Below are 57115 nucleotides of genomic sequence, written 5' to 3' on the forward strand. Positions count from 1 at the left end.
ACCGAAAGCCGCCAGCGAAAGGTCCGCGACCTTGAAGTCCTGGCCGGGGGAAGTGGTGGTCATGCGAGCTGCTCCTCTGTGAAGGGCGAGCGAGGGTGGACACGGCCGTGCATGCGGTCGTGCTGCCTGAGCAGCTGTGGGCACACTGGACGCACCGGTGCCCCGACCGCAGCGCAGTCCGTCGGAGGCCCTCTCTCCCTCGGCCGGTCCGTCGCGCGGGCCGCCCGACCGCCATCAGCAGCGACGTCTGGCTCGTCCACGAATCTACACCGGGGGGCCCACCGAACCCCACCCCCACTGGCGCCCTATCCGCCGGAACGTCAGATTCCGGAAGGCTCGCGCGTGCTGACACCGGAACGGCCTCGTTTCCTGTGCAGGTCAGGTGTTGCAGGATGCGGAGAGCGCGAGGGCGCGGCACGCCCCGCGGGCGATCCGTTGTGAGGAGATCCACGTGACCAGTCCGGTCGATCCGCCCGAGCGTGGCACGGCGCCAGAGGGACGCAGGTTGCTGGCCGTGACCGCCTGCCCGACCGGGATCGCGCACACGTACATGGCGGCGGAGAAGCTGGCCCAGGCCGCGCAGGAGCTCGGCTACGGCATGAAGGTGGAGACGCAGGGGTCGATCGGGGCCGAGAACGTCCTCTCCGACGCCGAGATCAGGGAGGCCGACGGCATCATCGTCGCCGCCGACAAGGACGTCGACCTCAGCCGCTTCGCGGGGAAGCGGGTGCTGTCCGTCGGGGTCGCCGAGGGCATCCGCCGTCCGGAGCGGCTGATCCGGGACGTGCTGAGCGCGCCGGTCCACCGGGGAGACGGAGCGGGGGGCGCCGGGACTGCTGCCGGGGACGGGGCGTTCGCGGGGGCGGGCGGTGGCGGGCGGGAGCGCGGAACCGTCTACAAGGCGCTGATGAACGGCGTCTCGTACATGATCCCGTTCGTGGTCGTCGGCGGTCTGCTGATCTCCGTGTCGCTGGCCCTGGGCGGGCGGACCACTCCTGAGGGGATCGTCTTCGACAGCTCGTTCTGGCAGACGGTCAACGACATCGGTGCCATCGGCTTCGCCCTGATGATCCCCGTGCTCTCCGGCTACATCGCCTATGCGATCGGGGACCGGCCGGCGCTCGTGCCGGGCATGGTCGGTGGCTGGATCGCGAGCCACGGGGAGCTGTACGACAGCGAGGCGGGGGCGGGGTTCATCGGGGCGATCGCCACCGGGTTCCTGGCCGGCCATCTGGTGGTGTGGATCAAGAAGGTCAGGGTGCCGGCGTTCGTCCGGCCGATCATGCCGGTCATCGTGATCCCGATCGTGGCCACGACGTCTCTCGGCCTGTTCTTCGTCTACGTCATCGGCCGGCCGATCGCGTGGGTCTTCGCGCACCTCACGACCTGGCTCGGCGGGCTGACCGGGACGAGTGCGGCTCTGCTCGGCGTCGTGCTCGGCCTGATGATCGCCTTCGACATGGGCGGGCCCGTCAACAAGACGGCGTTCCTCTTCGGTGCGGGGCTGGTGTCGAAGAACCCCGAGATCATGGGCATGTGTGCCGCGGCCATTCCGGTGCCGCCGCTCGGGCAGGGGCTCGCGACGCTGCTGCGGCGGGGGCTGTTCAGCAAGCAGGAGCAGGAGACCGGGGCGGCGGCCCTGTTCATGGGGTTCTTCGGCATCACCGAGGGGGCGATCCCCTTCGCGGCGGCGCGGCCCGCGCGGGTCATTCCGGCGAACATGTGCGGCGGTGCGGTGGCGGGGGCGATCGCGGGGCTCGCGGCGGTGGCGGACAACGTGCCGCACGGTGGGCCGATCGTCGCGGTGCTCGGGGCGGTGGACGGGGTGGCGATGTTCTTCGTCGCGATCGCCGTCGGCACGGTGGTGACGGCGCTGACGACGGTCGGGCTGATGGCCGTGGGTGCGCGGCCGGCTCCCGCCGGGGGAACGGTTTCCCCGGCTTCTCCGGCCCTCTCGGCTCCCCCGGCTTCCGCCGCGGGGGTCTCGGGCGAGCCCGGCGGTTCCGCGCTCTCCGGCTACCTCACCGTACGGACCGTACGGCCGCGGCTCGCGGCCCACGGGAAGGAGGCGGCGATCCGGGAGATGGCCGGGCTGCTGGCCGCGAGCGGGCACGTGGCCGACGTGGACGGCCTGGTCTCGGCGGCGCTCGCGCGGGAGGAGATGGGGACGACGGGGCTCGGGGAGGAGATCGCGATCCCGCACGCGAAGACGGATGCGGTCTCGGCCCCGGTGGTCGGCTTCGCGCGCTCGGAGGGCATCGAGTGGGGGGCGCTGGACGGGACGAAGGCCCGGCTGATCTTCATGATCGCGGTACCGGGCGCCGCCGCGGGCGACGAGCATCTGCGGATCCTGGCGATGCTGTCGCGGAAACTGATGGACCCGGCCTTCCGTGAGCGGCTGCTCTCGGCGGGGGAGGACGCGGGGGCCCTGGTGGGCATCTTGCGGGAGGTTCAGTAGCGGTTACCGGGGCTGCAAAGCCCCGGTAACCGGCGCGGAGGCCGTGTCCTGAGGCGCCGTGAGCCCCTAAAGGCGTCACGGCGGTCCGGGCACCGCCCCCGCGGCGTTCTTCTCAGTGGCGGGGCGGGCCGCCCGGGGTCGCCGCCGGGTCGGCACCGGCGGCTGCCTCGTCCTCGCGGTAGACGTCCGGCTCCAGGTAGATGACCCGGGCGATCGGGACCGCCTCGCGGATCCTCGCCTCCGCCGCGTCGATCGCACGGGCGATCTCCACGGCGGTGTCGTCGTGCCGCACCGCGATCTTGGCCGCGACGAGGAGTTCCTCGGGGCCCAGGTGGAGGGTGCGCATGTGGATGAGGCGGGTGACGGTCTCGCCGTCGACGGCCGCGGCGCGGATCTTCGCGAGCTGCTCCGGTCCGGCGGCCTCGCCGAGCAGCAGGGACTTCGTCTCCGAGGCGAGGACGACGGCGATCAGCACCAGCAGGGCGCCGATGCACAGCGTGCCGATGCCGTCCCAGACGCCGTCGCCGGTGGCGATGGCGATGCCGACGCCGCCGAGGGCGAGGACGAGGCCGACGAGGGCGCCGAAGTCCTCGAGGAGGACGACGGGCAGTTCGGGGGCCTTGGCGGTGCGGATGAACTGGCCCCAGGACTGGTCGCCGCGCAGCTCGTTGGACTCCTTGATCGCCGTGCGGAAGGAGAAGCTCTCCGCGATGATCGCGAAGACGAGGACGCCGACGGGCCAGTACCAGTGCTCGATCTCGTGCGGTTCCTTGATCTTCTCGTAGCCCTCGTAGAGCGCGAAGACGCCACCGATGGTGAACAGGACGATCGAGACGAGGAAGCCGTAGATGTAGCGCTCGCGGCCGTAGCCGAAGGGATGTTCCTCGCTGGCCGCGCGCTTGGCCTTCTTGCCGCCGAGGAGGAGCAGTGCCTGGTTGCCGGAGTCGGCGACCGAGTGCACTCCTTCGGCGAGCATCGACGACGAGCCGCTGAACGCGAACGCGACGAACTTCGCCACGGCGATGGCCAGGTTGGCGCCGAGCGCGGCGACGATGGCCTTGGTTCCGCCTGATGCACTCATATGTGCGGGTTGTCCCTTCCGCCCCTGATCCACCCCTGGACCGCCGGGCTTTGCGGTTCCTTTACGGCGGGCCATTGTTGCAGCCGCCGGGCGGAAGGGGCGTCAGACGGCGACCGTGGCGCGGAAGACCCTGGCGTCGTCACCGGCGAGCACGACGCTCTCGGCCGCCCGTACGAACGCGGATTCGCCCTGGCGGAGCCGCAGCTCCTGCCCGTCGTCCGCCGTGCGCAGGACGGCGGTGCCCGAGGTGCAGAGGAGGATCTGGGGCGTTCCGGCGGGCAGCGTGGCCGTGGCGCCGGGGGCGAGGTCGAAGCGGGAGAGGCGGAACTCCTCGACGGGGGTGCCGTAGACCTCCTCGCCGCCGGCGTCGGCCTCGGGGCGCAGGACGGCGGCGGGGGTGCTCTCGAAGCGGACGACGCGCAGCAGTTCGGGGACGTCGACGTGCTTGGGCGTCAGCCCGCAGCGCAGCACGTTGTCCGAGTTGGCCATGATTTCGACGCCGAGGCCGTCGAGGTAGGCGTGCGGGACGCCGGCGCCCAGGTAGAGGGCTTCGCCGGGCTGGAGGCGCACGTGGTTGAGGAGCATGGCGGCGATGACGCCGGGGTCGCCGGGGTAGTGCCGGGCGAGGGAGGCGTAGGCGGTGCAGGCGTCCCGGTACGGCCCGTCCTGCGCGGAGAGCCGCTCGGCCGCGGCGGCCGCCTCGGTGACGGTGCGGGCCATCTCGCCGTGGTCCGCGGTGAGGACGGCGGTGAGCACCTCGCGCAGGGCGTCCTCCTCGGGCCGGGCGTGCAGGAGGTCGGCGTACGGCTTGAGGGAGTCGACGTCGAGCGCGGCGAGGAGGCCGGCCGTCTCGGCGGGTGCGCGGAAGCCGCACAGCCCCTCGAAGGGGGTGAGGGCGCAGAGGAGTTCGGGCTTGTGGTCGGTGTCCTTGTAGTTGCGGTGGGGGGCGTCGAGGGGGACGCCCCGGGCCTCCTCCTCGGCGTGGCCGGCCGCGGCCTCGGCGAGGCCGGGGTGGACCTGGAGGGAGAGCGGGGAGCCGGCGGCGAGGACCTTGAACAGGAACGGCAGCCGGGGCCCGAAGCGGCGGACGGCCCGTGCGCCGAGCTCGCCCTCGGGGTCGGCGGCGATGACGTCGGAGAGGGGGCGCAGGCCCCCTCCTCCGCCTCCGCCCCGGTCGACGCGGGACGGCGCCCCGGGGTGGGCGCCCATCCACAGTTCGGCCTGCGGCTCGCCGGTGGGGGCGGTGCCCAGCAGCGCGGGGATCGCGGTGGTGGAGCCCCAGGCGTAGGGGCGCACGGTGTTGACGAGGCGGTCCATGCGGGCGATTCCTGACTGTGTGCGTACGGCGTTTCTACGGGTCTACGGGGTCGAGGCGAGGGCCAGGTAGACGGCGGCGAAATCCGTGATGGCCAGCAGTTCAGCGGCGGTCTGCAGGGGACTGTCGGCGTCGGTGGGCTGCAGCTCGCTGACGGGCGTCTCGCGCTGCAGGGCGAGTTCGCGGGCGGCGGGGGCGGGCGAGGTGACGTCGGGCTCCCGTTCGCGGAGCAGGACGACGCGGGCGTGCAGGGCCTCGGGCTCCTCGACGCGGTCGCGGAAGAAGTCCTCGGGGTCCGCTCCGGCGGCGAAGGCCCCCGCGAGGAGGGTGCCGTGGGCGGTGAGGGCCTCGGGCAGTTCGGCGGCGAGGGCCGGGCGCCCGGCGAGGGCGGAGAGGACCGTCGCGAAGTGCCGGCCCGCCGCGCCGGCGAGCTCGCCCTCCGTCCAGATCAGGGGGAGGGTGTCGGCCAGCTCGGCCGCCAGGGTCTTGGCGGGGTTGCTGTAGGTGGCGATGGCCGGGCCGCAGCGCTCGGCGACCTGGTCCAGGCGGTCGGCCAGCGCCTCGACTTCGGAGGCGTCGCCGGCGAGCAGCCCTATGCGGTCGGCGAGCACGAGCAGGGGGGTGAGCAGGGACCACAGGAGGCCGGGGCCGGGGAGCAGGGCGGGGCGCTCCGCCGTCTGCGTCTCCTCGCCGGTGCCCGGTTCGGCGCCCGTACGGGCCTCGTCCGGCGAGGTGGTCAGCGGGATCGCGAGGCCGCGGGCCTGCGCGGTGGCGTCGGCGAGGGGCGAACCGGCCGGGCTGACGCAGACGACGGAGCAGCCGCGGCGGTAGGCCTGTTCGAGGAGGATGGCGAGGCCGGGCTCGGTGCCGTCCGGGCTGGCGACGAGCAGCAGGTCGAGCGGGCCGGTCCAGCCGGGGAGGGTCCAGCGCAGGGCGCCGGGCGCGGGGGCGACGCCGGTGGGGCGGATCAGGGTGACGGGGGCGCTGCCGCCGGCGAGGGCGGTGAGCAGGTCGGCGGTGCAGCCGGCCGCGGGGCCCGGCCCTGCGACCAGGACGGCGCGGGGGCGGCCGTCGGGGCGGAGGCCGGTGACGCCGGCCTCCGCGGCGTTGCGGGCGGCCGTACGGACCCGGGCGCCGGATTCTGCGGCGCCGCGCAGGAGGCCGTGGATGTCGGCGCGGGACAGGGCGTCGGGATCATCGAGGAGTGACTCGTCGAACACCGTGGATCAGCCTCCGGTCGCCGTCGTGTACGCCGTGCGGGTGCCCGGCCGGGCCTACGGAACGGTGGGCCGCCGGGCGGGGTCGGGCGGGGGCGCTCCGGCGTCAGGCCGGGCGCCGGGCCTCGTCCACGAGGAGGACGGGGATGCCGTCCCGGACGGGGTAGGCCAGGCCGCAGCCCGTGCCCTCGCACACCAGCTCGGGGGACTCCTCGGAGGCGGACTCGTCGCGGAGGGGCGCGTGGCACGCCGGGCAGGCGAGGATCTCCAGGAGACCGGCTTCGAGCGGCATGAGGGGTTCCCTTCGGATGTACGTCTCTGTCCGGCCAGGGTACCTTCGCGCCCCGCCGGAGGAAGCGCGGCATGCGGGTTCGCCGCGGCGCCGTGGTGGTTCGCCACGGCGCCGTGGCGGCCGGATGAGGACTACGCCCGCACGATCGCCAGGACCTCGTCCCGGATGCGGGAGACCGTCTCCGCGTCGCGGGCCTCGACGTTCAGGCGGAGGAGGGGCTCCGTGTTGGAGGCGCGGAGGTTGAACCACCAGTCGGAGGCCGCGACGGTGAGGCCGTCGAGCTCGTCGAACCGCACGCCCGGCACGTCCTCGTACGCGGCGCGGACGGCCGCCGTGCGCCCGGCCTGGTCGGCGACGGTGCTGTTGATCTCGCCGGAGCCGGCGTAGCGGTCGTACTCGGCGACCAGCTCGGACAGCGGGCCGTTCTGGCCGCCGAGGGCGGCGAGGACGTGCATGGCGGCGAGCATGCCCGTGTCGGCGTTCCAGAAGTCGCGGAAGTAGTAGTGCGCGGAGTGCTCGCCGCCGAAGATGGCGCCGCTGCGGGCCATCTCCTCCTTGATGAAGGAGTGCCCCACGCGGGTGCGCACGGGCTCGCCGCCGCACTCCTTGACGACCTCGGGCACCGACCACGAGGTGATCAGGTTGTGGATGACGGTGCCGCCGGGGTGCTTGGCGAGCTCGCGCGCCGCGACCAGGGCGGTGATCGCGGAGGGGGAGACGGGGTCGCCGTTGCCGTCGACGACGAAGCAGCGGTCGGCGTCGCCGTCGAAGGCCAGGCCGATGTCGGCGCCGACCTCGCGGACGCGCTGCTGCAGGTCGACGATGTTCTTGGGGTCGAGGGGGTTGGCCTCGTGGTTGGGAAAGGTGCCGTCGAGCTCGAAGTACATGGCGTCGAGGTCGAGGGGCAGGCCCTCGAAGACGGTGGGCACGGTGTGCCCGCCCATGCCGTTGCCGGCGTCGACGACGACCTTCAGCCGGCGGATGCCGCTGAGGTCGACGAGGGAGCGCAGGTGGGCCGCGTAGTCCGCGAGGACGTCCTGCCGGGTGAGGGTGCCCGGGGTCCGCGCGGGCTCGGGGGCGCCGTTTTCGAGCCAGCCCTCGGCCAGGGAGCGGATCTCGGCGAGGCCGGTGTCCTGCCCGACGGGGGCCGCGCCGGCCCGGCACATCTTGATGCCGTTGTACTGCGCGGGGTTGTGACTGGCCGTGAACATCGCGCCCGGCAGGCCGAGGTGGCCGCTGGCGAAGTACAGCTGGTCGGTGGAGCACAGGCCGATCTCGGTCACGTCCACGCCGCGGGCGGCGGCGCCGCGGGCGAAGGCCCGCGACAGGCCGGGCGACGAGGGCCGCATGTCGTGCCCGACGACGATCGCGGACGCGCCCGTCACTTGGGCGAAGGCGGCGCCGAAGAGCTCCGCCAGTGCTTCGTCCCACTGATCCGGGACCACACCGCGTACGTCGTATGCCTTCACGATCTGCGACAGATCAGCCACAGCCAACGCCTTCCTGGGTCCGGTACGGGGGGACAAACCTACCGGGGCGGACCGATGGTCCGGACGCGGGCCGCTCGAGCCCGGGTCGAAGGGCGGGCCGTGCCCCCGTCAGTTGTCGGGCGAGCGGAGGACCCTGAGGTGGCCTCGGCGGGCGACCTCCATGGGATCGGCGTCGCGGCCGGCGGGGCCGGTGGCACCGGGCGGCGGGCCCGGCTGGACGGCACGCTCCTGCGGACGGGCCGCCTCGCGCACGGCGTTGGCGAGTGCTTCGAGGTCGTCACCGCTGGGGCGGGCGGGGCCGCTGTCCAGGGCGAGGCGCACGACATCCCAGCCGCGCGGAGCGGTCAGCCGCTCGGAGTGCTCGGCGCACAGGTCATAGCAGTGGGGTTCGGCGTAGGTGGCGAGCGGTCCGAGGACGGCGGTCGAATCGGCATAGACGTACGTCAGCGTCGCGACGGCCGGGCGGCCGCACGCGGTGCGCGAACAGCGACGTACAGGGCTCACGACGTTGGACGGTACCGCACTCTTGAGCGGGCCGCGACGACTCACCCCCGGCTCACCCCTCCGTGTCGTCCTGGTTCGTCCCGTGGACGCCTGCTTCTCCCCACCGCGCTGACCTGCACGGAGGGCTGTGAACAGGGTCTCACCAGGCCGTCGGCCGGTCACCGGCACCCCCGCTCCGGACCCTCCCGAACAGACCGGACGGTCCGGTACCTGACCATAATTGATCACAGGTCTGGCCGGAATGTTCATCAGGCGACATTCCCGGGATACGCGACAGCCGCGTACGGCGAGGCGGCCGACGGATACCCTCAAGAGTGATGGACAACCGCGTACCTCCCCCTGCCACCACCGGGGGTCCCCCGAGCCACGCCGGGCCGCGCCCGCGCCACCGCGACCGACACGGACGCGGCATGCGCGGGCCGATCGCGCCGCCCCAGGTGCCGCTGTCGGTCAGCCGCGGCGAGGCGTTCGTCGACATGGTGCACGACTCCGCCGAGCGGCTGGAGCGCCGCTGGCCGCAGCTCGCCTCCGTCGACTTCGTGGTCCGTGAGGTGCCGGTCACCAGAAGTGACGCGGTGGGCGCCATGAGCGACCCCGACGGCCTGGACGCCTTCGACTTCGACGGCGAATCCGTCCCCCTCGGCCGCTACGTGGCCGCCCGCGGCGACTCCCCCGACCGGATCGTGGTCTACCGCCGCCCGGTGGAGATCCGCACCAAGAACCGCGACGAGCGCGCCCTGCTGGTGCACGAGGTCGTCGTCGAGCAGGTCGCCGAACTCCTCGGGCTCGCCCCGGAGTCGGTCGACCCCCGCTACGGGCAGGACTGACCGGACCTTGCCGGGCCGGCCGGGCCGCTGACGGACCGGCGGGCCGTACGGATGCCGGCAGCCCGTCAGTCCGCCGATCCGTCAGTCCGTCAGTCCGTCAGCCCGCCGATCCGTCAGCGGCCCGGCTCCGGCTCAGCGGTTGAGCATCGACAGGTCCTGCCCGGCCGCCGGCACCGCCACCGACGAACGGTCGTCCGGCAGCGGCTGGATCGTGAACATGGGCACGCCGTCCTTGGGCAGCGCCAGCATCCGCGACGCGTGCACCGGCCCGCCCGAGACCTTCTCCACCGTCACCGCGAACGACCCCTTGGCGCCCGCCGGCTGCGGCGGCTCCACGGTCAGCGTGGTGCCCGGCTTCACCGTGTACGTCTTCACCGCCGGCTCGCCGCCCTCGCTGCCCGCGGAGGAGGTGACCTTCACCTGCGCCGCCTCCTTGCCGGGCGCGGCCAGAGCGAGCGTGCTGCCCTTGGGGCGGTTGTCCGCCACCGTGGCCCGCCCGCCGAGCCGCGCCACGGCGGGGATGAACGCCGTCTCCTGCTTGTCGTCCTTGCCGCGCGTGACGCGCAGCGCGGCGACGACCGGCGCGCTCCTGCCGTCCGCCGTGAGCAGCAGCGAGCCCGCCTCGCCCTTGGCGACGTCGCCAAGGTCGACGGCCGCGGTCATGCCGCTGCGGACGTGCAGCGACTCGTGGCCGGCGGGGGTGATCGCGCCGTTCGGACCGGCGAAGCGCAGCTTGAGGTCGGCGTCGTCCGAGCCGGGGGCGAAGACGACGAGCCGCACGGACGTCGCGTCGCCCGGGATGCCCGGCAGGACGGCGTCGGCGGACGGCTCGGCGGACGCCGGGATCCAGTCGCCGCCCTTCTTGTCGTCGGCCGACTGCAGTCCCGCGCCGACGCGGCCCGAGCGGGCCGCCACGTGCACCGTCAGGTCCTCCTCGGGCGCCTCCGCGAGGGAGGACAGCAGCACGGGGACGGTGGAGCGCGGCGGGACCGTGACGCCCTCCCCCGCGCCGGCCTTGACCCGGCCGTCCTTGCCGTAGAGCTCCAGGTCGACGACGGCCGCCGTGCTGTCGGGGTTGGTCAGGTGGACGTAGTCCTGGCGGCCCTTGAGGGTGCTCGCGCCGGGGAACCAGAACGAGGTGTCCGGCGCCGTGCAGGTCAGCCCGTGCAGCCCGCGCCCGCTGCCCGCGGCGACCACGGTGGACTGCTGCACGGTCCAGCCCGGGGCGAGCGTCCCGTCGGCGCTGCCGATGAGGGCGGGGGCGTCGGAGCGGTTGGTGGTCGCGGTGGCGGGCTTGCCGGGCTCCTTCAGGGACAGCACCGAAGTGCCCGCGGCCGCGGGGCTCTTGCCGTCCTTGCCGTCCTTCCCTTCCTTGCCGCCCTTCGCTCCCTTTTCGTCCTTCTTGGCGCTCTCGTCCTTCTTCGCGCTGTCGTCCTTCTTCGCGCTGTCGTCCTTCTTCCCGCCGTCCGCCGTCAGCAGTTCGGCCGCGCCCTTCTTCGCGCCCTTCGCCCCGCCGGCCGGAGTGAAGGCGGTGTAGGCCGTCTCCCCCACGTCCGAGGAAGTCGGGGCCGGGCAGAGGGTCATGGAGCGCTGGACGGGCAGCCGGGCGGGCGCCTTCGCGGCCGTACGGGCCGTGCTGCCGGTGCCTGCGGTGCCCTCGGTGCCGGACGGCACGGCGAGGACGGCCGCGCCGCCCAGGGCCGCGAGGGCTGCGGTGGCGGCGAACAGGGACAGGGTGGTGCGCTTCACTGCTGCTCGCTCCCGTCGCGGTGGTGCCGGTCACCGCCGCCGTACGTCGTGTCGTGTGCCCCGCCGTAGGTGTACGGGTCGTACTGCCCGGCCGGTGCGGCCGGCCCGGTCGCGTAGGGCTCCGCCGGGTAGTGGCCCTGACCCTGGTCCTGGTACGGCGCCTGCTGCTGTGCGCCGCCGTAGGAGGCGTCGTACGTGCCGCCGTAGCCTGCCTGGTAGTGCTGTTCGCCGTACGGGTCGTAGGGCGTCTCCTGCATCCCCTGCCCGTACTGCTGCCCATGCTGCTGCCCGTACTGCTGTGCCTGCGGCTGTTCATGCGGCTGTTCATGCGGCTGTTCCTGGGGCACCGCGGCGTACGGGTCCGCCACTTGCTGTTGTCCGTACGGATCGGCATAGACGTCGGCGTACGGAGCCGCGTACGGATCGGCGTAGGAGTCGGCTACGGGCTCGGCGGGCGTGGCTTCCGGCGCCGGGGCGGCGTCCGGCCGGTCGGCCTCCGCCGCGGCCCGCAGCCTGCGCGCGCGGCGGCCCTCTCCGGCAGCGGCCTGGGCCGGGACGGAGGCGGGCGCGGACACGGCCGCGGGTGCGCTTCCCGCTTCCGGGAGGTCGTCGTCGACCTGGCGCTTGCGCCCGGGCAGGGCGAGCACCACGAGCACGGCCGCGAGGAGGCCCTGCGCCCACAGCCAGGCGGTGTGCCCGGCGGGCGCCTTGTAGGTCAGGACGAGCTTGCCGCCGCCCTCGGGGAGGGCGAAGCCCTGGGCCCAGCCGTCGACGGTGGTGCTCTTGAGGGCGCGTCCGTCGAGGGTGGCCTGCCAGCCGGGGTCCGCCTTGTCGGCGATGCGCAGGACCCGGCCCGCGGGGCCGGCGGGGAGCGTGGCACGGGCCTCCACGGGCCCTGCCGCGACCGGGACGGGCGCGGGCCGCTGCCCGCCGCCCTGCCCGCCGCTCTGTGCGCCTCCCTGCGCCTCTCCGGCGACGACGGTGACGCGTGCGACCTCGCGGTCGACCCGCCACAGCGAGGCGTCGTCCTGGCGGCTGAGGCGGGTCAGGCCGGGGGTGGTGTCCAGGACCCGGCCCATGGCCGCGGGGGCGGTGTTGCGGACGAGGACGTAGCCGACGGCGTAGCCGCCGAGGAGGTCCGCCTGGTCGGCTCCGGAACCCGCGACGAGGCCGGCGACGACGGAGTCGAGCTTGGGGTCCGCCCCGGCGGCAGCGGCGGCCTCGGCGTCGCCGAGCCGGGCGCCGGAGCCCCGCACGAGCGCGTAGGCGACCCGCCCGTCGCGGCCGTCGAGGACCAGGGTGCGGGCCCGGTCGCGGGTGGCGGCCTCCTCCGCCACGAAGGCCGGCACCTGCGCGGGGTCGCGGCGCTTCAGCGGGCCGTCGGCGCCGCCGGCGGCCCAGCCCACGGCCGCGACCAGCGGGGCGGCGCCCGCGGCGAGGGCGATGAGCGCGGCCACGGGCTGCCGCCAGCCGAAGCTGAGGGCGGCCACGCGCGCCCGCGCGCCTTCCGCGCCGACGGCCGCGGCGGCGATCAGCGCGATCCCGTAGACGAGGGTGGCCGGCCCGGCCCAGGCCGAGCGGGCGGAGAGCACGGCGGCGGCGAGGGCCGCCAGGGCGGCCACCCAGGCGCCGCGGACGGCGAGCGGGCGGTCGGAGCGCAGCAGGGCGGCGAGCGCGGCCAGGACGACGCCCGCCAGCAGCAGGCCGCCGACGGCCTTCGCGCCTCCGGGGTCCGCGGTGAGCAGGTGGAGCCGGGAGGCTCCGCCGGCGACGGCCTGGTCGAGCCCGGCCTCGGTCAGGAAGCGGCCCGGGTGCGCGAACAGGCCCAGGGACCAGGGGGCGAGCACGGCGACGGGGGTGAGCACGACGGCCAGGAAGCGCGGGGCGTGGAGCACCAGCCGCGGGCGCCCGCCCTGGGCGCCGTGCAGCGCGAGGGCGCCCAGGCCCAGGACGACGGCGAGCGGCCACACCACCGGGGTGAACGCGGTGGTGACGGTGAGCAGGAGGGCGTACGCCCAGGACGCGCGCCAGGTGGGGCGGGCGCCCGGGACGCGCAGGCCGGTGGCCGCGACGGCGGTGCGCGCCATCAGCGGCAGCAGGATCGCCAGGACGGCGGTGCCGAGCCGGCCGGCGGCGAGGGCGCCGGTGGCGGCGGGCAGGAAGGCGTAGGCGACGGCGGCCCAGGCCCGCAGGGGGCGGGAGGAGACCAGCGGCCGGGAGGCGAAGTAGGCGGTGAGGCCGGCCAGGGGCACCGAGCAGACGAGCAGCAGGGTGAGGGTGAAGCCGGTGGAGCCGAGGAGGAGCGTCGAGAGGGTGGCGAGGACCGCCAGGTAGGGGGGCGCGCTGCCGGTGCTGCCGACGCCGACCGGGTGCCAGCCGTCGGCGTACTGCGCCCACAGGGCGGAGGCTCCGTCGGGCGCGGGCAGCAGGGCGCCGCCGGCCAGGCTGCCGCCGCCGAAGAGCTGGCGGCAGGCGATGACGGAGACGATCAGCAGGAGGCCGAAGAGGACCGGGGCGGGCTTGCGGACGAGGCGCTTGAGGCGGGCGAACTGCTCGATCTCCAGGAAGTCGGCGTCCTCCCCGGTCGGCCCGGATTCGACGGCGCCGTGGCGCCCGCCGGAGGAGGGCGCGTCGTCCCAGCGGCCGCCGAAGTTGCTCGCCAGTTGTTCGGCGGCGGCCCGCAGGGTCGCGCCCGGTGGCGGGAACAGGGCTCTCAGGTCGGCCGGCGGGACGGCGGGTGCGCCGCGCTTCGCCCGGGCGGCGCGAATGCGGCCGGGGCGCAGGAGGACGCCGAAGAGGCCGGTGAGTTCGTCGAGGGCCTGCGCGGGGGCCTTGCCCAGGAGGTAGCCGAGGGCGTGCAGGAGGGTGCCGAGGACGAGCCGCAGCACGACGTAGGCCAGGAGCGGGCCGCGGGTGTTGGCGAGCAGCGTGTGGACGGCGCCGGCCTTGTCGACGCGGTGCGGGTTGACGGCGCGGCGGCCGGCGCAGTCGACGGGGCGGCGCTCGCGGGCGGCGGCCTCGGCGTGGCGCAGGACGGCGTCGGGGGCGACGAGGACGCGGTGGCCGGCGGCGTGGGCGCGCCAGCACAGGTCGACGTCGTCGCGCATGAGGGGCAGCCGGGGGTCGAAGCCGCCGAGCTCCTCGAAGACGTCGCGGCGCACGAGCATGCCGGCGGTGGACACCGACAGCACGGAGCGCACCTGGTCGTGCTGACCCTGGTCCTGTTCGCGGCGGTCGAGGCCGGTCCAGCGGCGGCCGCTGCGGGCGATGGAGACGCCGGTCTCCAGCAGCTGGCGGCGGTCGTACCAGCCGCGCAGCTTGGGGCCGATGACGGCGGCTTCGGGCTCGGACTCGGCGACGCGCAGGAGTTCGTGGAGGGCGCCGGGTTCGGGGGCGCAGTCGTCGTGCAGGAGCCAGAGCCACTGGACGGGTTCGAGGTCGGCGTCGCCGTGGCGGCGGCCGTCGCCGGGCTGGTCGTAGGCGTCCTCGCGCCAGGTGCGGCTGACGGGGTCCCAGCCGCTGGAGCGCTTGAGGTAGGGCAGCTCTTCGGGGTCCGGTGCGGGGACGGCGCGCAGGGCCTCCTCGACGGCGGTGCCGAAGCCGGCGCGGCGGGCGAGGTGCAGGACGCGGTCCGGGCCGAGGGCGTCGGCGAGCAGCTGGGCGGAGTCGTCGGCGCTGCCGGTGTCGGCGCCGACGGCGGCCTGCACGGGGCGCTCCTGGCCGAGGAGGCCTTCGACGGCGTCGGGGAGCCAGCGGGCGCCGTCGTGGCTGACGATCACGGCGGTGACGACGTGGCGCGGGAAGGCCGGTGCGACGGCCGGGTCGAACGCGGGCAGGCGGCCGGGAGCGGCGGACGCGGCCGCCGTCTTCGAGTGCGCCGCATTGCTGTGCACGGACATCGGGGTACGGGCCCTCCGGCCGGGGTCCGGGGCGGGCCCCGGATGGGTGCTGTGCTGGACTGCGCCGGCCGCGGGTGCGCCCGTCGGGGCGGCGGTGCGTCTCGGACGCGGCCCCACACTAGTGGCTGCGCACACAGCGGTCCGCCTCGCGCCGCGGGCGCGGCCGGGCGGACCGTAGGTCGTCCCGTGCAGGGTCGGGCGGGGAGGGCTGTACCGGCGGAAACCCCACGGCCGGGCCGGGCTCCGAACCCGGCGGTCGGCGCCACGGGGCGCTAACCCCTGGCTTCCGCTTTTAACTTTCAGTGACTATCGGCCCATGAATTCAGGGATTTCCCGCGGAATCACTGGCCCCCGAATCACCGAAACCGAATCACCGGCTCCGGCCCTCGATAAGACTGCTTATCCGCCCCTTAGGACCGCAGGGCCATGCGCCTATCCGTATGCCTATCGGAAGCTCAGACCGCGGCCTTCTTGAGGCGGCGGCGCTCGCGCTCGGACAGGCCGCCCCAGATGCCGAACCGCTCGTCATTGGCAAGGGCATATTCAAGGCATTCCGAACGGACTTCGCAGGCGAGGCAGACCTTCTTCGCCTCCCGCGTGGATCCGCCCTTCTCGGGGAAGAAGGACTCGGGATCGGTCTGAGCGCACAGCGCGCGCTCTTGCCAGCCGAGCTCCTCGTCCGCCTCCTCGACCAGCAGTTGCTGAAACAGCTCGGTCATGTGCGCCCCTCGTCTGTCATTTACGTCCCCGTGCCTCCGCCTCCATCAAAGTACGGCAGAACGACACGGGTGAAATTACAAGTGTGCCGATCCGGGCCAGTCAAGCCGAGATCTGCTATTGGGCCCCTTATTCACTCTGCGGAACCAAAGCCAAGCAGAAAGTGTCCAAAAGATTACAAGTCCGGACAGACCCCTCTGCCGGCCACGGCCGCCCCGCCCCCCTCTGCAAGGAGAGGACGTCACGCGCGGCAATCCCGTTGCACCGTCCGGCCGAACGATGTTTACGGCCCCGACTGGAGCGCCACCTGTCCATGGTCACACCCCCGCAAACCTTGGAGCACCCACAGTTACCGGATGAGGTGAAACATTGCCCCCAAAAGGGACACGCAGTTGACACAACGTGTCCGGTCCCGTCACCGTGGTGGGCATGCCAGTGAACGCCGCCCTCAGCCTGACCCGTGACTACGGGTCCCGCTGCGCTGTGCAGGCTCGCTGTCGCTGTTCCAGCTGTTGATGCCCCAGAGCTCCGGCTGACCCCTTCTTTCCGGGGGTCCCGCACCGCCCGCCCGCGTGGCCGTCACCCCGGCCGTCCGCGGCGCACCGCGCCCTCGCGCCACCCCCAGCTCCGGGCGCCCCACGCTCCGTCCGTCACCGCGCCCTCCCCCGCACCTCGCCGAGGAACCTCCGCACATGAACAGCGACGTCCAGATCGCCGGCGACCCGCTCGCCATCCCCCACCTGCTGCCGCCCGCCCCCGCCCACCCCCGCACCGTCGCCGAGTTCGCCGGGCTGGCCCGCGCCGTCGCCGCCGACCGCGCCTCCTGGGCCCACCTGGTCCGGTACGACGCCACCACCCGCTGGTACCACCGCCTCCGCACCGGCCCCGGCTACGAGGTCTGGCTGCTGAGCTGGGTGCCCGGCCAGGGCAGCGGCGCCCACGACCACGGCCCCTCCTCCGGCGTGCTGACCGTCCTGGAGGGGGAGCTGACCGAGATCACCGGAAGCACCGGGCCGCTCGACGGCGCACGGCAGGTGCTGCGCGCCGGAGCGCAGCGCGTCTTCGCCCCCGGATACGCTCATGAGATCGTCAACGACTCCCTCGCGCCGGCCGTGAGCCTGCACATCTACTCGCCGGGGCTGACCGAGATGCCCATGCGCCCGTCCGCGTCGGCAGCCGGCCACCTCGTCGCCCCGGCTGTCGCCGCCCCCGCCGTCGTCGCCGCGGCCGTCTCGGCGGCCCCCGCCGGCCGGAGCGCCGTACGGGGCTGACGGCCCGCACGCCGGCGGGCCACCACCCCTCGGGAGCGGCCCCCCGTCCTGACAGACTGACCGCATGCAGCGCATTGTGGTTCTGGCCGGCGGGATCGGGGGCGCCCGCTTCCTCCGTGGCCTCAAGTCAGCAGTCCCCGACGCGGACATCACCGTCATCGGCAACACCGGCGACGACATCCACCTCTTCGGGCTCAAGGTCTGTCCCGACCTCGACACCGTGATGTACACGCTCGGCGGCGGCATCCACGAGGAGCAGGGGTGGGGCCGGGCCGGCGAATCCTTCGCCGTGAAGGAGGAGTTGGCGGCGTACGGCGTCGGGCCCGAGTGGTTCGGGCTCGGCGACCGCGACTTCGCCACGCACATCGTCCGCACGCAGATGCTCGGCGCCGGCTATCCGCTGAGCGCCGTGACCGAGGCGCTGTGCGCGCGCTGGCAGCCCGGGGTGCGGCTGCTGCCGATGAGCGACGACCGCGTCGAGACGCATGTGATGATCGACGACCCCGACGGCGAGGACGGCGCCCGCAAGGCCGTGCACTTCCAGGAGTACTGGGTGCGCCTGCGGGCCGAGGTGCCCGCGCACGCGATCGTCCCTGTGGGCGCCGAGCAGGCCGAGCCGGCGCCCGGCGTGCTGGAGGCCGTCGCCGCGGCCGACGTCATCCTCTTCCCGCCCTCCAACCCCGTCGTCAGCATCGGCACCGTCCTGGCCGTGCCCGGCATCCGCGAGGCCGTCGCCAAGGCCTCCGCGCCCGTCGTCGGCCTCTCCCCCATCGTCGGCGGCTCGCCCGTGCGCGGCATGGCCGACAAGGTGCTGGCCGCCGTCGGCGTCGAGTCCACGGCGGCGGCCGTCGCACGGCACTACGGCTCCGGGCTGCTCGACGGCTGGCTCGTCGACACCGTCGACGCCGGTGCCGTGGCCGAGGTCGAGGCCGCGGGCATCCCGTGTCGGGCCGTGCCGCTGATGATGACGGACACGCAGGCCACGGCCGCCATGGCCGCGCAGGCGCTCGCGCTGGCCGAGGAGGTGCGGGCGTGAGCGCGCCGGAGCCCTCCGGGGGCGGCCCGGTTCCCGGGTACCGGGTCTGGGCCGTGCCCGGCATCCCCGAGGTGCAGGCGGGCGACGACCTCGTCAAGCTCCTCGCCTCGGCGGTCACGGGCGAGGGCCTGCCCGGGCTCGCCGACGGCGACGTGCTGCTCGTCACCTCGAAGATCGTCAGCAAGGCCGAGGGGCGGCTGGTGCGGGCGGACGACCGCGAGGCGGCCATAGACGCCGAGACCGTACGGGTCGTCGCCCGGCGCGGGAGCCTGCGGATCGTCGAGAACCGGCAGGGGCTGGTCATGGCCGCCGCCGGCGTCGACGCCTCCAACACCGCCGCCGGGACGGTCCTGCTGCTGCCCGAGGACTCCGACGCCTCCGCCCGCGCCCTGCGGGCCGGTCTGCGCGAGGCGCTCGGCGTCGACGTCGGCGTCGTCGTGACGGACACCTTCGGCCGGCCCTGGCGCAGCGGTCTGACCGACGTCGCCATCGGCGCGGCCGGGGTGCGGGTGCTGGACGACCTGCGGGGCGGTGTCGACGCGCACGGCAATCCGCTGAGCGCGACCGTCGTCGCCACGGCCGACGAGCTGGCCGCCGCCGGTGACCTCGTCAAGGGCAAGGTCGCGGGGCTGCCGGTGGCCGTGGTGCGCGGGCTGCCCCACGTGGTCGGCGAGGACGAGGAGGGCGACTCCGGGGCGCGGGCCCTGATGCGTCCCGCCGCCGACGACATGTTCCGGCTCGGGACGTCCGAAGCGGTGCGGGAGGCCGTGACGCTGCGGCGGACGGTGCGCGAGTTCACCGGCGAACCCGTGGACGGCGCCGCCGTGCGCCGGGCCGTGGCCGCCGCCGTCACGGCGCCCGCTCCGCATCACACGACGCCCTGGCGGTTCGTCCTGCTGGAGTCCGAGGAGTCGCGGGTGCGGCTGCTCGACGCCATGCGGGAGGCGTGGATCGCGGACCTGCGGGGGGACGGGTTCGGCGAGGAGAGCATCGCCAAGCGGGTGCGGCGCGGCGACGTCCTGCGGAACGCGCCGTATCTGGTGGTGCCGTGTCTGGTGGCGGACGGGGCGCACACCTATCCGGATGCGCGGCGGAACGCCTCCGAGCGGGAGATGTTCGTCGTGGCGGCCGGGGCGGCCGTGCAGAACTTCCTCGTGGCGCTGGCCGGGGAGCGGCTGGGGTCGGCGTGGATCTCGTCGACGATGTTCTGCCGGGACGTGGTGCGGAAGGTGCTGGAGCTGCCGCAGGGGTGGGACCCGATGGGCGCCGTGGCCGTGGGGCACGCGGCGGCACCGCCGCGGGAACGGCCGGCGCGGGTCGCGGACACGTTCATCGAGGTCCGCTAGCCCCGCGGGGGCCTACAGCGCCCTGATGTCGTTCACCGAGAAGCGGGGCGCCCTTCTCGGCGGCCTCGTGCCCATCAGGAGGATCAGGCGGCACGCCCGGTGGCGCTGGCCCTCGTACGGGCTCAGGAGGTCGAGCATCGCCTCGTCGTCCGTGCCCCGGGCGCCGGTGAGGGCGTAGCCGATGATCTTCGGGAGGTGCAGGTCGCCGACCGTGACGGCGTCGGGGGAGCCGTTGCTGCGCTGGAGCGTTTCGGCCGCCGTCCACGGGCCGATGCCCGGGACCGCCTGCAGGCGTCGCGACGCCTGTGCGTCGTCCATGGCGGCCGCTTCCTCCAGGCGTGCCGCCACCCGGGCCGCCCGGACGATCGTCGCCGAGCGCTTGCCGTCCACGCCGGCCCCGTGCCAGTCCCAGGACGGGATCATCGCCCAGCCCCGTGCGCTCGGCATCACCCGCATCCGGGGGTCCGGGCCCGGGGCCGGTTCGCCGTGCCGCTGCAGGAGCAGGCGCCAGGCCCGGTAGGCCTCGTCGCTGGTCACCTTCTGTTCGAGGACGGACGGGATCAGCGATTCGAGGACCAGGCCCGTGCGGGCCAGCCTGAGGCCGGGGTGGCGGCGGTGCGCCTCGTGGACCAGGCGGTGGCGGGGGGTGAACGCCGCCGGGTCGTCCCCGGCGCCGAGGAGGGCGGGGAGCGTCTCCAGGAGCCACTCCGCGCCCGGCCCCCACGCCTCCGCGTCGACGCGTCCGCCCCGGTCGGTCACGTGGAGCGTGCCGGGGCCCTGCGGGGTGCGGGTCGCCCGCCACACCGAGCCGTCCGGCCCCGTCCTGAACGCCGGGTCGCCCGGGCCGCGCGCCAGGACGCCCAGCGTGCGGCCCAGGTCGTACGGGCCCGGCGGGGTCCAGGTGCGGGTGGTCATCCTGCCAGGGTACGTCCAGCCGTTCGCCCGCCTATGCCGGATTTCTCCGGCTGTGCGCCCCTACTGGACCGGCTGTGCGCCCCTACTGGATCCGGCTACTGGTCCGACGAGAACCTGATCGCCGACGCCGGGATCTCCGCGTCGCACCAGACGCGGGCCCCCGCCCGGAGCTCGTTGTCCGCCCCGATGCGGGCCATGTCCCCGATCACCGCGCCGTCCAGCACCGTACGCGCCCCGATGCGCGCCCCGGCGCCCACCAGCGAGTCCCGGACCTGGGCGCCCGCCTCGATGACCGCGCCGTCCAGCACCGTGCTGCCGTCGACCCGCGCGCCCGGCTCCACCCGCGCGCCGGCGCCGATGACCGTGCCGCCGGTGAGCTTGGCGTCGGCGGCGACCTCGGCGGTGTCCAGGACCAGCCGGTCGCCGCAGCGGCCCGGGACCGCGGGCGACGGCGCCCGGCCCAGGACCAGGTCGGCCGAGCCCCGGACGAAGGCCTGCGGCGTGCCCAGGTCCAGCCAGTACGTGGAGTCGACCATGCCCTGCAGGTGCGCCCCGGAGGCCAGGAGGCCGGGGAAGGTCTCCCGCTCCACCGAGACCGGCCGCCCCGCGGGGATCGAGTCGATGACCGCCCGGTTGAAGACGTACGCGCCGGCGTTGATCTGGTCGGTGACGATCTCCTCGGGCGTCTGCGGCTTCTCCAGGAAGGCCGTCACCCGCCCCGTCCCGTCGGTCGGGACCAGCCCGAAGGCCCTGGGGTCCTCGACCCGGGTCAGGTGCAGGGAGACGTCCGCGCCCGTGGTGCGGTGGGTCGTCACCAGGGCCTCGATGTCCAGGCCGGTGAGGATGTCGCCGTTGAAGATCAGAACGGGCTCGTCCGGGGCCGAGTGGAGCTTGGAGGCGACGTTGCGGATGGCTCCGCCGGTGCCGAGCGGCTCCTCCTCGGTGACGTACTCCAGGTGCAGGCCGAAGTCCGATCCGTCGCCGAAGTACGGCTCGAAGACCTCCGCCAGGTAGGACGTGGCCAGCACGATGTGCTCCACGCCCGCCGCGCGGGCCCGGGCCAGCTGGTGCGTCAGAAAGGGGACGCCCGCTGCGGGAACCATGGGTTTGGGCGTGTTCATCGTGAGCGGGCGCAGCCGGGTTCCCTTGCCGCCGACCAGGAGGATGGCTTCTGTCACCTTGTCGTCTCTGCTTCCTGCTGGGGCCGGGCCGTAATCGGCGGCCAGTGTATGCAGACCGGAGGGTGCCCCCGCGCCAGGTCAGCGGCCCTGGAGGCGGGCCGCGGCGGAGCGGGCGGTGCCGAGCTTGCCGTAGAGGCGGTCGCCGGGGCACGCCGTGGCGAAGCCGTCGCGGTGCCCGGAGATGGCCTTGAGCTTGACCTTGGTTCCCTTTTTGAAGAGATTTCCGCCTCCGGACACCAGGCTCGCGGTGCCGGCCGGGTTGGCGCCGAACAGCCCGAGCTTCCAAGCGGTGAGGTCCGCCACCGCGTCGACCGCCGCGGTGGACGGACTGGTGGTTCCGTACGTTCCGAGAACGGCGATGCCCATGCTGCTGCTGTTGAAACCGAGGGTGTGCGCGCCCTTGACGGGTCTGGCCACGCCTCCCGCGCGGCCCTCGTAGATGGTGCCGCACTTGTCGATGAGGAAGTTGTAGCCCAGGTCCCGCCAGCCGCTGCTCACAACGTGGTAGCGGTAGATACCGCGGATGACGGACGCGGACTGTGAGCAGGAGTAGCGGTTGCCGGAGGCCGTGTGGTGGACGAAGGCCGCGCGGACGGCCGAGGTGTAGGCGAAGCCGGACTCGCGCAGGGACTCGTCGGCGGCCCAGCCGGCCCGGGTGATGATGCGGGGGCGCGGGCCGACGTAGCGCCCGTCGACGCCGCCGTCGTCGACGCTGTTGCCGGGGCGGCCGTAGTCGTCGGGGTCGTAGCCGTCGCCGCCGCCCTGGTCCCCGCCGGACTCCTCGTCGTCCACCTGCAGCTCGCCCGTGCCGGTGTATTCGATGTCGCCCTCGGACTCCGGCTTGCCGAGCGCGGGGATCTCGGTGGCGCCGAGGGGCGCGAGCGGGACGTTGGCGGCGGAGGCGGCGAGTTCGTTCTCGCTGGGGACGGGGGGCGCGGCGGAGCGGGTGCGGTCGGCGCCCGGGTCGACGAGTTCCAGGCGCAGCCCGGAGGGCAGGGCTCCGGCCGGGGTGCGGCCGGTCGCGGGCGTCGCGGCCTCGGGGCGGACGCGCACCTGGATGGCGTCGGAGGCGCCGACCCACAGGGGCGCGGTGGAGCCGCGCAGCCGCCCGGCGCGGCCCTCGGCCGAGTCGCTGTCGGGGCGGTCGTCGTCGTGGGTCGAGATCTCCTGCCAGCCGGCCCAGTCCTGGCTGCCGACGGGGCGGGTGCGCACCTGGGCGTGGCCGCGGAGTTCGGCACCGGCGTCGTCCCAGACGATGCCGACCAGCGAGAAGGGCTTGACCTCCAGCTGGGGCAGGCCCTGTTCCGAGGTGGGCCCGGGGCCCGCCGTGCGGTTCTTGGCGTGCAGCGGGACGAGCGGCAGCGACTGGGTGCTGCCGGGCACGGAGCGCGGGGGGAGGCCCGGGTCGTGGGTGGACTGCGAGGCGGAGGACGGGGCGGCGAGGAAGGGCAGGGTGAGGGCGGCGGCGCAGGCGGTCACGGTCGTCGAGACAAGGATTCCACGCATACCGAAAATCTTGGGCATACCTATATAAATCTGTCCATTCGTCAAGTGGCCCACGGGTTCTTCCCGTACCCCTTCGGCGTCGCCCTTCCGACTGACCCGCACACGCCCCGCCGCGTACGCTGGCGCCGATGAACGCCACCGATCGCACCCCCGCCGACCTGCTGCGATCCGCGCTCGCCGCGGATCCGTCCCGCCCGCTCGTGACCTTCTACGACGACGCCACCGGCGAGCGCGTGGAATTGTCCGTGGCCACCTTCGCCAATTGGGTGGCGAAGACCGCCAATCTCCTCCAGGGCGATCTCGCCGCCGAGCCGGGCGACCGGCTCGCCCTGCTGCTGCCCGCCCACTGGCAGACGGCCGTGTGGCTGCTGGCCTGCTCGTCCGTCGGCGTGCTGGCCGACGTCGGCGGCGATCCGGCCGCCGCGGACCTCGTCGTCAGCGGGCCCGACACGCTGGAGGAGGCGCGTGCGTGCTCGGGCGAGCGCGTGGCGCTGGCCCTGCGCCCCCTGGGCGGCCGGTTCCCCCAGCCGCCCGCGGGCTTCACCGACTACGCCGTCGAGGTGCCCGCCCAGGGCGACCGCTTCGCCCCGTACGCCCCGGTCGACCCCGCCGCCCCGGCGCTCGCCGTGGGCGGGCTGGAGCTGACCGGCGCCGAGCTCGTGGAGCGGGCCCGCACGGACGCCCACCAGCACGGGCTCGGCGGGGGCTCGCGCATGCTCTCCGGGCTGCCCTACGACTCCTGGGAAGGGCTGTCCGCCGGCCTGTTCGCCCCGCTCGCCTCCGGCGGCTCGGTGGTGCTCTGCCGCCACCTCGACCGGCTCTCCGGCGGCGGCCTCGACAAGCGCCGGGAGAGTGAGCGCGTCACCGTGACGGCCCTCTGACGCTGCCGCGGGGCCGGACTCGGGCGATGATCGGCGTACGGACCGATGACGGCAGCCCGAGGAGGGACGCAGCGCCACCGTGACCCAGAGCCCAGGAAGGCCCGGCCCCCCGGCCACGCCGTCCTGCTCCGCCTTCTTCGAGGAGCCGGACGAGCCGCCGCCCGCGCCCCGGCGCCGCCGCTGGCTGCGCTGGCTCGCTCTGGGCACGGCGCTGACGCTGCTGGCCGTGGTCGCCCTGGGCTGGTACCTGTACGAACGGCTCAACGGCAACATCAGGACGGACACGGCCACCGCGGACGAGCTGCGGCGCTGGGAGAAGGAGCGCCCCACGGCCCTGGTCAAGGGCGCCCAGAACATCCTGATCATCGGCTCGGACACCCGCAGCGGCGCGGGCAACGGCCAGTACGGCGAGGACAGCGGCACCCAGCGCTCGGACACCACGATCCTGCTGCACGTGGCCGCCGACCGGAGGAGCTCGACCGCCGTCAGCCTGCCGCGCGACCTGATGTCGATGATCCCCCGGTGCCGGCGGCCCGACGGCACCGAGACGAACGAGCGCTTCGCGCAGTTCAACTGGGCCTTCGAGCAGGCGGGCCCGGCCTGCACGATCCGTACGGTCGAGAAGCTCAGCGGCATCCGCATCACCCACCACGTGATCGTGGACTTCAGCGGCTTCAAGCACCTGGTCGACGCGGTGGAGGGGGTCGAGGTGTGCCTCAAGCAGGCCGTCGACGACCAGGAGGCGCGGCTGAAGCTGCCGGCCGGCCGCCAGACCCTCAACGGCGAGCAGGCGCTCGGGTACGTCCGCGCCCGCTACAGCCTCGGCGGCGGCAGCGACACCGAGCGGATGGGGCGGCAGCAGCAGTTCCTCGGCGCGCTGTTCAAGGAGATGCAGAGCGACGGGGTGCTGCTCAACCCCACCCGGCTCTACCCGGTGCTGGACGCCGCCACGTCCTCGCTCACCACGGACGCCGGCCTCGACTCGCTGCGCAAGATGTACGACCTGGTGCGCACCGTGCGGACCGTCCCGAGCGAGCGCGCGCAGTTCCTGACCGTGCCGCGCCGCCCGTACCCGTTCAACCCCAACCGGGACGAACTGGTGCAGCCGGACGCCGACCAGCTCTTCAGGCAACTGCGCGAGGACCGGCCGGTGTCGGTGACCGGAAACGTCCGGGCCGCGGAGAACAAGCCCGGGGACGCCCGGCCGGGAGCCGGTAAGCCGGGGGCCGAGGAGGGGCCGGACGGATCGGAGGGAACGGGGGGCCAGGTGAGCCCGGAGGGGCCCGGCACTCCCGAGGGGCCGTCAGGAACGGGGGGAACCACGGGGACCGGGGGGCCGGCGTGGACACCGGGCACCGGGGGGACCGGAGGCGGCCCGGCCGCGCCCGGCACGTCCCGCACCCCGCGCGGGGCCACCGGCCGGAACGGCACGGCCCCGCCCTCCGGCGGCGGATCCGCCCCGCCCGCGAGCGCCCCGGCGGGCCCCGCCGGCACCGCGCCGGGCACCGCTCCCCCCACCTACGAAGGAACCACGGCCGCACGCGGCATCTGTGGATGAATCGCTCGAAATTCGCGAACGGGACTTCCGGGTCGGCGAATGGATTGAGCAGATTGCCCAGTTGTAGGGGAGTGGAATTTGTCACCGGCGTCGCTTGACGCTGAACTGGGCGGATAGTGTGAGCGATCCGGTGCGCACGGCCGGGCTGACCGCGCACTGCACAGACGACGTGACCGAGCGCCTCGGGGGGGAGGCGCCGCGTGGCACCGACGGAGGATTCAAGCGACCGTGGACGCGCAAGGCCGTGGGCGGGCGGGCGGTATCGACCCCGCCGACCAGTGGGTCTTCGACCCCAAAACCGGCAGCTACGAGCTGCGTCTCGACCATGCCGACGGGGCGGATCCGGCCCCGGGGCCGAGCTCGCCCCCCTCGGACATCACCGATCCCTCCGGCTCGGCCAGCTCCTTCGTGCCCTCCTCGAAGGCCGTCCCGAGCCCGGCGCCGCGCCCGAAGACGGCGCCCGGCGGCGGCCGGCGGGACGTTCCCGGCCCGCGCGTCACCGGGCGGCGCGGTGGCGCCAAGGCGGGGACCAAGGCCTCGGTCAAACCCGCGGCGGGCAGGCGCAAGCCCAAGCCGAAGAAGTCCGGCAAGAAGAAGGCCCTGCTGTGGACCGGAGGGACGCTGGCGTTCGTCCTGGTCGGCGGCTCGGTGGGCGCCTACCTGCTCTACGAGCACTTCAACAACAACCTGAACAAGGTCGACGTCGGCATCAACAACGGCGCCGTCATCAAGGGCCCCGTCAACATCCTGGTCATCGGCACCGACAAGCGTGACGGCGAGGGCAACAAGGGCTACGGCGACGAGGGCAGCGTCGGCCACGCCGACACCACGCTCCTCTTCCACGTCTCCGAGGACCGGTCGAACGCCACCGCGCTCTCCATCCCGCGCGACATGATCACCGACATCCCCGAGTGCACCACCAAGAAGGACGGGAAGACCAAGACCATCCCCGGCTCGAAGGGCGTCCGCTTCAACGAGAGCCTGGGCCAGGAGGAGCGCGACCCCGGCTGCACCTGGCGGACCGTCGAGGCCCTCACGGGGCTGAAGGTCAGTCACTTCATGATGGCCGACTTCAACGCCGTCAAGCGGATGTCGTCGGCGGTCGGCGGCGTCGAGGTGTGCCTGGCCAAGGACATCGACGACCCCAAGTCCCACCTCAAGCTCAGCAAGGGCCGGCACAAGATCGAGGGCGAGGACGCGCTCGCGTTCGTCCGGACCCGGCACAGCGTCGGCTTCGAGAGCGACCTCGACCGGATCAAGCTCCAGCAGCAGTTCCTGAGCTCGATGATCCGCGAGATGAAGTCCGACGACACCTTCACCAACCCCAAGAAGCTCTACAACCTGGGCGACGCGGCCACGAAGTCACTGACCGTCGACTCCGGCATAGGGTCCGTCAGCGACCTGACCAAGCTGGCCAAGGACCTCAGCCGGGTCAACATCAAGAACATCACCTTCGCGACCGTCCCCGTCATCGACAACCCCGCCGAGGGCAAGAACCACAAGACCGTCGTCCTCGACAAGGCGAAGGCCGAGCCGCTGTTCGCGATGGTCCGTCAGGACGTCTCCCTCACCGAGGTGAAGGAGAAGGAGAAGAAGGAACAGGAGCAGGCCGACGCCAAGCAGGCGGCCCTGCTGCAGGGCCCCCGCGCGGAGCCCGCGGCCGTCCGGGTCAAGGTCCTCAACGGCAGCGGCAGGATCGGCGCGGCCCAGGAGGCCGTCCGCTGGATGCAGACCAGCAAGGGCATCGTCCGCAGCAGCAACGGCGGCAACGGCAAGAAGGCCGACAAGACGGTCCTGGAGTTCTCCTCCGCCCAGGCCGACCAGGCGCGCCGCGTCGCCGACGTGATGGGCCTGCCCGCCGACGCCCTCAAGGAGACCTCGGGCGGCGCCGCTCCGGCCGAGATGACCCTCACCCTGGGCTCGGACTTCAAGGCCGCGGGCACCCCCGTCAACGCTCCGGCGCCCGCAAAGGCGCCGGAAGGCATCCAAAAGGTCGAAGCGGACGACAAGAACATCTGCGCCAAGTGAACCCAGGCACCGCGCACATGCATCTCACTATCGGGCGGCCGGTCTGTTGATCAGCAGGCCGGCCCTGCCGCGCGACCCGCCGGGCGCGCACCGATCCATGAGAGACGACACGCCTGCCCATCGGGCCGGACGCACCATTTAGGGGAGGCCTGATGCGGCAGAGCAGTGTGCGGGGGCCGCGGGCGCGCAAGAGCGTGCCGGGGGCACGCGAAGACGGCGGCAAGGGCGCGCGGTCCGGCGATGCCGAGGCGGCGCAGGAGGACGGGACCGCCGGAGCGGCCGGGAAGGGCGGAGACTCCGGAAAGCCGGAGAAGGCCGCAAAGCCCGGGAGGGGCGCGAAAGCCACGAAGGCCGGCGGGTCCGGGAAGGCCGGTGCTCCCGTCGGCCGGCGCACCCGCGCGGCCCGAATAGCCCGCTGGGCCGCGCTCTGCCTCGCGGTCCTCGTGCTCGGCGTCTCGGCCGCCGGCTACTTCTACTACCAGCACCTCAACGGCAATCTGAAGAAGGACCCGCTCAACCTCGGCGACAAGCGCCTCGACCGCAGCGCCGCCAACGCCGCGGGCCAGCGCCCGCTGAACATCCTCCTCCTCGGCTCCGACAGCCGGAACTCGGCGGAGAACGTCGCCCTCGGCGGCGCCCGCGAGGACGCCGGGCGCAAGCCCCTCGCCGACGTCCAGATGCTCGTGCACGTCTCGGCCGACCGCAGCAACATGTCGGTCATCAGCGTCCCGCGCGACACCCGGGTCACGATCCCCAAGTGCACCGACCCCGACGACGGGACGGTCTACAAGGAGACGAACCGGCAGATCATCAACACCAGCCTGATGAACGGCGGCCCCGGCTGCACCGTCGCCGCCTGGGAAGAGCTCACCGGCATCCCCATCGACCACTTCATGATGATCGACTTCGCGGGCGTGGTGAGCATGGCCGACGCCGTCGGCGGCGTCCCGGTCTGCGTGGACAACAACGTCTACGACAAGGACTCCGGTCTGCGTCTGACGAAGGGCACGCACAACGTCAAGGGCGAGCAGGCCCTGCAGTGGCTGCGCACGCGCCACGGCTTCGAGGACGGCAGCGACATCGGCCGCACCCACGCCCAGCACATGTACATGAACGCGATGGTCCGCCAGCTGAAGTCCGGCACCAAGCTCACCGACCCGGACAAGCTCACCGACCTCGCCGAGGCCGCCACCAAGGCGCTCACCGTCGACAAGGACCTCGGCTCGGTCAAGAAGCTCTACGACCTCGCCGACGACCTCAAGCGCGTACCGTCCGGCCGGATCACCATGACCACCATGCCGTGGGTGTCGGACCCGTGGAACCCGGACGCCCACGTCGTCCCCAAGCCGGGCGACGCGGAGCAGCTGTTCTCGCTCGTCCGCCGCGACATCGCGCTCGACGGCAAGGACAAGAAGAAGGACGACAAGAGCACGGCGCCGGCCTCTCCCGCCTCCCCGAAGGGCTCCGTCGAGGTGACGGTCTTCAACGGCACCGGCACCGCCACCCAGCCCGTCGCCACCGGCCGCGGCGCCGAGGTCGCCGCGGCGCTCGTCAAGCAGGGCTTCACCAAGGCCACGTCGGACTCCACGCCCAAGGCCCAGGCCGACACGACGCTGCGGTACGCCAAGACGTCCCAGCGGGCCGACGCCGAGGCCCTGGCCAAGGCCCTTGGGCTGCCGGAGCGGGCGGTGCGGATGTCCACCGCGGTCGAGGGGCTGACCCTGGTGATCGGCGGGGACTGGCGCACGGGGACGACCTACCCGAAGGGCGAGGACGCCGCCGCGGCGGACGACAAGAGCGGGAAGGGCGAGAAGGACAAGGCGGGCGAGAAGGGCGAGAAGTCCGGGAAGCCCGGCGACGACAAGGCGCAGGGCGACGACAAGCCCAGGAAGGACGCCGACGACAAGGCCCCCGAGAGCTCGGACCCCCTCAACGGCAACGACACCTCCGCCTGCATGAAGGTGAACTCGCTGAATCGTTTCTGAGCATGCGGAAAGGGCCGGACGAGCGTGTCGTCCGGCCCTTTCCGCAGTTCAGCGTGGTCAGCCCGCCCGCACCGGCTCGCGGCGGCTGGCGATGACCTTCTTCGCCAGCGACCGCGGGCTGGTCAGGAAGCCGAAGCCCCACGACATGTGCATCGTCGCCAGCGCCACCGGGATCTGGGCGCGCGCCTTCAGCGGCAGGCCCTTGCCCGCGGGCACCGACCCGGCGGTGATCGCCGCCAGGTAACCGGCCGGCACGACCAGGCCCCACGGGGTGACGACGGCGCCGGCCACGAGACCCGCGGCGATGGCGACGACGGCGGCCGGCGCGGCCAGGTAGCGCAGGTTGATCGAGCCCTGGTGGTAGCGGGCCACGACGTGGCGCCAGCGGCCGTAGTCCTTGTACTGCTTGGCCAGCGCCTTCACGCTCGGGCGCGGCCGGTAGGAGACCTTCAGCTCCGGCGAGAACCAGATCAGCCCGCCCGCCTCGCGGATGCGGAAGTTCAGCTCCCAGTCCTGGGCGCGGATGAACTCCTCGTTGTACCCGCCCTGCTGCTCCAGCGCCTCGCGCCGGAAGACGCCCAGGTACACGGTCTCGGCGGGGGCGGCGGCGCCCCCGGTGTGGAAGGCGGCGTTGCCGACGCCGACCTTGGAGGTCATCGCGGCGGCGACGGCCTGCTCCCAGGCGTTCTCCCCCTCGGCGTGCATGATGCCGCCGACGTTCTGCGCGCCGGTCTCGTCGAGCAGGCGCACGGCCGTCGCGATGTAGTCCGGCGACAGCATCCCGTGGCCGTCCACGCGCACCACGACCGGGTGGCGGGAGGCCTTGATCGCGGCGTTGAGGGCGGCGGGCGTGCGGCCGGTGGGGTTCGGCACGGTGTGGACCCGGGGGTCCTCGCGCACGAGCTCGGCGGCGATCTCGTCCGTACGGTCCGTGGACGGGCCGAGGGCGATCACCACCTCCAGCTCGCCGGCGTACTCCTGCTCCAGGATGTGCCGCACTGACGTGCGCAGATGCCGCTCCTCATTGAGCACCGGCATGATCACGGAAACGGCGGGCGGCTGCTGTTCGGACATGGTTCCTCGGGGATACGGGGTCCCCCCGGCGGGGTGGAGGGAGCCGACGGAGTCGTCCGTCACGTTACCGCTAATGGCGGAACGGACGCTCCCGCCCGGGTGGCAGCGGTGACCGTAGCGGCGTGGGGACGCGGGCTGCTGATCGTATTGACCTACGTTATCCGTCCCCGTTCCGCCCGCATCCCGATCCGTCGTGGAGGCCCTCGCCCATGACCGCACCGGCCCCGAGTCCCCACCCGCGCCGGGCCCGCCACGGCGCGCCCCGCCGGCCGCGCTGGGGGCTGCGCCTCGCCACGTGCGCCGCCGTCGCCGTGCTGGCCGCGGGGGGCATCGGGCACGCGGTGGTCACCGACATCGACAGCCGCATCGGCCGGGTGGACCCCTTCGCCGGCCTGTCGGACCGGCCGCCCGTCGCCGTCAGCAAGGGCATGAACATCCTGCTCGTGGGCACCGACGCCCGCGACCGGATCGACCCCGAGGAGCGGCAGCGCTACCACCTGGGCGGCACGGCCTGTCACTGCACGGACACGGTGATGCTGCTGCACCTGTCCGCGGCCCGGGACCGCGTCTCCGTCGTCAGCCTGCCCCGCGACACCTACGCCGAGATCCCCGCGCACGTCGACGAGGCCGGCCGCCCGCGCCCGGCCCACGCGCAGAAGCTGAACGCCGCCTACGCCGAGGGCGGGCCCGGGCTGACCGTGCGGACCGTGGAGTTGCTCACCGGGGTCCACGTCGATCACTACCTGGAGGTGGACTTCACCAGCTTCATGCGCACCGTGGACGTGGTGGGCGGGGTGCAGGTGTGCTCGGCCCGGCCGCTGCGGGACCCGTACAGCGGGCTCGACCTGCCGCCGGGCACGAGCACCCTCAACGGCGGGCAGGCCCTGCAGTACGTGCGCTCGCGGCACCTCGACGGGGCCTCCGACCTGGGCCGGATGGAGCGCCAGCAGCGCTTCCTGGCCTCGCTGCTGCACACGGCGACGGACGGCGGGGCGCTGCTGAACCCGGTGAAGTTCCAGCAGGTCGCCGCGACGCTGCTGGGCTCGGTGCGCGCGGACCGGGGCTTCGACGGCGAGACGCTCATCGGGCTCGGCCGGGCGATGAAGAACCTCTCGCCCGCCTCCGCGGAGTTCGCCTCGGTGCCGGTGGGGTCCGCGGACTACCCGGTGCCGCGGGTCGGCTCGACGGTGAAGTGGGACGACGAGGCGGCCGCCCGCCTCTTCGAGGCGCTGCGCGAGGACCGTCCGCTGACGGCCCGGTCGCAGCGGCAGGCGCACGACGCGAAGCCGCCGCCGCCTCCGCGGCCCGCGCCGTCGCCGGCGGAGGCGGCGCCCGGGCAGGTCCGCGTCCAGGTCTACAACGGCTCCGGCCGGCGGGGGCTCGCCCGCGAGACGGACCGGGCGCTGCGGGCCGGGGGCTTCGCGACGACCGGGCTGCCCGCGGACGCGCCCGGGCCGCCGGTGCGGCGCACGGTGATCCAGTACGACCCGCGCTGGGACCACGCGGTCCGCACGCTGGCGTCGGCCCTGCCGGACGCGGAGCTCCGTCCCGTGCCGGGCCAGGGCCCGCTGATGAAGGTGACGGTGGGCACGGACTTCAGGGCCGTGACCCCGGTGAAACCGCAGCCCTCGCCGAGCCCGCGGTCCCCGCAGGCACCGCGGCGCGGGACGGGCCCGAACCAGCGGGCCGTCTCCGGCGACCAGGTCCTGTGCCCGGAGAAGAGCCTGGTGTAGCCCGGCCCCGCCGGACACCGGCGTCGTGGCAGATCGCCGTTGCGGCGGGATGAAAGGCGGCCGGCCAGTTTTCATCCCGCCGCAACGGCGAGCAAGCACGACGGCGCGGCCCGGCGGTGCCGGACCCGCCAGGTCCGCGCGGCGCCCGGGTGCGTCCAGGACCGGCCCTCCGCGGAGGGTCAGTCCTCGATGCCCTCCGCGGCGCGTGCGTCCCGCAGTTCCTTGATCGCGCGCCGCCGCGCGAGGCGGTGCGTGCGGCGGATCTGCGCCTCCTGGTAGCGCCGCCGGTCCCGCTCCGTCTCCGGGAGCACCGGCGGCACGGGCCGCGGCTTGCCGTTCTCGTCGACGGCCGCGAAGACGAGGTACGCGCTGCCGACCTGGACCGCGGGCGTCGACTCGTTCCAGCGCTCGGCGAGGACCCGGACGCCGACCTCCATGGAGGACCGTCCAGTCCAGTTGACCTGGGCCTTCACATGGACGAGGTCACCGACGCGGACCGGTTCGAGGAAGGCCATCTCGTCCATGGAGGCCGTGACCGCGGGGCCTCCGGAGTGCCGGCCGGCCACGGCGCCGGCGACGTCGTCCACCAGCTTCATGATCACACCGCCGTGGACGGTGCCCAGCAGATTGGTGTCACTGCCGGTCATGATGTGGGAGAGCGTCGTACGGGCGGCCGACGTCGGCTTGCCGGCCGTCTCCTGCTCCGGGTGGTCCTGAATGGTCATGTCCACCACTGTATGCCGGGTGGGTGAACGCCGGAGGATTGCATCAGGTCTGCAACAGCAGCCCCGGGAACCCGTAGACGATCTCCGTGCCGGGCGACCGGCAGGCACACTTCCTTGCATGAGCGATTGGTCCGGTGGGCGCAGCGACGAGCGGCGGCAGGCGTACGGGCGCGGCGGCGCCGGCGCCGGGCCGGAGGGTGCGCGCGCCATACCGCACGTGCGGCGTGCGGCGCCGCCCCAGCAGTACAGCCCGCCCCAGGGCTACGACGAGGCCCCGGTCGCCGGCGGCCACCGCGTCGTCGGCCAGGGCGGTCCCGGTGACGGATACAACACCGGCCAGGTCTACGGCCGCGGCACGCCGAACGGCCCGGGAGCGGGTCCCGGCGGCCCCGGTGGTCCCGGAGGCCCGGGCGGCCCCGGCGGGGGCGGCCCCCTCCCGCAGCGCACCGCCCGCCCGGACTGGCGCAGGCGCATCAAGATCGGCCTGGTGACGTTCGTCGTCCTGCTGCTGGCGGTCTCGGTCGGCACGTACTTCTGGGCCGACTCCAAGCTCCGCACCGAGGTGGACCTGAGCAAGGTCAAGGAGCGGCCGCCGGCCGGCGAGGGCACCAACTACCTGATCGTCGGTTCGGACAGCCGCGAGGGCCTGTCGGACCAGGACAAGAAGGACCTGCACACGGGGTCGGCGGACGGCAAGCGCACCGACTCGATGATGATCCTGCACACCGGCGACAACGGCACCACGATGCTGAGTTTGCCGCGCGACTCCTGGGTCACCATCCCCGCCTTCACGGGCCAGAAGTCCGGCAAGCGGTTCGCGAAGTCCACCCACAAGCTCAACCAGGCGTACTCGGACGGCGGTGCGGAGCTGCTCGCGCAGACCATCGAGTTCAACACCGGCCTGCGCATCGACCACTACGCGGAGATCGGCTTCGGCGGCTTCCGCAACCTGGTCGACGCGCTCGGCGGCGTCGAGATGTGCCTCGACAAGCCGCTGAAGGACCGGGACTCGGGCGCGGACTTCAAGGCGGGCTGCCAGGAGCTGGACGGCGCCCAGTCGCTGGCCTTCGTGCGCCAGCGCCACCAGGAGGCCGACCAGGACCTGGGCCGGATGCGCAACCAGCAGAAGTTCCTGAACACGCTGGCGAAGCAGGCGGCCTCGCCGTCGACCGTCCTCAACCCCTTCCGCCTCTACCCGGTGATCGGCTCGGGGCTCGACACGCTCATCGTCGACAAGGACATGGGGCTGTTCGACCTGATGGACATGTTCTGGGCCATGAAGGGCGTCACCGGCGGCGACGGGCAGCAGATGACCGTGCCCATCGCCACCGCGAACCACCCCACGCCCAACGACGGCGTGGCCGTGAAGTGGGACATGACCAAGGCCAACGAGCTCTTCGGGCAGCTGAAGAAGGACCAGAAGGTCACCGTCTCCGACAAGTGAGGCGCTGCGCGGGGCCCGCCCGCCCGGCCGACCGGCTCAGGCCGGCTGGTCGGGCGGCGTCGCGTTGATGACGGCGAAGACGCCGCCCTGCGGGTCCTGCACGACGGCCATGCGGCCCGCCATCATGTCGAACGGCGCCTTGAGGACGTTGCCCCCGGCGCGCACCAGCGCGTCGACCGTGCTGTCGGTGTCGTCGACCGCGAAGTACGTCAGCCAGTGCGAGGGGGTGTCCTCGGGGATGCCCTCGATGCTCGCCAGCCCCTGGAGCCCGCCGACCATGCGGCCGTCCACCTCCAGCGAGAAGTAGCCCGTGGCGCCCTCCATCGGGACGGCCTTGATGCCGAGCGCCTTGGCGTAGAAGCCCGAGGCGGTGGCGGTGTCGCTGGTGTTGAGCTCGTTCCAGATCACGGCGCCCGGCTCGTTGACCACGCCCGCGCCGGGGAAGTCGCGCGCCTGCCACAGGCCGAAGACGCCGCCCGTGGGGTCGGTGGCCACGGACATCCGGCCGAGGGTCATGACGTCCATGGCCGGCATCATCACCTGGCCGCCGTTCGTGGCGATGCGCGACTGGGCGGCGTCCACGTCGGCGGTCGCGAGGTAGGTGGTCCACACCGAGGGCGGCATCGGGTCGGGCTTGCTGCCGTCGGGGTTCATCGCCGCCATGATCCCGGCGACGGGCTTGCCGTTCATCGAGCAGACCGCGTAACCGCCGGTCTCGGGCGGCCCGACCTCTCCCTGCCAGCCGAACAGGTCGCGGTAGAAGTCGAGCGCCGCCTGCTGGTCGGGGACCATGAGGTCGACCCAGCAAGGGGTACCGGGAGCGTAGGGGCCGGTTACGTCGGGCATGACGGGCGCCTCCAGGCGGCGGGCGGATACGGATGTCCCCCCAGCAGGATCGATCCGGCCGTGCCCGTCCGCCAGTGGCGCTCCCCCGTACGGGGAACGCCACCGGCCGCGCCGTCTGCCGGCTACTTCGGCAGGTTGCGCGCCATGACGATGCGCTGGACCTGGTTCGTGCCCTCGTATATTTGCGTGCTTCACGGGCAACAAGGCCCTGACCTGCGCAGATGACCACCCGAGAGGGGTCCTCCCCAGGATTTCCCCATGATCACCCGCGTGGGCTCCGGGCCAGTCTCACGCCCTCTTGACGGCAGGCCGCGCGAGTACGAGGGTCATGCAACCGATCGCAACTGGCTCGACAACGGAGGTCGTTATGGCACTACGGTTCGTCGGGAAAGATCCGGAGTCAGGAGATCACGGCTCCCCGGCCGTCTGGGTCGACGAGGGCACGAAGGATCTCCTGTTCCAGGGCTGGAAGGCGGACGACCAGACGCGGGGGGCCTGCGCAGCGGACCTCTCGCAGCCTGACCACGAGGCAGTGATCCGGGTACCGAAGCGGATGATCCCGCTTCTTAGGGAGGCGCTTGATGTCGCAGAGCTTGAATAGCTTTGCCGACCTGTTGCGGTCCGTAGAGCGCTCGGCGGTGCATCTGGAGATGCGCGACGCGTACGGAGTGGAGAACGAGATCGAGGGCTTCGCGGCCTGGAAGAAGGGGCACCGCCTCAATCCAGCAGATCGCGAGTCCTGGTGGCGGCCCTGGCTGGACCTGGTGCAGGAGGTCACAGGCAATGGCGTGACCATGCGCCGTGCCCGCATCGTCTCGGAGCCCGTCAGCGACTACATCCGCTTCGAGCACTCCGGGACGTTCACCAACGTCGCAGCCGGTGAGGACATCCGTTGGCTGCCGAGACGGCAGGCATCGGACCTCGCACTCCCCGGCAATGACTTCTGGCTCTTCGACGGTCGAGTGGTGCAGTTCAACATCTTCGACGGCGACGGCCGATGGGTGCAGACGGACCAGACGGAGGACGCCGCCACGGCGAGGCTCTGCGCGTCAGCCTTCGAAGCAGTGTGGGAGCGCGCCATCCCCCACGAGAAGTACACGGTCTGACGCGGGCCGGGTCGGTCAGCTCATGTCTTCGTCCCCCTTCTCCAGCGCCCAAGCGGCACGGGCTGCCATCGCGTCCCGCCTGGACGAGATCAGGAGAGACGCAGGGCTCACAGGACACGAGCTGGCCGCCCGGTGCGGCTGGCACAAGTCGAAGTCGTCACGCATCGCCCGGGGCAGGACCCTGCCCTCCGACGCCGACATCAGGTCCTGGTGCGCGGCCTGCGGAGCCGAGGAACAAGCGGCTGACCTGATCGCTGCGTCCCGGACCGCCGAGTCCATGTACGTCCAGTGGAAGCAGATCCACCGCGACGGGATGCGCCGCGTCCACCAGAAGACGACCCCGCTCTACCAGCGCACCCGGCACTTCCGCGTGTACGCCTCGAACCTCATACCCGGGATGCTCCAGACTGCCGAGTACGCAACTGGCCTCCTCCGGTCCATCACGGAGTTTCAGCAGACCCCCGATGACGTCGAGGCTGCGGTGAAGGCACGCCTCGACCGTTCGCGGGTCGTACGTGAAGGCGACCACCGCTTCGCCTTGCTCATAGAGGAAGCCGTCCTCTATTACCGCGTGTGCGACGACGCGGCCATGGCCGGGCAGCTTGGCTACCTTCTCTCGGTCATGGCCCAGGCGAACGTCTCGCTCGGCGTGATCCCCTTCGGGGCTCGCCGGAGGATCTGGCCCCTGGAAGCGTTCTACGCCTTCGACGAGGGGCTGGTGGCCGTCGAGACACTGACGGCCGAGATCAACGTGGCGGCACCCGGGGAGGTCGGTACGTACCTCAAAGCCTTCGCGGAACTGTCGCAGATCGCCGTTCACGGTGCGCAGGCTCGGGCCCACATCATCAGGGCCATCGACTCCCTTGCCTGAATCTCTGCAACAGCGTGCAACCCGATGGACCGGCGTCCTCCCGTCTCCCTACCGTCCTTGACACAGCGGAGCACTGGGGAGGGCAGGTCATGGTGAACGAAGGCAGGACGGGCGGCGGAGCCGTAGGAGCGGGTTGTGAGCATTAGGGCAGCCATGCGCTACGTGGTGCACCGGATCACCGAGCACCCCGATACGGACGTGACCTTCGAGGCCGAGTGCCTGCACTGCAAGTGGAAGGCGACACCTGCTGACGAGTCGGCGGCCGTCGATGTGGAGTGCATGAGCCACACGGGCCGGTCCGGCCACTCTGGTTTTCGGCGCATCCGTACATCGTTCGCGATGGTGGTTCGCGCCGAGTAGAGACCCTCGCCCCGGTCGTGGAAACCCTGGACAGGTCGAGAGACCGGGGCGAGGCACACGCACCCTCACAGGAGAGGTACGAGCATGCCCGATGCTAGTGAACTCATCAGCCGCGACCAACGGGCTGGAGTGACCAAGACCGTCATGGACAGCAACCCCGGCATGGCGGAAGCCATGGCGGAGCGGATCGTGGATGAAGCGATGAAGTTCGTCGTCGCGGGAGCACGGTTCCCCGGCGTCGCTCTGGCGCCGTCGCGGGTGGTCGATGAGGGGTGGCACGCCCTGATCGTGCACACACGGCTGTACGCCGAGCTGTGCGAGGGGAACGGTGGGTTCGTCCATCACTCGCCGGGTTACGACCCGACGCACTACGACCCGGAGATCTTGAATCGGACCCGCGCCATGATCGAGGAAGCAGGCTTCTCAGTGGACGCTGAACTGTGGCACGGCCCCAGCGACGAGCGAGTGCCTGTGGCCGCCAACTGCCAGCACGCCCCCGAGTGCGCGATTCGCCCCATGCCCAAGCCCGAACCTCCGGTCTCCTGACTGGTGGGGCACAGACGCCGTACGCTGCCGGACACGGGAGGTACGACGTGATCGAGTGGATCGACCCCAGGTATGAGGCGCTCGTGAAAGCCATGCGCGCGGCTCAGGCCGAAGTGGCTCAAGGCCAGAGTGGGCAGCCCCCGACGTTGCGGGGCTTCATCTGCCCCGACGCAGGCCCAGAGCCAGAAGCACCAACGCCATAGGCGGATCCAGCAGTCTCAGCAGTGATGGCCCCGTCCCGCTCCTCTCGTGAGGTGCCGGGACGGGGCCATAACCCACGGCGGCTGCGCCAGTGACAGGAAACTGCCTCTGACCTGCGAGAACGGCTACTTCGGCAGGTTCCTGGCCATGACTATGCGCTGAACCTGATTCGTGCCTTCATAAATCTGCGTGATCTTCGCGTCGCGCATCATGCGCTCGACGGGGTAGTCACGGGTGTAGCCGTAGCCGCCGAGGAGCTGGACGGCGTCGGTGGTGACCTCCATGGCGACGTCCGAGGCGAAGCACTTGGCGGCGGCGCCCTGGAAGGTGAGGTCGGCGTCGCCGCGCTCGGACTTGGCGGCCGCCGCGTAGGTGAGCTGGCGGGCGGCCTCGATCTTCATCGCCATGTCGGCCAGCATGAACTGGACGCCCTGGAAGTCGCCGATCGGCTTGCCGAACTGCTTGCGCTCCTGGACGTAGCCCTTGGCGTAGTCGAGGGCGCCCTGGGCGACGCCGAGGGCCTGAGCGGCGATGGTGATGCGGGTGTGGTCCAGGGTCTTCATCGCGGTGGCGAAGCCCGTGCCCTCCGCGCCGATCATGCGGTCGGCGGGGATGCGGACGTTGTCGAGGTAGACCTCGCGGGTCGGGGAGCCCTTGATGCCGAGCTTCTTCTCCGGGGCGCCGAAGGAGACGCCCTCGTCGCCCTTCTCCACGACGAAGGCCGAGATGCCCTTGGAGCGCTTCTCCGGGTCCGTCACGGCCATGACCGTGTAGTACTCGGAGACGCCGGCGTTGGTGATCCAGCGCTTGACGCCGTTGAGGACCCAGAAGTCGCCGTCGCGCACGGCGCGGGTCTTCATGCCGGCCGCGTCCGAGCCGGCGTCCGGCTCGCTGAGGCAGTACGAGAACATCGCGTCGCCCTTGGCGAGCGGGCCCATGTACTTCTTCTTCAGCTCCTCGGAGCCGGAGAGGATCACCGGCAGCGAACCGAGCTTGTTCACGGCGGGGATCAGCGAGGACGACACGCAGACACGGGCGACCTCCTCGATGACGATCACCGTGGCAAGGGCGTCCGCACCGGCGCCGCCGTACTCCTCGGGGACGTGCACGGCGTGCAGGTCGGTGGCGACGAGGGCGTCCAGGGCCTCCTGGGGGAAGCGGGCCTCCTCGTCCACCGCGGCGGCGTGCGGGGCGATCTTCTCCTCGGCGAGCTGGCGCACGACCTTGCGCAGCTCGTCGTGCTCCTCGGACGGCCGGTAGAGGTCGAAGTCCGTGTTTCCCGCCAAGGCGTACTCCCCTGAGAGTTAACTACCGTTTAGTAACCCCGATTCTAGGGGCGGCTCCCGGACAGGGACTACGTGAGCTTGCCGACAGCACCCGGCAGGCGCCCCCGCGACTGCCGTCCACCCCGCTCCTTCCCAGCTCGGGGCCCGACTATGCTCGGGCACCGCAGTCCCGCCCGTCAGCACATGGAGCACGCATGGCCCCCAGGATCACCGTGATCGGCACCGGCTACCTCGGCGCCACCCATGCCGCGGCCATGGCCGAGCTCGGCTTCGAGGTGCTGGGCCTCGACGTGGCCCCCGAGAAGATCGAGATGCTCGGGCGCGGCAAGGTCCCGATGTACGAGCCGGGGCTGGAGGAGCTGCTGCGCAAGCACGTCGCCGGGCTGGAGGGCTCGACCGGGCGGCTGCGCTTCACGACCTCCTGGGAGGAGGTCGGCGAGTTCGGCGACGTCCACTTCGTCTGCGTGAACACTCCGCAGAAGCACGGCGAGTACGCCTGCGACATGTCCTACGTCGACGCCGCCTTCACCTCCCTGGCCGCCGTCCTGCACGGCCCCGCGCTCGTCGTCGGCAAGTCCACCGTCCCGGTCGGCAGCGCCGCGCGGCTCGCGCGGCTGCTCACCGAGCTCGCTCCGGCCGGCGAGGAGGTCGAGCTGGCCTGGAACCCCGAGTTCCTGCGCGAGGGCTTCGCCGTCCAGGACACCCTGCGCCCCGACCGCATCGTCGTCGGCGTCGCCGGCGAGCGCGGCGAGAAGCTGCTGCGCGAGGTGTACGCCAAGCCGGTCGGCGAGGGCACGCCCTTCGTCGTCACCGACTACCCGACCGCCGAGCTGGTCAAGACCGCCGCCAACTCCTTCCTCGCCACGAAGATCTCCTTCATCAATGCCATGGCAGAGGTGTGCGAGGCCGCCGACGGCGATGTCATCAAGCTCGCCGAGGCCATCGGCCACGACGACCGCATCGGCAAGAAGTTCCTGCGCGCCGGCGTCGGCTTCGGCGGCGGCTGCCTGCCCAAGGACATCCGCGCCTTCATGGCCCGGGCCGGCGAGCTGGGCGTCGACCAGGCGCTCACCTTCCTCCGCGAGGTCGACTCCATCAACATGCGCCGCCGCGCGCACATGGTCGAGCTGGCCCGCGAGGCGGTCGGCGGCAGCTTCCTCGGACAGCGGGTCGCCGTCCTCGGTGCGACGTTCAAGCCGGACTCCGACGACGTCCGCGACTCCCCCGCGCTCAACGTCGCCGGGCAGATCCACCTGCAGGGCGGCCAGGTCACGGTCTACGACCCGAAGGGCATGGAGAACGCGCGGCGCCTCTTCCCGACCCTCGCCTACGCGGAGAGCGCGCTCGAGGCGTGCCGCGGGGCGCGGGTGGTGCTGCACCTGACCGAGTGGGGCGAGTTCCGCGAGCTCGACCCGTCGGAGATCGCCGCCGTCGCCTCGGCCCACCACATCATCGACGGCCGCAACGCGCTGGACGCCGCCGCGTGGCGCGACGCGGGCTGGACGTTCCGCGCGATGGGGCGCCCCCGCGCGTAGGCGGGGCCTCGCCCCGGGCCCCGGGGCGAGGACTCACGACCCGCTCAGGCGGCGGGCGGGCCGTCCAGGGCGTCGATCGTCGCGATCGACGGGCCCCGCTTCGCGGAAGCCGCCCGCGCCACGTCCTCCGCGTCCCGCAGCACCCGCACCGCGTTGCGCCACGTCAGCTTCGCCAGGTCCGTGTCGGACCAGCCCCGGCGGAGCAGTTCGGCGATGAGGTTGGGGTAGCCGGCGACGTCGGCCAGGTCGACGGGGGTGAACGCCGTGCCGTCGAAGTCGCCGCCGATGCCGATGTGGTCGACGCCGGCGACCTCGCGCATGTGGTCGAGGTGGTCGGCGACCGTGGACGCCGTCGCGAGCGGCCGCGGCCGCTCCGCCTCGAAGGCGCGGTGCAGCTCCATCGCCCGCGGCGAGGTGTCGAGGTGGTGCAGGCCGTGCGCGCGCAGGTTCTCGTCGGCGGCCTGCGTCCAGGAGACGGCCTCCGGCAGGATGAACTTGGGGACGAACGTCGCCATGGCCACGCCCCCGTTCGCGGCGAGCGCGCCGAGGACGTCGTCGGGAACGTTGCGCGGGTGGTCGCAGACGGCCCGCGCCGACGAGTGCGAGAAGATCACCGGCGCCTCGGTGACCCGCAGGGCGTCCCGCATCGTGTCGGCGGAGACGTGCGACAGGTCGACCAGCATGCCGATGCGGTTCATCTCCCGCACGACTTCCTCGCCGAAGCGGGTCAGCCCGCCCGCCGCGGGGATGTCCGTGGCGGAGTCGGCCCACGGGATGTTGTCGTTGTGGGTGAGGGTCATGTAGCGCACGCCGAGGCGGTGCAGCGCCCGCAGCGTGGCCAGGGAGCAGTTGATGCTGTGCCCGCCCTCGGCGCCCATCAGCGAGGCGATGCGCCCTTCGGCGCGCGCGGCCTCCATGTCGTCGGCGGTGAAGGCGAGCCTGAGCGCGCCGGGGTGGCGGTCGGCGAGCTGCCGGACGACGTCGATCTGTTCGAGCGTGGCACTGACGGCCTCGTCGCCGGCGAGGTCCGTGCGGACGTAGACCGACCAGAACTGGGCGCCGACGCCGCCCGCGCGCAGCCGCGGCAGGTCGGTGTGGAGCCCGGTGGCGCTCTGGTCGCGGGCGATGTCGCGCCGGTCGAGGTCGTAGCGGACCTGCTCGCGCAGCGCCCAGGGCAGGTCGTTGTGCCCGTCGACGACGGGGTGGGCGGCGAGGAGCTCGCGGGCGCGGTCCAGCAGCTGGTCCGTCATCGTCGCTCCCGCGGTCACTTGCCGAATCCGAAGCCGCCGGCGCCCTGCACCTTCGCGCGCAGCCGCCTGCCCTTGTCCGTGGCCTGTTCGTTGAGCTCGTCCTGGAAGTGCTGCATGCGGGCGAGCAGGTCGGCGTCGTGCGCGGCGAGCATGCGGACGGCGAGCAGGCCGGCGTTGCGGGCGCCCGCGACGGAGACGGTGGCGACGGGCACCCCGGCCGGCATCTGGACGATGGAGAGCAGGGAGTCCATGCCGTCCAGGTACTTCAGGGGCACGGGCACGCCGATCACCGGCAGCGGGGTGACGGAGGCCAGCATGCCGGGCAGGTGGGCGGCGCCGCCCGCGCCGGCGATGATCGCCTTGAGGCCGCGCCCGGCGGCCCGCTCCCCGTACGCGACCATCTCGCGCGGCATCCGGTGCGCGGAGACGACGTCGACCTCGTAGGGGACCTCGAACTCGTCCAGGGCCTTGGCGGCGGCTTCCATGACGGGCCAGTCGGAGTCGGAGCCCATGACGATGCCGACGACGGGGCCGACGGGGGAAGCAGTCATTCCGTGATCGTTCCTCGCAGATATCCGGCGGCGTGGCTCGCGCGCTCGCGCACATCCGCCAGATCGTCGCCGTAGGTGTTGACGTGTCCGACCTTCCGGCCGGGTTTGACGTCCTTGCCGTACATATGGATCTTCAGGCCCGGGTCGCGTGCCATGCAATGGAGGTACGCGGAATACATGTCGGGGTAGTCGCCGCCGAGCACGTTGGCCATGACGGTCCACTTGGCGCGCGGGCGGGGGTCGCCGAGCGGCAGGTCGAGCACGGCGCGCACGTGGTTGGCGAACTGCGAGGTGATCGCGCCGTCCTGGGTCCAGTGGCCGGAGTTGTGCGGGCGCATCGCGAGCTCGTTGACGAGGATGCGGCCGTCGGCGGTCTCGAACAGCTCCACGGCGAGGTGCCCGACGACGCCCAGCTCCTGGGCGACCTTGAGGGCGAGCTGCTGGGCCTGCGCGGAGAGCTCCTGGGAGAGCCCGGGCGCGGGGGCGATCACGGTGTCGCAGACGCCGTCGACCTGGACGGACTCGACGACGGGGTACGAGACGGCCTGGCCGTGCGGGGAGCGGACGACGTTCGCCGCGAGCTCGCGGACGAAGGCGACCTTCTCCTCGGCGAGGACGGGGACTCCGGCGCGGAAGGGTTCACCCGCCTCTTCCGCGCTGCGGACGATCCACACCCCCTTCCCGTCGTATCCGCCGCGCACGGTCTTCAGGACGACGGGGAAGCCGTCGCCCTCCGCCGCGAAGCGCGCCACGTCGTCGGGGTCCTCGACGATGCGGTGCCGCGGGCACGGCACTCCGATCGCGTCGAGCTTCGCCCGCATCACACCCTTGTCCTGGGCGTGCACCAATGCGTCGGGCCCCGGGCGGACGGGGATGCCGTCCGCCTCCAGGGCCCGGAGGTGCTCGGTGGGAACGTGCTCGTGATCGAAGGTGATCACGTCACACCCTTGTGCGAAAGCACGAAGGGTTTCCAGGTCGCGGTAGTCGCCGATGACGACGTCGCTGACCACCTGGGCCGCCGAGTCCTGCGGAGTATCGCTGAGCAGCTTGAACTTGATGCCGAGGGGGATGCCCGCCTCGTGGGTCATACGGGCGAGCTGGCCGCCGCCGACCATGCCGACTACCGGGAACGTCACGCCCCCAGGGTATCCGTACGGGGGAACTGCCCCGGACCGCGTTCGGAGGATCATCCGAAAAGGCAGTGAGTGCACCAATGGCCGATATGACTCGCGTTCGCCTCACGTTCACCGACTCCGTCCGTCGGCGCCCGGGCCGGGCTGGATAGCATGAAAGCTGCCCCACGCCCCAAGACGCCCATTCAACGGAGCCTGACGATCCCATGAGTCAACGGCGCACAGTGCGTTCCCGGCTGGAGCGGGTGGCCCGCGAAATCGCCAAGTTCGGCGCGGTCGGAGCCATCGGGTTCGTGGTCAACTTCATCGTCTTCAACATCTGCGTCCACGGTTTCGGCCTCGCGGTGGTGCGCTCGGGCGTGATCGCCACGGCCGTGGCCATCGGCACCAACTACGTCGGCAACCGCTACTGGACCTACCGCGACTCCGACAGGAGCCGGCGCAGCCGCGAGATGAGCCTGTTCCTGCTCTTCAGCGGCGCCGGGCTGGTGATCGAGAACGGCATCCTGGCGATCTCGCACTACGGCTTCGGCCTGACGACCCCGCTCGCGGACAACATCGCGAAGAACGTGATCGGCCTCGGGACAGGGACGGTCTTCCGCTTCTGGTCCTACCGCACGTGGGTCTTCAGGGCGCAGGCGGTGGAGACCGCCGAATCGTTCCTGTCCGCGCCTCCGGAGCCGGCGGAAGCGCGCAAGTAACGGGCCCGTACGCACGGTCACCCGTGGGAGTCCGACCCCTCCGCCTCCCGGCTCAGGAACAGCGCGAAGACCGGCGGGTTCGCCTGGAGCAGCTCCAGGCGGCCGCCGTCCGCCTCCGCCAGGTCCCGTGCGACGGCCAGCCCCAGGCCCGTGGAGTTCCGCCCGCTGACGGTGCGCTCGAAGACCCGCGCCCCCAGGTCCGGCGGCACGCCCGGCCCCTCGTCCGTGACCTCCACGACCGCCTGGTTGCCGGTGACGCGCGTACGCAGGGCGACCGTGCCGTCGCCGTGCATCAGGGAGTTCTCGATGAGGGTCGCGAGGACCTGGGCGACGGCGCCGGGCGTGCCGACGGCCCGGAGCCCCTGCTTGCCGGAGCGGACGATGGCGCGGCCCTCGCTGCGCGAGGCCGGGCGCCACTCCTCGATCTGCTGCTTGATGACCTCGTCGAGGTCGAAGGTGACGGCCGAGCTGGACTTGGGGTCGCGGGAGTTGGTGAGCAGCCGCTGGACGACGTCGGTGAGCCGCTCGACCTGGGCGAGAGCGATCGTCGCCTCCTCCTTGACCGTCTCCGGCTCGTCGGTGAGCGTGATCTCCTCCAACCGCATGGAGAGCGCCGTCAGCGGGGTGCGCAGCTGGTGCGAGGCGTCCGCGGCCAGCCGCCGCTCGGCGGTGAGCATCCGCGCGATCCGCTCGGCGCTGGAGTCGAGGACGTCGGCCACCCGGTCCAGCTCGGGCACCCCGTAGCGGCGGTGGCGGGGACGGGGGTCGCCGGAGCCGAGCCGTTCGGCGGTCTCGGCGAGGTCGGTGAGCGGGGCGGTGAGCCGGTTGGCCTGGCGCACGGCCAGGAAGACGGCGGCGATCACGGCCAGCAGCGCGACGGCGAGGATCACCAGCAGGGTGCGGCCGACCTCGCGGCTGACCGTGGAGCGGGACTCCTCGACGCGGACGAGCACGCCCTGCTCGCCCGGCTCGGTCGCGACGATGACGCCGCCCGCGGGCCGCTCGCCGATCTCGATGGCGGGCCGGCCGGGGATCTCGATGCGGGCGTACCGGTCGTCGGTGATCTGCTCGCTGAGCACCTCGGACTCGACCCGCTCGCCCCCGACCAGCCGGCTGTCGACGATGCTCACCAGCCGTACGGCCTCGGACTTCACGCTCTCCTGGGCGCTGCTCTCGATCGTGCGGGTCTCGACGATGACGAGCGAGATGCCGAAGACGGCGATCACGACGAGGACGACGGCGAGCGTGGAGTTGATCAGGCGGCGACGCACGGGTTGCCCTCCGGGCGGGATGGTACGAGGGAAAGCGGTTCCGGATGCCGGGGAGGGGCCGCTCCGCGCGGCCCCTCCGGGCGCCCCGGGCCCGGCTCCCCTCTGATCAGCTCTTCTCGAAGCGGAACCCGACACCGCGCACGGTGGCGATGTAGCGGGGGTTGGCGGCGTCGTCGCCGAGCTTCTTGCGCAGCCAGGAGATGTGCATGTCGAGGGTCTTGGTGGACGACCACCACGTGGTGTCCCAGACCTCGCGCATCAGCTGGTCGCGGGTGACGACCCGGCCCGCGTCCCGCACGAGCACCCGCAGCAGGTCGAACTCCTTCGCCGTCAGCTGCAGTTCCTCCTCGCCCATCCAGGCGCGGTGCGACTCGACGTCGATCCGCACGCCGTGGGTGGCGGGGGGCTGCTGGTGGGCCTCGACGGTGCCGCGCCGCAGCAGGGCCCGCACGCGGGCCAGCAGCTCGGCGAGCCGGAAGGGCTTGGTGACGTAGTCGTCGGCGCCGGCGTCCAGGCCGACGACCGTGTCCACCTCGTCCGCCCGGGCGGTGAGCACCAGCACCGGGAAGCCGTGGCCCTCGGTGCGCAGCCGGCGGCAGACCTCCAGTCCGTCCATCCCGGGCAGCCCAAGGTCGAGGACGAGCAGGTCCACCCCTCCCTTGAGCCCGGCGTCCAGCGCCGTGGGACCGTCTTCTCGCACCTCCACCTCATACCCCTCGCGGCGCAGGGCGCGTGCGAGCGGCTCCGAGATGGACGCGTCATCCTCGGCGAGCAGTACTCGGGTCATGGAGTGATGGTAGTCCGCTCGGGCCCACGTCAGAGGTCCCGCGGGAGCTACCGGCGGCAACCCTTGACCGCGCGGTACGGACCTTTAAGGGTGCTTAAACGGTTCCCCGAAGCCTTGTGATCCATATCTCAACTGCTTCCATTTGCGGGCGGGGTGTGACGTATGGTGACCAGACGTCTGTAGCTACAAGGGGGACCTTCGGATCGTATTCGGCGCGCCGAAGGTCTCTGTCGTGTGCAGGGCTGGATACCCCAGTCTTGTTCACAGTGAATGACCTGGCGGCCGGGTCCGCCGCGCGAAGGGGCGCGGGGGCGTGGATCCCGGTGACGGCTGTCCTGTCGCTCCCTTGGAGGAGAGAGCGAACCCCTTGGACGTGGGGGCGGGCGGCGCGGTGACCGGTGCCGGCCAACCCCCACCCGGGCGCGCAGCAGCTGCAGCCGCGCGTCCCGAGCACTCAAGGATCGACATGGCGTCCAGCCTGACGAAGGGTGCGGCCGAGCAGGAGAAGACCTCTCCGGACTCCGGCGGCAAGACCTTCTTCGGCCACCCCCGTGGCCTGGCCCCCCTCTTCATGACGGAGATGTGGGAGCGCTTCAGCTACTACGGCATGCGCGCCCTCCTCGTCGTCTACCTGATCGCCGGCGGCCCGGACGCGAAGCCCGACAGCCAGGGCGGCGGTCTGGCGATGCCCGAGGCCAGCTCGGTGGCCATCTACTCCATCTATGTGGCGATGGTCTACCTGCTGGCCATGCCCGGCGGCTGGTTCGGCGACCGCGTCTGGGGCCCCCGCAAGACGGTCGCCATAGCGGCGGGCATCATCATGGCCGGTCACCTGACGCTGGCCATCCCGGGCAAGCCGACCTTCTTCGCCGGCCTCGCGCTGGTGGCGATCGGTTCGGGCCTGCTGAAGGCCAACATCTCCACGATGGTCGGCCACCTCTACGACGGTCCTCAGGACCCGCGCCGCGACGGCGGCTTCACGATCTTCTACATCGGTGTGAACACCGGTGCCTTCGCCGCGCCGCTCGTCATCGGCACCGTCGGCCAGAAGGTCAACTGGCACCTGGGCTTCGCGATCGCCGCGGCCGGCATGGGTCTGGGCCTGCTCTTCTTCCTGTGGGGCACCCGCCACCTCAGCCCGCAGAGCAGCGTCGTCCCGAAGCCGCTGACGGCCGCCGAGCGCAAGTCGACGCTCATGAAGGCCGCCCTGTGGGTGGCCATCGCCGCCGCCTTCTACGGCGTCGTCGCGGGCACCGGCCACTTCACGCAGAAGTGGGCCACGATTCCGATCGCCCTGGTCGGCCTCGTCGTCCCGATCACGGTCCTGGCCCGCATCAAGCGCGACAAGGACCTGACGACGAACGAGCAGACCAAGGTCAGCGGCTACATCTGGTTCTTCGTCGCCGCCGCCGTGTTCTGGATGATCTTCGACCAGGCCGGCTCGACGATGTCGACCTTCGCCGAGAAGAAGACCGCGGACAACGTCTTCGGCATCGACTTCCCGTCGACCTGGTTCCAGTCGGTCAACCCGCTGTGGGTCATGGCGATCGCCCCGGTCTTCGCCTCGATGTGGCTGTGGCTCGCCCGCAAGGACCGCGAGCCGAGCACCACGGTGAAGTTCTCGATGGCCATGGTCATCATCGGCGCCTCGTTCTTCGTCTTCGCCATCCCGATGGCGATGGCCGCCGACGGCACGAAGGTCACCCCCGCCTGGCTGCTGATGATCTACGGCATCCAGACCATGGGTGAGCTGTGCCTCTCCCCGGTCGGTCTGTCGCTCACCACGAAAATGGCGCCGCAGAAGTACGCGAGCCAGATGATGGGCGTCTGGTTCCTCGCGGTGACCGCGGGCGACTGCACCATGACCCTGCTGACGGAGGCGGGTGTCAACCTCAACGGCACCGCCGTGATCCTCGGACAGGCGGCGGCCGCCACCCTGGCCGGTGTCGCGGTGTGGATGTCCCGCAAGCGGATCGAAGGCCTGATGGGCGACGTCCGCTGAGGACCCCCTGAACGACAGTGCCCCGGCGCAATGGCGCGCCGGGGCACTGTGCGTTTCAGTCCGGCAGACGCGGCATGGACTCCGGGGTGAACCAGGGCAGGGCGCCGGGCTCCGCGACCGCGGAGGCGGGCCGGGGCCGCAACCGGTCGACGACGGCCATCCCGAGCCGGAAGAGCCCCGCGGGGACGACCAGACACAGCAGGATCCAGAACAGCGTCACCCCCCACGGCCGGGCCACGTCCCAGGGCTCGGTGACCAGCACCTTGTCGCCGTACTTGAGGGAGACCTCGTAGGGCCCGTGAGCACCCGCGGCGAGCTCCACGTCGAAGGCGACCCGGGCCCGCTGCCCCGCCGGGATCGTCCCGCGCCACTTCCGCTCCTCCCAGGAGGGCGCGAGGAGCCCCCGCGCGGTCCCCACACGGAAGACCGGGTCCTCGGCCGCCCCGGACCCCAGGTTCCCGACCGTGAGGACGAGCCGCCGCACCGGCGGGGCCCCGAACCACGTGAGCAGCCCGCCGGAACCTTCCAGCCGGGCGTCCAGCACGCCGATCCGCGCCCCGGAGGACGCGGGCAGCGGGGCGACGGGGTGCCCCGCGACGACCAGAGGGACGTCCGCCGCCGAGGCTTCCCCGGTCACCGTGGCCACGTGCACCACGCAGGGACAAGGCGTGGGCGGCTCCCCCACCACAAACTCCCGCCGAAAAGTTCCGTCACCCTCCGTAGTGACAGTCCGTCCCTCGGCATTAACGCAATCGTTGGTACCCCCCACCATGTTCCGCCCGCACACCAGCAGAGTGAGCAGGGCCCGCGGCCGCCACCCTTCCCCTTTCACGACCACGGTGCTGCCCTTGCCGGCCTCCGGCCGGTCCAGCGAAAGACGAGGCCCGTAGGAGACGGCCGCAGCCGCAGCAGGCGTCAGACTGACGAACAGGATCAGCAGCACCAGCGGAAGAAGGACGACGGCGACACGCCTCATGCGTCGCCCCCGGCGCCGCGACGCTGCCCGAACCGCCGCACCAGCACCACCGCCCCACCCGCAAGCACCAGCACCACCCCGCCCCCCACCGGCCCAACCCACCGCACAGGCGTGTACGACCCGGACCCGCCGGCCCGCACCCCGCCCTCCGCGACAGCGGTCACCCGCACCGTCACCGAGTCCAGCCGCGGCGCGTCCGGCCACCGCTCCACCCGGCGCACCACCCGCCCCGGCGCCAGCTCGCCCGGCGGGTCGGCGACCGCGCGGCGGAGGACCGTGCCGAAGACCCCGTCGGCGCGGAGGGCGAGCCGCGGGGTCAGCGCCCGGTTGCCGCGGTTGACCAGGGTGTACCGGATCACGGCACCACCGCCCGCGCCCACGCCCGCGCCGCCGACCCGTACGTTCTCGACGGCGAGCGCAGGCAGCGCCGGTGCCCCGCTGACGCGCAGGGCCAGCCGCACGCGCACCTCCCGCCCCTCCGCGCTCACGACCACCGCGCCGGGGTGGTCGCCGGGCTCCGCGTCGCCGGGGACCGTCACGCGCAGGGGTACGTTCGCCCGGGTGCGGGCGGGCACCCGCACCTGCTGCCGGGCGGGGGAGATCCACGGCCCGGCCCCCCGGAGGGTGAAGGAGCGCTCGCGATCCGCGGGGTTGACCACGGACAGCTTGTCGGTGAAGACCGTGCCGGGGGCGCCCTCCAGGTAGAACGACGCGCGGTCGTCCGGGCCGGGCGCCTCCGTACCGGCGGGGGCGGGTGCGGCCGACCACGGCCGGTCGTCGGCGGCAGCGGCTGCCGGGACGGCGGAGGCGCAGAGCAGCAACGCCACGAGGACCGGCGGGAGCAGACGGACGGGACGACGGCGCACAGGCGGCCCCTTCATGCGGGTCGGCACGTGTTCATGCGGGTCAGCGCGTGGTCGCCGCCCGGCGCCGCCGGGTCAGCCAGAGCGTGCCGGCGACGCCGGTGAGCAGGACGGTGCCGCCGAGGGTGCCGAGGGCGATGGCGGAGTCGGCGGGCCCGGTCTGGGGCAGCTGGCCACCGCCGGTGGAGGAGGAACCGCCGGTGGAGGAACCGCCCGTGGCGGACCCACCGGTGGAACCACCAGTGGCCCCACCCGTGGATGAACCGCCCGTAGAGGACCCGCCCGTAGAGGACCCGCCGGTCGAGGACCCACCCGTGGAGGACCCGCCGGAACTCCCCCCGGGCTCCTTGATGTCGAGTGTCAGCGACGGCTTGGGATTGTTCGTCGGCGTGCAGGTGGTGGTCGTGCCCAGCGCCTGGATGGTCAGCGTGGAGGCGGTGAACGTCACGCTGCCGCTCTTCTTCGGGGTGTACGTCCCCGACAGGTCACTGATCTTGATCGGGGTGTTGGCCGGGATCGGCTCCGTGTTGGCGGGCCCGGAGACGGCGACCGTCCCGCTGTCCGCACCGCCCACCTTGATGACGGCGCTCGGCTTCATCGCGCCCTTGCCGAGCTCGATGGGGCTGGAGGAGACGCCCTTCTCGAAGGACATGGTCAGCTTGTACGCACCGCCATCCGCGACGCCCTTGATGTCGATGGGCGAGACGGCGCTCTTGTCGCCGATGGGGGTCTTGCACGCGTAGTCGACGTCGATCGTCACCGCGTGCGCGGCCGGGGCGCCCAGCAGGACGGCCCCGCCGGCCAGGGACGCGGCGAGGGCGGCTGCGCGGCGTGGGATGTGGGACACCTCTGGTTCCCCTCTCGTCCGGTGCCGCGGCCGAGCGGAGCAGTGTGAACCGAGCCCAGCTGACGGCACATCAGATCGGGCGCAGACAGTACGCCGGGGACCTTGAGGAAGGAAGAGAAGGCAGGGAAGAGAGGGCGGAGAACGAAAGAAAAGTGAAGAAGGAAGAAGGAAGGAAGAGAAGAGGAGGGGAGGGAAGAGGCGGCGGCCTAGCCCGGCGCGGCCAGCTCCGCCCACACCGTCTTCCCGGCGCCGCCCTCGTTCCGCACGACGCCCCAGTCCAGGCAGAGCCGCTGCACGATGAACATCCCGTGCCCGCCGGGCCGCCCCGCGCGGTGCGGGGTGCGCGGCGCGGGCGTTCCCGCACCGAGGTCGACGACCTCCAGGCGCAGCACCTTGCCCGTGCAGCTCACGCGGAGCTCCTCGGGGCCGTCGGCGTGCAGGCAGGCGTTGGTGACCAGCTCGGAGACGACGAGCAGGACGTCCTCGGCGGCCGCGCGGTGGTCCGCGCCGATCGCGGGGAGCCAGCCCCAGTCGTGGAGCGCCTGCCGGGTGAAGTCACGCGACATGGGAACGGCGCCGCTGACCCCGACGAGGTGCAGCCGGCGCGTTCCGCCGGGCCGGGGCCCCTGCGAAGACCCGTCCGGCGACAGCGCACCGGAGGAGGCGGCGCCGTTCGCCCCCGGACCGGGGTCGCCCGGCGGAGGGCACGGCCGGGTGGTGCTCATCAGCGCTTCACCTCACCGATTCACCGATTCAGAACGGAACGAAGGGACGGACGGGTACCTGGATACCTTGATCGCGGCTACCTGGCACATGGAACGGATTCAGCAGACTCCTGCCCGACCGAATCGTGAGAACACCCACTTCTTCGGTGCCGATCCTGTGATGCATGCAACTGGTGCCTGCGAACCCACGCCGAAGGAGCCCGGCCGACCGGGTGACGACTGAGTAACGCACAGGGAAAGGCGAGGGCGCCAGGGGTCAGCCGGCGAGGGCCGCGTCGAGGGTGTCGTGCACGGTGAAGACGGCTTCCGCGCCGGTGATCTCGAAGACCCGGGCGACCACGGGCTGCATCGCGGCCAGGTGGATCCCGCCGCCCGCGGCCTCGGCCTGCAGCCGGGCGCCCAGGAGCACGTTGAGGCCGGTCGAGTCGCAGAACTCCAGACCGGAGCAGTCCAGGACCACGCGTGCGCCGCCGTCGGCGATGGCGGCCTCCAGGGGCTCGCGCAGCACGTCCGCCGTGTGGTGATCGAGCTCACCCACCGGCGTCACGATCGCGCTCGCCCCGTCCCGCCGGACGGCTACATTCAGCCGGCCCCTGCTTGCGCTGCCGACCATCCCGCGATCCATGCGCATCCCTTCTCGGTGTGCCTGCGTGGCGCTCCCAGAACACTACGCCTTCCCTACGTCGTCCGGTAGCCGAAGGTCCGGCATTATGCACATATAGGGACATTGCGCACTTGCGGCGCAAGGGTGAAGACAGGTAGGGCTAGTAGGACGACATCCACCACGGACGGCTTTGGAGGCGCCGCTCACCGCAGCACGACGCGACGGCATCGGCAGCCATATGCCGAGAATGATGGAGGAGACCATGTCACCCCGGCTCGACGAAACGCATACGGAACCGCGTACGGCGTCGTCGGCACCCCTGCCCCAGTCCCCGCCCGAACATTCCGGGCTTCCCGACTTTCCCGAGATCCCCGAGTACGACGGGACCGGCCCCACGCCCTTGGGCGAGATGGCGCCGCACGACGCACGTGCCCTGTCCAAGACGCTCTTCGCCCGCCTGGAGGCGCTCGAAGAGGGCACGCACGAATACGCCTACGTACGCAACACCCTGGTCGAACTGAACCTCGCCCTCGTGAGGTTCGCCGCCGCCCGGTTCCGCTCCCGCAGCGAGCCGATGGAGGACATCGTCCAGGTCGGCACGATCGGCCTCATCAAGGCCATCGACCGCTTCGAGCTCAGCCGGGGCGTCGAGTTCCCGACCTTCGCGATGCCGACCATCATCGGCGAGATCAAGCGGTTCTTCCGCGACACCAGCTGGTCCGTGCGCGTGCCGCGCCGGCTCCAGGAGCTCCGCATCGACCTGGCCAAGGCCCGCGACGAGCTCGCCCAGAGCCTGGACCGCTCCCCCACCGTCGGCGAACTCGCCGGGCACCTCGGCCTGACGGAGGACGAGGTCGTCGAGGGCATGGCCGCGAGCAACGCCTACTCGGCCAGCTCGCTGGACGCCCAGCCGCAGGACGACGAGGCGGAGGGCGCCCTCTCGGCCCGCATCGGCTACGAGGACCACGACCTCGAGGGCGTGGAGTACGTCGCCGCCCTCAAGCCGATGATCGCCGAACTCCCGCAGCGGGACCGGAAGATCCTGTCCTTGCGCTTCGTGGCGAACATGACCCAGTCGGAGATCGGCGAGGAGCTGGGCATCTCCCAGATGCACGTCTCGCGTCTGCTGGGCCGCACCCTCGTCCGCCTCCGCCGGGGCCTCCTGAGCGAGGAGTGAGGCCGGGGCCTCAGCTTTCGCACGGTTTCCGCACCGTTCTCGCACCGCCGCGCGCCGCACGGGTTTCCCCGTGCGGCGCGCGGCGTTTGATGCCGCCTCAGCAGCTACAGGACCGCGCCCGCCCCTGCACGAACGTGGACCGGGGATGCGTGCCGGGAGTGTTGACCCGCCTGCTGCGGGCGAATAGCGTCGCGGCGGCCTCTGGGGGAACGGCGGTGCGACTGGCGTGCGCGTTCTGCGGGAAGACCAGGAAAACCGGGACGGCCGGCGAGACCGGCAAGTCCAGGACGACGGTGACGGTGGTGGCGGCAACGGTGGCGGTGCCGATGTCGTCATCGTCGGGAGCGGAGTGGTCGGCGCGGCGTGCGCGGAGGCGCTGACCCGCCGCGGGGCCCGCGTGCTCGTCCTCGACCGGGGCCCGCTCGCGGCCGGCACCACCGCCTGCGGCGAGGGCAACCTCCTCGTCTCGAACAAGGCCCCCGGCCCCGGACTCGCCCTCGCGCAGGCCTCGCTGAGCCGCTGGCCCCGCCTGCTCGCGGCGCTGCGCGAAGAGCTGGGCCCGGGCCGTGCGGAGTGCGAGTACGAGGTGAAGGGCGGCCTCGTCGTCGCCACCGGCGAGCCGGAGGGCGCCGCCCTGCGCGACTTCGCGGCGGCCCAGCGCGCGGCGGGCGTGGACGCCCGCGAGCTCCCGCCGGGCGAGGCCGCGGCGTACGAGCCGCACCTGACGCCCGCCGTGCGCGCAGCGGTCCACTACCCGCAGGACGCCCAGCTGCAGCCCGTCCTGGCCGCGACGTCGCTGCTGGCGGCGGTCCGGGCGCGCGGCGGCCGGATCCGTACCGGCGTGGAGGTGACGGGCGTGGAGACCGGCCGGGACGGGCGGGCCGTGGGCGTCCGCACGTCGCAGGGCCGCGTTCCGTGCGGGGCGGTGGTCAACGCCTGCGGCCCCTGGGCCGGGGAGTTCGCCGCGGCCGCCGGGGTGCCCCTGCCCGTGGTGCCCCGCCGCGGCACGGTCCTCGTCACGGCGCCGCTGCCGCACGGCACGGTGCGGCACAAGGTCTACGACGCCGGGTACGCGGAGACCGCCCGCAGCGAGGACGCCGCGCTGCGGGTGGCGGCCGTGGTCGAGGCGACCCAGGCGGGCACGGTCCTCATCGGCTCCAGCCGGCAGCGCTGCGGCTTCGACGGGACGCTGCGCGCCGGGGTGCTGGGCGCGCTGGCGCGCGCCGCGGCGCAGCTGTTCCCCGTCCTCGGCGGCGTGCCCGTCATGCGCGCGTACGGCGGCTTCCGCCCGTACACCCCCGACCACCTCCCGGTCGTCGGCGAGGACCCGCGCCGCCCCGGCCTGTGGCACGCGACGGGGCACGAGGGCGCCGGCATCGGCCTGGCCGCCGCCACCGGCGAACTGCTCGCCGAACTCTGGGCGGGCGAGCCGCCGCACCTCGATCCGGAGCCGTTCCGGGTCCAGCGCTTCGGAACCGCCCGCCTTGGAACCGCACGCTTCGGAAGGGAGAACGGATGGCACTGACGGTGTACGTCGACGGCGAGCGGCACCGCGCCCTGCCCGGTCAGACGGTGGCGGCCCTGCTCCTGGCGACGGGCCGCCGGTCCTGGCGCACCACCCGCCTCGGCGGCCGCCCGCGCGGCGTCTTCTGCGGCATCGGCGTCTGTTACGACTGCCTGGTCGTCGTCAACGGCCTCCCCGACGTACGGGCCTGCCGGCGCGAACTGCGCGACGGGGACCGGGTGGAGACCCAGCGCGGCGCGCGGCTGCCCGCGGAGGAGGAGCCCCGCCCCGCACCACGCACGGAGCGGGCGAAGCGGACCGGGCGGCCCGAGCTGCCCGATCGGGTGGAACGGATGGGTCGGGCAGAACAGACGGAACGCACGCACAGCGCGCCCGGCGACCCCGTGCCCGACGCGGACGGGGTCGCATGAGCACCCCTCCTCCCTTAGCCACCACCCCCGCCTCCCCCCTCGTGGTCGTCGTCGGCGCGGGACCGGCCGGCGCGCGGGCCGCGTTGAGCGCCGCCCGGTGCGGCGCACGCGTCGTGCTCGTCGACAGCGAGGAGCGCGTGGGCGGCCGGCACCACCGGCAGCCGGCGGTCGCGGGCGATGCCGGTGCCTCCGCCGCGCACCCGCTCGAACTCGCCGTCGCCGCCCAGTCCCGCATCACGCACCTGGCCCGCGCCACCGTCTGGGCCCTGGAGCCGGGCCCCGCGCCCGGCCGGCACCTCGTCCACCTGCAGCAGGGCCCCGCCGACGACCGCGGCCGCCCCGTGCGCACGCTCGCGGCCGACGCGCTCGTCCTGTGCACCGGCGCCTTCGACCGCGCGCTGCCGTTCCCCGGCTGGGAGCTGCCGGGCGTCGTCACGGCGGGCGCAGCGCAGGCGCTCGCGGAGGGGCAGCGGACGGCTCCCGGCGGCCGGGCCGTGGTGTCGGGGACCGGGCCGTTCCTGCTGCCGGTCGCGCTGTCCCTGCTGGAGGTGGGGGCGGAGGTCCTGGGGGTGTACGAGGCGGGCAACCCGGCGCGCTGGCTGCGCAGCCCGGTCGCGGCCCTGCGCGACGGCGGACCCGGCAGGCTTACCGGGCTGGGCTCGTACGCGGTGGGGCTGGCCCGCCGGCGCGTCCCGTACCGCCCGCGGCACGCGGTCGTCGCCGCGCACGGCCGCGACCGCGTCGAGGCCGTCACCGTCGCCCGCCTGGACGCGGGCTGGCACCCGGTGGCGGGCAGCGAGCGGCGCGTCGCGCCCGTGGACGCCGTGTGCGTCGGCTACGGCTTCCTCCCGCAGCTGGAGCTCCCGCTGGCCGCCGGCTGCGCGGTCCGCGGCGGGCACGTGGTGGTCGACGGGCGCCAGGCGACGAGCGTCCCGGGGGTGTACGCGGCGGGCGAGCTGACGGGCGTCGCGGGCGCCCCGGCCGCGGCGGCGGAGGGCGAGCTGGCGGGGCTCGCGGCGGTGGCGGACCTGGCGGAGCGCCCGGGGGCGGCGGAGGCGGGGGCGCGTCTCGCACCGCCGCCGCCCGCCCGGCTCGCGGCCGCCTCCTCACGGGTGCGAGCCGGGCGGCGGTTCGCGCGGGCGCTCGCCCGGGCGCACCCCGTCCCGGGCGGCTGGCGCGGCTGGCTGCGCGAGGACACGCTCGTGTGCCGGTGCGAGGAGGTGTCGTACGGGGAGCTGCGGGACGCCGTCGTGGCGCGCGGCGCGGACGGGATGCGGGCGCTCAAGCTCACGTGCCGCGCCGGGCTGGGC

At 72.9% G+C, this 57115-nt stretch carries 49 protein-coding genes (1 of these 49 cut by a window edge); 23 read left to right on the top strand and 26 right to left on the bottom strand.

The window, feature by feature from the left end:
• The first annotated feature begins 451 nt into the window (after positions 1–451).
• Entirely contained in the window at positions 452–2458 is a 2007-nt protein-coding gene (locus NQU55_RS23620) for a fructose-specific PTS transporter subunit EIIC (RefSeq protein WP_168091688.1), read from the top strand.
• Between the two features lie 112 nt (positions 2459–2570).
• On the opposite strand, the gene NQU55_RS23625 is transcribed toward NQU55_RS23620, so the two are convergent.
• The 6 genes from NQU55_RS23625 to NQU55_RS23650 all read right to left on the bottom strand — a co-directional run bounded on the left by NQU55_RS23625 (position 2571) and on the right by NQU55_RS23650 (position 8402).
• On the bottom strand, positions 2571–3539 hold the full coding sequence (locus NQU55_RS23625) for a cation diffusion facilitator family transporter (protein ID WP_168091689.1): 969 nt from the start codon (positions 3537–3539) through the stop codon (positions 2571–2573).
• 102 nt (positions 3540–3641) lie between these two features.
• Positions 3642–4856, bottom strand: coding sequence for a mannose-6-phosphate isomerase, class I (manA, locus tag NQU55_RS23630; protein WP_168091690.1), 1215 nt, complete (start codon positions 4854–4856; stop codon positions 3642–3644).
• A gap of 42 nt (positions 4857–4898) precedes the next feature.
• Entirely contained in the window at positions 4899–6074 is a 1176-nt protein-coding gene (locus tag NQU55_RS23635) for an SIS domain-containing protein (RefSeq protein WP_168091691.1), read from the bottom strand.
• A 103-nt stretch (positions 6075–6177) separates the two neighbouring features.
• Positions 6178–6363, bottom strand: a complete 186-nt coding sequence (locus tag NQU55_RS23640) for a Trm112 family protein (RefSeq protein ID WP_168091692.1) — start codon at positions 6361–6363, stop codon at positions 6178–6180.
• A 131-nt stretch (positions 6364–6494) separates the two neighbouring features.
• The gene (locus NQU55_RS23645; RefSeq protein ID WP_168091693.1) at positions 6495–7853 is read right to left on the bottom strand and encodes a phosphomannomutase/phosphoglucomutase; all 1359 of its coding nucleotides are present in this window, start codon (positions 7851–7853) and stop codon (positions 6495–6497) included.
• A 108-nt stretch (positions 7854–7961) separates the two neighbouring features.
• Entirely contained in the window at positions 7962–8402 is a 441-nt protein-coding gene (locus tag NQU55_RS23650) for a DUF3499 domain-containing protein (protein ID WP_168091694.1), read from the bottom strand.
• A 272-nt stretch (positions 8403–8674) separates the two neighbouring features.
• Between NQU55_RS23650 and NQU55_RS23655 the strand changes: the two genes are divergently transcribed.
• Positions 8675–9184, top strand: coding sequence for a metallopeptidase family protein (locus NQU55_RS23655; protein WP_168091695.1), 510 nt, complete (start codon positions 8675–8677; stop codon positions 9182–9184).
• A 132-nt stretch (positions 9185–9316) separates the two neighbouring features.
• On the opposite strand, the gene NQU55_RS23660 is transcribed toward NQU55_RS23655, so the two are convergent.
• The 3 genes from NQU55_RS23660 to NQU55_RS23670 form a co-directional block, all read right to left on the bottom strand.
• Positions 9317–10933 (bottom strand): DUF5719 family protein, encoded by a 1617-nt coding sequence (locus NQU55_RS23660; RefSeq protein ID WP_168091696.1) that lies wholly within the window; start codon positions 10931–10933, stop codon positions 9317–9319.
• Positions 10930–14832, bottom strand: a complete 3903-nt coding sequence (locus tag NQU55_RS23665; protein WP_168091697.1) for a glycosyltransferase family 2 protein — start codon at positions 14830–14832, stop codon at positions 10930–10932. The genes NQU55_RS23660 and NQU55_RS23665 overlap by 4 nt, the downstream gene beginning before the upstream one ends.
• Before the next feature lie 455 nt (positions 14833–15287).
• Positions 15288–15551, bottom strand: a complete 264-nt coding sequence (locus NQU55_RS23670) for a WhiB family transcriptional regulator (RefSeq protein WP_004952403.1) — start codon at positions 15549–15551, stop codon at positions 15288–15290.
• Positions 15552–16241: 690 nt separating this feature from the next.
• Between NQU55_RS23670 and NQU55_RS23675 the strand changes: the two genes are divergently transcribed.
• The 3 genes from NQU55_RS23675 to NQU55_RS23685 all read left to right on the top strand — a co-directional run bounded on the left by NQU55_RS23675 (position 16242) and on the right by NQU55_RS23685 (position 19202).
• Complete coding sequence (locus NQU55_RS23675; protein ID WP_168091698.1) at positions 16242–16820, top strand: cysteine dioxygenase; 579 nt, start codon at positions 16242–16244, stop codon at positions 16818–16820.
• A 64-nt stretch (positions 16821–16884) separates the two neighbouring features.
• Positions 16885–17856, top strand: coding sequence for a 2-phospho-L-lactate transferase (gene cofD / locus NQU55_RS23680; protein WP_168091699.1), 972 nt, complete (start codon positions 16885–16887; stop codon positions 17854–17856).
• Complete coding sequence (locus tag NQU55_RS23685) at positions 17853–19202, top strand: coenzyme F420-0:L-glutamate ligase (RefSeq protein ID WP_168091700.1); 1350 nt, start codon at positions 17853–17855, stop codon at positions 19200–19202. The genes cofD and NQU55_RS23685 overlap by 4 nt, the downstream gene beginning before the upstream one ends.
• Positions 19203–19214: 12 nt before the next feature.
• Here the strand turns inward: NQU55_RS23685 and NQU55_RS23690 are convergent, their stop codons facing one another.
• The 3 genes from NQU55_RS23690 to NQU55_RS23700 all read right to left on the bottom strand — a co-directional run bounded on the left by NQU55_RS23690 (position 19215) and on the right by NQU55_RS23700 (position 22804).
• Entirely contained in the window at positions 19215–20117 is a 903-nt protein-coding gene (locus NQU55_RS23690) for a DNA-3-methyladenine glycosylase family protein (RefSeq protein WP_168091701.1), read from the bottom strand.
• A 95-nt stretch (positions 20118–20212) separates the two neighbouring features.
• Complete coding sequence (manB, locus tag NQU55_RS23695; protein ID WP_168091702.1) at positions 20213–21295, bottom strand: mannose-1-phosphate guanylyltransferase; 1083 nt, start codon at positions 21293–21295, stop codon at positions 20213–20215.
• Between the two features lie 81 nt (positions 21296–21376).
• Positions 21377–22804 (bottom strand): peptidoglycan recognition protein family protein, encoded by a 1428-nt coding sequence (locus NQU55_RS23700; protein ID WP_168091703.1) that lies wholly within the window; start codon positions 22802–22804, stop codon positions 21377–21379.
• Between the two features lie 128 nt (positions 22805–22932).
• Here NQU55_RS23700 and NQU55_RS23705 point away from each other — a divergent pair, with 128 nt between their 5' ends.
• From NQU55_RS23705 to NQU55_RS23720, 4 genes are all read left to right on the top strand, one after another.
• Positions 22933–23685 carry a TIGR03089 family protein gene (locus NQU55_RS23705; RefSeq protein WP_168091704.1) on the top strand — a complete coding sequence of 251 codons (753 nt, stop codon included), beginning with the start codon at positions 22933–22935 and terminating at the stop codon, positions 23683–23685.
• Positions 23686–23764: 79 nt separating this feature from the next.
• Entirely contained in the window at positions 23765–25243 is a 1479-nt protein-coding gene (locus NQU55_RS23710; RefSeq protein ID WP_256791080.1) for an LCP family protein, read from the top strand.
• Between the two features lie 228 nt (positions 25244–25471).
• Positions 25472–27271 (top strand): LCP family protein, encoded by a 1800-nt coding sequence (locus tag NQU55_RS23715; RefSeq protein ID WP_168091705.1) that lies wholly within the window; start codon positions 25472–25474, stop codon positions 27269–27271.
• A gap of 152 nt (positions 27272–27423) precedes the next feature.
• Positions 27424–29256, top strand: a complete 1833-nt coding sequence (locus tag NQU55_RS23720) for an LCP family protein (RefSeq protein ID WP_168091706.1) — start codon at positions 27424–27426, stop codon at positions 29254–29256.
• Positions 29257–29313: 57 nt separating this feature from the next.
• On the opposite strand, the gene NQU55_RS23725 is transcribed toward NQU55_RS23720, so the two are convergent.
• The gene (locus tag NQU55_RS23725) at positions 29314–30330 is read right to left on the bottom strand and encodes a glycosyltransferase family 2 protein (RefSeq protein WP_168093125.1); all 1017 of its coding nucleotides are present in this window, start codon (positions 30328–30330) and stop codon (positions 29314–29316) included.
• Between the two features lie 209 nt (positions 30331–30539).
• Here NQU55_RS23725 and NQU55_RS23730 point away from each other — a divergent pair, with 209 nt between their 5' ends.
• Positions 30540–32063 carry an LCP family protein gene (locus tag NQU55_RS23730; RefSeq protein WP_168093126.1) on the top strand — a complete coding sequence of 508 codons (1524 nt, stop codon included), beginning with the start codon at positions 30540–30542 and terminating at the stop codon, positions 32061–32063.
• Positions 32064–32242: 179 nt separating this feature from the next.
• On the opposite strand, the gene NQU55_RS23735 is transcribed toward NQU55_RS23730, so the two are convergent.
• Positions 32243–32788 (bottom strand): acyl-CoA thioesterase, encoded by a 546-nt coding sequence (locus NQU55_RS23735; protein WP_058047192.1) that lies wholly within the window; start codon positions 32786–32788, stop codon positions 32243–32245.
• A gap of 118 nt (positions 32789–32906) precedes the next feature.
• Between NQU55_RS23735 and NQU55_RS23740 the strand changes: the two genes are divergently transcribed.
• Complete coding sequence (locus tag NQU55_RS23740) at positions 32907–34232, top strand: LCP family protein (protein WP_168093127.1); 1326 nt, start codon at positions 32907–32909, stop codon at positions 34230–34232.
• 36 nt (positions 34233–34268) lie between these two features.
• Here NQU55_RS23740 and NQU55_RS23745 read toward each other — a convergent pair whose 3' ends face one another.
• Positions 34269–35078 (bottom strand): VOC family protein, encoded by an 810-nt coding sequence (locus NQU55_RS23745; RefSeq protein WP_168093128.1) that lies wholly within the window; start codon positions 35076–35078, stop codon positions 34269–34271.
• Positions 35079–35445: 367 nt separating this feature from the next.
• On the opposite strand from NQU55_RS23745, the gene NQU55_RS23750 reads away from it, so the two are divergent.
• The 5 genes from NQU55_RS23750 (at position 35446) to NQU55_RS23770 (ending at position 37961) form a co-directional block, all read left to right on the top strand.
• On the top strand, positions 35446–35679 hold the full coding sequence (locus tag NQU55_RS23750; protein ID WP_168093129.1) for a hypothetical protein: 234 nt from the start codon (positions 35446–35448) through the stop codon (positions 35677–35679).
• Positions 35660–36184 (top strand): DUF6879 family protein, encoded by a 525-nt coding sequence (locus NQU55_RS23755; protein ID WP_168093130.1) that lies wholly within the window; start codon positions 35660–35662, stop codon positions 36182–36184. Before NQU55_RS23750 ends, NQU55_RS23755 begins: the two co-directional genes overlap by 20 nt.
• Before the next feature lie 22 nt (positions 36185–36206).
• Positions 36207–37055, top strand: a complete 849-nt coding sequence (locus tag NQU55_RS23760) for a helix-turn-helix domain-containing protein (protein ID WP_168093131.1) — start codon at positions 36207–36209, stop codon at positions 37053–37055.
• A 135-nt stretch (positions 37056–37190) separates the two neighbouring features.
• On the top strand, positions 37191–37415 hold the full coding sequence (locus tag NQU55_RS23765) for a DUF7848 domain-containing protein (RefSeq protein ID WP_168093132.1): 225 nt from the start codon (positions 37191–37193) through the stop codon (positions 37413–37415).
• A 129-nt stretch (positions 37416–37544) separates the two neighbouring features.
• Complete coding sequence (locus NQU55_RS23770) at positions 37545–37961, top strand: glycine-rich domain-containing protein (RefSeq protein WP_308402267.1); 417 nt, start codon at positions 37545–37547, stop codon at positions 37959–37961.
• Between the two features lie 326 nt (positions 37962–38287).
• On the opposite strand, the gene NQU55_RS23775 is transcribed toward NQU55_RS23770, so the two are convergent.
• Positions 38288–39448: an acyl-CoA dehydrogenase gene (locus tag NQU55_RS23775; RefSeq protein WP_168093134.1), complete on the bottom strand. Its 1161-nt coding sequence runs from the start codon at positions 39446–39448 to the stop codon at positions 38288–38290.
• A 194-nt stretch (positions 39449–39642) separates the two neighbouring features.
• Here NQU55_RS23775 and NQU55_RS23780 point away from each other — a divergent pair, with 194 nt between their 5' ends.
• Positions 39643–40983 carry a UDP-glucose dehydrogenase family protein gene (locus tag NQU55_RS23780; protein ID WP_168093135.1) on the top strand — a complete coding sequence of 447 codons (1341 nt, stop codon included), beginning with the start codon at positions 39643–39645 and terminating at the stop codon, positions 40981–40983.
• A 44-nt stretch (positions 40984–41027) separates the two neighbouring features.
• On the opposite strand, the gene NQU55_RS23785 is transcribed toward NQU55_RS23780, so the two are convergent.
• Genes NQU55_RS23785 through NQU55_RS23795 form a run of 3 tightly spaced genes read right to left on the bottom strand, consistent with a single transcriptional unit; the run spans position 41028 to position 43920 of the window.
• Entirely contained in the window at positions 41028–42233 is a 1206-nt protein-coding gene (locus NQU55_RS23785; protein WP_168093136.1) for a dipeptidase, read from the bottom strand.
• Positions 42234–42247: 14 nt separating this feature from the next.
• Positions 42248–42784 carry a 5-(carboxyamino)imidazole ribonucleotide mutase gene (gene purE, locus NQU55_RS23790; RefSeq protein WP_168093137.1) on the bottom strand — a complete coding sequence of 179 codons (537 nt, stop codon included), beginning with the start codon at positions 42782–42784 and terminating at the stop codon, positions 42248–42250.
• A complete protein-coding gene (locus tag NQU55_RS23795) occupies positions 42781–43920 on the bottom strand; it encodes a 5-(carboxyamino)imidazole ribonucleotide synthase (protein WP_168093138.1) in 1140 nt (379 codons plus the stop codon). The genes purE and NQU55_RS23795 overlap by 4 nt, the downstream gene beginning before the upstream one ends.
• A gap of 203 nt (positions 43921–44123) precedes the next feature.
• On the opposite strand from NQU55_RS23795, the gene NQU55_RS23800 reads away from it, so the two are divergent.
• Positions 44124–44618 carry a GtrA family protein gene (locus NQU55_RS23800; RefSeq protein WP_168093139.1) on the top strand — a complete coding sequence of 165 codons (495 nt, stop codon included), beginning with the start codon at positions 44124–44126 and terminating at the stop codon, positions 44616–44618.
• Positions 44619–44635: 17 nt separating this feature from the next.
• Here the strand turns inward: NQU55_RS23800 and NQU55_RS23805 are convergent, their stop codons facing one another.
• Together NQU55_RS23805 and NQU55_RS23810 are read right to left on the bottom strand one after the other, a co-directional pair.
• Entirely contained in the window at positions 44636–45889 is a 1254-nt protein-coding gene (locus NQU55_RS23805) for a sensor histidine kinase (protein WP_256791082.1), read from the bottom strand.
• Positions 45890–45995: 106 nt separating this feature from the next.
• Entirely contained in the window at positions 45996–46676 is a 681-nt protein-coding gene (locus NQU55_RS23810; protein ID WP_058046585.1) for a response regulator transcription factor, read from the bottom strand.
• Positions 46677–47142: 466 nt separating this feature from the next.
• On the opposite strand from NQU55_RS23810, the gene NQU55_RS23815 reads away from it, so the two are divergent.
• On the top strand, positions 47143–48678 hold the full coding sequence (locus NQU55_RS23815) for a peptide MFS transporter (protein ID WP_168094967.1): 1536 nt from the start codon (positions 47143–47145) through the stop codon (positions 48676–48678).
• Between the two features lie 55 nt (positions 48679–48733).
• On the opposite strand, the gene NQU55_RS37160 is transcribed toward NQU55_RS23815, so the two are convergent.
• The 5 genes from NQU55_RS37160 to NQU55_RS23840 form a co-directional block, all read right to left on the bottom strand.
• Entirely contained in the window at positions 48734–49324 is a 591-nt protein-coding gene (locus NQU55_RS37160; protein WP_168094968.1) for a hypothetical protein, read from the bottom strand.
• Between the two features lie 326 nt (positions 49325–49650).
• Positions 49651–50520, bottom strand: a complete 870-nt coding sequence (locus NQU55_RS23825) for a COG1470 family protein (protein ID WP_168094969.1) — start codon at positions 50518–50520, stop codon at positions 49651–49653.
• A gap of 40 nt (positions 50521–50560) precedes the next feature.
• Entirely contained in the window at positions 50561–51364 is an 804-nt protein-coding gene (locus tag NQU55_RS23830) for an LPXTG cell wall anchor domain-containing protein (RefSeq protein ID WP_168094970.1), read from the bottom strand.
• 206 nt (positions 51365–51570) lie between these two features.
• Positions 51571–52089 (bottom strand): ATP-binding protein, encoded by a 519-nt coding sequence (locus NQU55_RS23835; protein WP_168094971.1) that lies wholly within the window; start codon positions 52087–52089, stop codon positions 51571–51573.
• 256 nt (positions 52090–52345) lie between these two features.
• The gene (locus NQU55_RS23840) at positions 52346–52714 is read right to left on the bottom strand and encodes an STAS domain-containing protein (protein WP_168094972.1); all 369 of its coding nucleotides are present in this window, start codon (positions 52712–52714) and stop codon (positions 52346–52348) included.
• 229 nt (positions 52715–52943) lie between these two features.
• On the opposite strand from NQU55_RS23840, the gene NQU55_RS23845 reads away from it, so the two are divergent.
• From NQU55_RS23845 to NQU55_RS23860, 4 genes are all read left to right on the top strand, one after another.
• Positions 52944–53870 (top strand): RNA polymerase sigma factor SigF, encoded by a 927-nt coding sequence (locus tag NQU55_RS23845; RefSeq protein WP_256791096.1) that lies wholly within the window; start codon positions 52944–52946, stop codon positions 53868–53870.
• Between the two features lie 226 nt (positions 53871–54096).
• Positions 54097–55395 (top strand): NAD(P)/FAD-dependent oxidoreductase, encoded by a 1299-nt coding sequence (locus tag NQU55_RS23850; RefSeq protein ID WP_256791086.1) that lies wholly within the window; start codon positions 54097–54099, stop codon positions 55393–55395.
• Complete coding sequence (locus tag NQU55_RS37165) at positions 55386–55805, top strand: (2Fe-2S)-binding protein (RefSeq protein ID WP_168095626.1); 420 nt, start codon at positions 55386–55388, stop codon at positions 55803–55805. The genes NQU55_RS23850 and NQU55_RS37165 overlap by 10 nt, the downstream gene beginning before the upstream one ends.
• Positions 55802–57115 carry the 5' portion of an FAD/NAD(P)-dependent oxidoreductase gene (locus tag NQU55_RS23860; RefSeq protein WP_168095627.1) on the top strand. It continues 153 nt past the right edge of the window, so only the first 1314 of its 1467 coding nucleotides appear in the window; its start codon is at positions 55802–55804; its stop codon lies off the right edge, out of view. Before NQU55_RS37165 ends, NQU55_RS23860 begins: the two co-directional genes overlap by 4 nt.

The sequence above is a fragment of the Streptomyces telluris genome (assembly GCF_024519335.1).
GTDB classification, from domain to species: domain Bacteria; phylum Actinomycetota; class Actinomycetes; order Streptomycetales; family Streptomycetaceae; genus Streptomyces; species Streptomyces telluris.

Coding starts and splice junctions, on each gene's coding strand:
- NQU55_RS23625 (WP_168091689.1), bottom strand. CDS start 3,539: ATGAGTGCATCAGGCGGAACCAAGGCCATCGTCGCCGCGCTCGGCGCC.
- manA (WP_168091690.1), bottom strand. CDS start 4,856: ATGGACCGCCTCGTCAACACCGTGCGCCCCTACGCCTGGGGCTCCACC.
- NQU55_RS23640 (WP_168091692.1), bottom strand. CDS start 6,363: ATGCCGCTCGAAGCCGGTCTCCTGGAGATCCTCGCCTGCCCGGCGTGC.
- NQU55_RS23655 (WP_168091695.1), top strand. CDS start 8,675: ATGGACAACCGCGTACCTCCCCCTGCCACCACCGGGGGTCCCCCGAGC.
- NQU55_RS23665 (WP_168091697.1), bottom strand. CDS start 14,832: ATGTCCGTGCACAGCAATGCGGCGCACTCGAAGACGGCGGCCGCGTCC.
- NQU55_RS23670 (WP_004952403.1), bottom strand. CDS start 15,551: ATGACCGAGCTGTTTCAGCAACTGCTGGTCGAGGAGGCGGACGAGGAG.
- NQU55_RS23675 (WP_168091698.1), top strand. CDS start 16,242: ATGAACAGCGACGTCCAGATCGCCGGCGACCCGCTCGCCATCCCCCAC.
- cofD (WP_168091699.1), top strand. CDS start 16,885: ATGCAGCGCATTGTGGTTCTGGCCGGCGGGATCGGGGGCGCCCGCTTC.
- NQU55_RS23690 (WP_168091701.1), bottom strand. CDS start 20,117: ATGACCACCCGCACCTGGACCCCGCCGGGCCCGTACGACCTGGGCCGC.
- NQU55_RS23700 (WP_168091703.1), bottom strand. CDS start 22,804: ATGCGTGGAATCCTTGTCTCGACGACCGTGACCGCCTGCGCCGCCGCC.
- NQU55_RS23705 (WP_168091704.1), top strand. CDS start 22,933: ATGAACGCCACCGATCGCACCCCCGCCGACCTGCTGCGATCCGCGCTC.
- NQU55_RS23720 (WP_168091706.1), top strand. CDS start 27,424: ATGCGGCAGAGCAGTGTGCGGGGGCCGCGGGCGCGCAAGAGCGTGCCG.
- NQU55_RS23725 (WP_168093125.1), bottom strand. CDS start 30,330: ATGTCCGAACAGCAGCCGCCCGCCGTTTCCGTGATCATGCCGGTGCTC.
- NQU55_RS23730 (WP_168093126.1), top strand. CDS start 30,540: ATGACCGCACCGGCCCCGAGTCCCCACCCGCGCCGGGCCCGCCACGGC.
- NQU55_RS23735 (WP_058047192.1), bottom strand. CDS start 32,788: ATGACCATTCAGGACCACCCGGAGCAGGAGACGGCCGGCAAGCCGACG.
- NQU55_RS23740 (WP_168093127.1), top strand. CDS start 32,907: ATGAGCGATTGGTCCGGTGGGCGCAGCGACGAGCGGCGGCAGGCGTAC.
- NQU55_RS23745 (WP_168093128.1), bottom strand. CDS start 35,078: ATGCCCGACGTAACCGGCCCCTACGCTCCCGGTACCCCTTGCTGGGTC.
- NQU55_RS23750 (WP_168093129.1), top strand. CDS start 35,446: ATGGCACTACGGTTCGTCGGGAAAGATCCGGAGTCAGGAGATCACGGC.
- NQU55_RS23755 (WP_168093130.1), top strand. CDS start 35,660: ATGTCGCAGAGCTTGAATAGCTTTGCCGACCTGTTGCGGTCCGTAGAG.
- NQU55_RS23760 (WP_168093131.1), top strand. CDS start 36,207: ATGTCTTCGTCCCCCTTCTCCAGCGCCCAAGCGGCACGGGCTGCCATC.
- NQU55_RS23780 (WP_168093135.1), top strand. CDS start 39,643: ATGGCCCCCAGGATCACCGTGATCGGCACCGGCTACCTCGGCGCCACC.
- NQU55_RS23785 (WP_168093136.1), bottom strand. CDS start 42,233: ATGACGGACCAGCTGCTGGACCGCGCCCGCGAGCTCCTCGCCGCCCAC.
- purE (WP_168093137.1), bottom strand. CDS start 42,784: ATGACTGCTTCCCCCGTCGGCCCCGTCGTCGGCATCGTCATGGGCTCC.
- NQU55_RS23800 (WP_168093139.1), top strand. CDS start 44,124: ATGAGTCAACGGCGCACAGTGCGTTCCCGGCTGGAGCGGGTGGCCCGC.
- NQU55_RS23810 (WP_058046585.1), bottom strand. CDS start 46,676: ATGACCCGAGTACTGCTCGCCGAGGATGACGCGTCCATCTCGGAGCCG.
- NQU55_RS23815 (WP_168094967.1), top strand. CDS start 47,143: ATGGCGTCCAGCCTGACGAAGGGTGCGGCCGAGCAGGAGAAGACCTCT.
- NQU55_RS23835 (WP_168094971.1), bottom strand. CDS start 52,089: ATGAGCACCACCCGGCCGTGCCCTCCGCCGGGCGACCCCGGTCCGGGG.
- NQU55_RS23840 (WP_168094972.1), bottom strand. CDS start 52,714: ATGGATCGCGGGATGGTCGGCAGCGCAAGCAGGGGCCGGCTGAATGTA.
- NQU55_RS23845 (WP_256791096.1), top strand. CDS start 52,944: ATGGAGGAGACCATGTCACCCCGGCTCGACGAAACGCATACGGAACCG.
- NQU55_RS37165 (WP_168095626.1), top strand. CDS start 55,386: ATGGCACTGACGGTGTACGTCGACGGCGAGCGGCACCGCGCCCTGCCC.